The sequence below is a fragment of the Streptomyces sp. NPDC107562 genome (genome assembly GCF_055657325.1).
In genome coordinates, this window is the sequence record NZ_JBVKBE010000001.1 from 390,848 (window position 1) to 447,489 (window position 56,642).

General features: G+C 72.6%; 50 protein-coding genes (2 of these 50 running past the window's edge). 19 read left to right on the forward strand and 31 right to left on the reverse strand.

Features of this window, described 5'->3' with window-relative positions:
* On the reverse strand, positions 1 to 179 hold the beginning of the coding sequence (locus ACZ7LV_RS01875) for a M28 family metallopeptidase (RefSeq protein ID WP_471934823.1). 1,177 nt of this gene lie to the left of the window's left edge; only the first 179 of its 1,356 coding nucleotides appear in the window; the start codon lies at positions 177 to 179; the stop codon falls past the left edge of the window.
* Positions 180 to 445: 266 nt separating this feature from the next.
* Here ACZ7LV_RS01875 and ACZ7LV_RS01880 point away from each other — a divergent pair, with 266 nt between their 5' ends.
* Both ACZ7LV_RS01880 and exaC read left to right on the forward strand, forming a co-directional pair.
* The gene (locus ACZ7LV_RS01880; protein ID WP_471934824.1) at positions 446 to 1,714 is read left to right on the forward strand and encodes a GAF domain-containing protein; all 1,269 of its coding nucleotides are present in this window, start codon (positions 446 to 448) and stop codon (positions 1,712 to 1,714) included.
* A gap of 123 nt (positions 1,715 to 1,837) precedes the next feature.
* Positions 1,838 to 3,361 carry an acetaldehyde dehydrogenase ExaC gene (gene exaC / locus ACZ7LV_RS01885; protein WP_471934825.1) on the forward strand — a complete coding sequence of 508 codons (1,524 nt, stop codon included), beginning with the start codon at positions 1,838 to 1,840 and terminating at the stop codon, positions 3,359 to 3,361.
* 292 nt (positions 3,362 to 3,653) lie between these two features.
* On the opposite strand, the gene ACZ7LV_RS01890 is transcribed toward exaC, so the two are convergent.
* A complete protein-coding gene (locus ACZ7LV_RS01890; RefSeq protein ID WP_471934826.1) occupies positions 3,654 to 4,877 on the reverse strand; it encodes a cytochrome P450 family protein in 1,224 nt (407 codons plus the stop codon).
* 144 nt (positions 4,878 to 5,021) lie between these two features.
* On the opposite strand from ACZ7LV_RS01890, the gene ACZ7LV_RS01895 reads away from it, so the two are divergent.
* Positions 5,022 to 6,299 (forward strand): FAD-dependent oxidoreductase, encoded by a 1,278-nt coding sequence (locus tag ACZ7LV_RS01895; RefSeq protein WP_471934827.1) that lies wholly within the window; start codon positions 5,022 to 5,024, stop codon positions 6,297 to 6,299.
* Between the two features lie 98 nt (positions 6,300 to 6,397).
* On the forward strand, positions 6,398 to 7,813 hold the full coding sequence (locus ACZ7LV_RS01900; protein ID WP_471934828.1) for an FAD-binding oxidoreductase: 1,416 nt from the start codon (positions 6,398 to 6,400) through the stop codon (positions 7,811 to 7,813).
* Positions 7,814 to 7,816: 3 nt separating this feature from the next.
* Here the strand turns inward: ACZ7LV_RS01900 and ACZ7LV_RS01905 are convergent, their stop codons facing one another.
* From ACZ7LV_RS01905 to ACZ7LV_RS01935, 7 genes are all read right to left on the reverse strand, one after another.
* Entirely contained in the window at positions 7,817 to 8,692 is an 876-nt protein-coding gene (locus tag ACZ7LV_RS01905) for a PhzF family phenazine biosynthesis protein (protein WP_471934829.1), read from the reverse strand.
* A gap of 121 nt (positions 8,693 to 8,813) precedes the next feature.
* On the reverse strand, positions 8,814 to 10,100 hold the full coding sequence (locus tag ACZ7LV_RS01910) for a ThuA domain-containing protein (RefSeq protein ID WP_471934830.1): 1,287 nt from the start codon (positions 10,098 to 10,100) through the stop codon (positions 8,814 to 8,816).
* On the reverse strand, positions 10,097 to 12,316 hold the full coding sequence (locus tag ACZ7LV_RS01915) for an RICIN domain-containing protein (RefSeq protein WP_471934831.1): 2,220 nt from the start codon (positions 12,314 to 12,316) through the stop codon (positions 10,097 to 10,099). Before ACZ7LV_RS01915 ends, ACZ7LV_RS01910 begins: the two co-directional genes overlap by 4 nt.
* Positions 12,317 to 12,499: 183 nt before the next feature.
* The gene (locus ACZ7LV_RS01920) at positions 12,500 to 13,891 is read right to left on the reverse strand and encodes a ricin-type beta-trefoil lectin domain protein (protein ID WP_471934832.1); all 1,392 of its coding nucleotides are present in this window, start codon (positions 13,889 to 13,891) and stop codon (positions 12,500 to 12,502) included.
* A 345-nt stretch (positions 13,892 to 14,236) separates the two neighbouring features.
* On the reverse strand, positions 14,237 to 15,217 hold the full coding sequence (locus ACZ7LV_RS01925; RefSeq protein WP_471934833.1) for a right-handed parallel beta-helix repeat-containing protein: 981 nt from the start codon (positions 15,215 to 15,217) through the stop codon (positions 14,237 to 14,239).
* Positions 15,218 to 15,315: 98 nt separating this feature from the next.
* Positions 15,316 to 16,545 (reverse strand): alginate lyase family protein, encoded by a 1,230-nt coding sequence (locus ACZ7LV_RS01930; RefSeq protein WP_471936063.1) that lies wholly within the window; start codon positions 16,543 to 16,545, stop codon positions 15,316 to 15,318.
* A 306-nt stretch (positions 16,546 to 16,851) separates the two neighbouring features.
* Positions 16,852 to 17,502, reverse strand: a complete 651-nt coding sequence (locus ACZ7LV_RS01935) for a hypothetical protein (protein WP_471934834.1) — start codon at positions 17,500 to 17,502, stop codon at positions 16,852 to 16,854.
* A gap of 216 nt (positions 17,503 to 17,718) precedes the next feature.
* Here ACZ7LV_RS01935 and ACZ7LV_RS01940 point away from each other — a divergent pair, with 216 nt between their 5' ends.
* The 5 genes from ACZ7LV_RS01940 (at position 17,719) to ACZ7LV_RS01960 (ending at position 23,199) form a co-directional block, all read left to right on the forward strand.
* Positions 17,719 to 18,231, forward strand: coding sequence for a GNAT family N-acetyltransferase (locus tag ACZ7LV_RS01940; protein WP_471934835.1), 513 nt, complete (start codon positions 17,719 to 17,721; stop codon positions 18,229 to 18,231).
* A 247-nt stretch (positions 18,232 to 18,478) separates the two neighbouring features.
* Positions 18,479 to 19,282 carry a hypothetical protein gene (locus tag ACZ7LV_RS01945; protein WP_471934836.1) on the forward strand — a complete coding sequence of 268 codons (804 nt, stop codon included), beginning with the start codon at positions 18,479 to 18,481 and terminating at the stop codon, positions 19,280 to 19,282.
* An 85-nt stretch (positions 19,283 to 19,367) separates the two neighbouring features.
* Positions 19,368 to 19,970, forward strand: coding sequence for a hypothetical protein (locus ACZ7LV_RS01950; RefSeq protein ID WP_471934837.1), 603 nt, complete (start codon positions 19,368 to 19,370; stop codon positions 19,968 to 19,970).
* Entirely contained in the window at positions 19,967 to 22,105 is a 2,139-nt protein-coding gene (locus tag ACZ7LV_RS01955; RefSeq protein ID WP_471934838.1) for a hypothetical protein, read from the forward strand. Before ACZ7LV_RS01950 ends, ACZ7LV_RS01955 begins: the two co-directional genes overlap by 4 nt.
* A gap of 41 nt (positions 22,106 to 22,146) precedes the next feature.
* Positions 22,147 to 23,199: a hypothetical protein gene (locus tag ACZ7LV_RS01960; RefSeq protein ID WP_471934839.1), complete on the forward strand. Its 1,053-nt coding sequence runs from the start codon at positions 22,147 to 22,149 to the stop codon at positions 23,197 to 23,199.
* A gap of 41 nt (positions 23,200 to 23,240) precedes the next feature.
* Here the strand turns inward: ACZ7LV_RS01960 and ACZ7LV_RS01965 are convergent, their stop codons facing one another.
* Positions 23,241 to 23,897: a TOPRIM nucleotidyl transferase/hydrolase domain-containing protein gene (locus ACZ7LV_RS01965; RefSeq protein ID WP_471934840.1), complete on the reverse strand. Its 657-nt coding sequence runs from the start codon at positions 23,895 to 23,897 to the stop codon at positions 23,241 to 23,243.
* Between the two features lie 147 nt (positions 23,898 to 24,044).
* Here ACZ7LV_RS01965 and ACZ7LV_RS01970 point away from each other — a divergent pair, with 147 nt between their 5' ends.
* On the forward strand, positions 24,045 to 24,260 hold the full coding sequence (locus ACZ7LV_RS01970; protein WP_471934841.1) for a hypothetical protein: 216 nt from the start codon (positions 24,045 to 24,047) through the stop codon (positions 24,258 to 24,260).
* 106 nt (positions 24,261 to 24,366) lie between these two features.
* Here the strand turns inward: ACZ7LV_RS01970 and ACZ7LV_RS01975 are convergent, their stop codons facing one another.
* The 4 genes from ACZ7LV_RS01975 to ACZ7LV_RS01990 form a co-directional block, all read right to left on the reverse strand.
* Positions 24,367 to 25,518, reverse strand: coding sequence for a glutathione-independent formaldehyde dehydrogenase (locus ACZ7LV_RS01975; protein ID WP_401667432.1), 1,152 nt, complete (start codon positions 25,516 to 25,518; stop codon positions 24,367 to 24,369).
* Between the two features lie 208 nt (positions 25,519 to 25,726).
* Positions 25,727 to 26,236 carry a winged helix-turn-helix transcriptional regulator gene (locus ACZ7LV_RS01980; RefSeq protein ID WP_471934842.1) on the reverse strand — a complete coding sequence of 170 codons (510 nt, stop codon included), beginning with the start codon at positions 26,234 to 26,236 and terminating at the stop codon, positions 25,727 to 25,729.
* A 178-nt stretch (positions 26,237 to 26,414) separates the two neighbouring features.
* A complete protein-coding gene (locus ACZ7LV_RS01985; protein WP_471934843.1) occupies positions 26,415 to 26,762 on the reverse strand; it encodes a carboxymuconolactone decarboxylase family protein in 348 nt (115 codons plus the stop codon).
* Positions 26,763 to 26,817: 55 nt separating this feature from the next.
* Positions 26,818 to 27,606, reverse strand: coding sequence for an SDR family NAD(P)-dependent oxidoreductase (locus tag ACZ7LV_RS01990; RefSeq protein WP_471934844.1), 789 nt, complete (start codon positions 27,604 to 27,606; stop codon positions 26,818 to 26,820).
* A gap of 226 nt (positions 27,607 to 27,832) precedes the next feature.
* On the opposite strand from ACZ7LV_RS01990, the gene ACZ7LV_RS01995 reads away from it, so the two are divergent.
* The 5 genes from ACZ7LV_RS01995 (at position 27,833) to ACZ7LV_RS02015 (ending at position 34,430) form a co-directional block, all read left to right on the forward strand.
* Positions 27,833 to 28,660 (forward strand): enoyl-CoA hydratase/isomerase family protein, encoded by an 828-nt coding sequence (locus ACZ7LV_RS01995; RefSeq protein ID WP_471934845.1) that lies wholly within the window; start codon positions 27,833 to 27,835, stop codon positions 28,658 to 28,660.
* Positions 28,661 to 28,665: 5 nt separating this feature from the next.
* On the forward strand, positions 28,666 to 29,928 hold the full coding sequence (locus ACZ7LV_RS02000) for an MFS transporter (RefSeq protein ID WP_471934846.1): 1,263 nt from the start codon (positions 28,666 to 28,668) through the stop codon (positions 29,926 to 29,928).
* Positions 29,929 to 30,023: 95 nt separating this feature from the next.
* Positions 30,024 to 33,110, forward strand: coding sequence for a CHAT domain-containing protein (locus ACZ7LV_RS02005; protein ID WP_471934847.1), 3,087 nt, complete (start codon positions 30,024 to 30,026; stop codon positions 33,108 to 33,110).
* A 43-nt stretch (positions 33,111 to 33,153) separates the two neighbouring features.
* Entirely contained in the window at positions 33,154 to 33,522 is a 369-nt protein-coding gene (locus ACZ7LV_RS02010; protein WP_471934848.1) for a hypothetical protein, read from the forward strand.
* Positions 33,519 to 34,430: a hypothetical protein gene (locus ACZ7LV_RS02015; RefSeq protein WP_471934849.1), complete on the forward strand. Its 912-nt coding sequence runs from the start codon at positions 33,519 to 33,521 to the stop codon at positions 34,428 to 34,430. The genes ACZ7LV_RS02010 and ACZ7LV_RS02015 overlap by 4 nt, the downstream gene beginning before the upstream one ends.
* 29 nt (positions 34,431 to 34,459) lie before the next feature.
* Here the strand turns inward: ACZ7LV_RS02015 and ACZ7LV_RS02020 are convergent, their stop codons facing one another.
* The 4 genes from ACZ7LV_RS02020 to ACZ7LV_RS02035 all read right to left on the reverse strand — a co-directional run bounded on the left by ACZ7LV_RS02020 (position 34,460) and on the right by ACZ7LV_RS02035 (position 39,397).
* Entirely contained in the window at positions 34,460 to 36,967 is a 2,508-nt protein-coding gene (locus tag ACZ7LV_RS02020; protein ID WP_471934850.1) for a SpoIIE family protein phosphatase, read from the reverse strand.
* A 114-nt stretch (positions 36,968 to 37,081) separates the two neighbouring features.
* On the reverse strand, positions 37,082 to 38,461 hold the full coding sequence (locus ACZ7LV_RS02025; RefSeq protein ID WP_471934851.1) for an MFS transporter: 1,380 nt from the start codon (positions 38,459 to 38,461) through the stop codon (positions 37,082 to 37,084).
* 19 nt (positions 38,462 to 38,480) lie between these two features.
* Positions 38,481 to 38,942 (reverse strand): SRPBCC family protein, encoded by a 462-nt coding sequence (locus ACZ7LV_RS02030; protein ID WP_471934852.1) that lies wholly within the window; start codon positions 38,940 to 38,942, stop codon positions 38,481 to 38,483.
* Between the two features lie 101 nt (positions 38,943 to 39,043).
* Entirely contained in the window at positions 39,044 to 39,397 is a 354-nt protein-coding gene (locus ACZ7LV_RS02035; RefSeq protein ID WP_471934853.1) for an ANTAR domain-containing protein, read from the reverse strand.
* A 132-nt stretch (positions 39,398 to 39,529) separates the two neighbouring features.
* Here ACZ7LV_RS02035 and ACZ7LV_RS02040 point away from each other — a divergent pair, with 132 nt between their 5' ends.
* Positions 39,530 to 40,489, forward strand: coding sequence for a helix-turn-helix transcriptional regulator (locus ACZ7LV_RS02040; protein WP_471934854.1), 960 nt, complete (start codon positions 39,530 to 39,532; stop codon positions 40,487 to 40,489).
* 43 nt (positions 40,490 to 40,532) lie between these two features.
* Here the strand turns inward: ACZ7LV_RS02040 and ACZ7LV_RS02045 are convergent, their stop codons facing one another.
* Complete coding sequence (locus ACZ7LV_RS02045) at positions 40,533 to 41,405, reverse strand: SDR family NAD(P)-dependent oxidoreductase (RefSeq protein ID WP_471934855.1); 873 nt, start codon at positions 41,403 to 41,405, stop codon at positions 40,533 to 40,535.
* A gap of 69 nt (positions 41,406 to 41,474) precedes the next feature.
* Between ACZ7LV_RS02045 and ACZ7LV_RS02050 the strand changes: the two genes are divergently transcribed.
* Positions 41,475 to 42,164, forward strand: a complete 690-nt coding sequence (locus tag ACZ7LV_RS02050; protein WP_471934856.1) for a TetR/AcrR family transcriptional regulator — start codon at positions 41,475 to 41,477, stop codon at positions 42,162 to 42,164.
* A gap of 30 nt (positions 42,165 to 42,194) precedes the next feature.
* Here the strand turns inward: ACZ7LV_RS02050 and ACZ7LV_RS02055 are convergent, their stop codons facing one another.
* From ACZ7LV_RS02055 to ACZ7LV_RS02110, 12 genes are all read right to left on the reverse strand, one after another.
* Complete coding sequence (locus ACZ7LV_RS02055; protein WP_471934857.1) at positions 42,195 to 43,181, reverse strand: sugar kinase; 987 nt, start codon at positions 43,179 to 43,181, stop codon at positions 42,195 to 42,197.
* Positions 43,178 to 44,062 (reverse strand): SMP-30/gluconolactonase/LRE family protein, encoded by an 885-nt coding sequence (locus tag ACZ7LV_RS02060; protein ID WP_471934858.1) that lies wholly within the window; start codon positions 44,060 to 44,062, stop codon positions 43,178 to 43,180. Before ACZ7LV_RS02060 ends, ACZ7LV_RS02055 begins: the two co-directional genes overlap by 4 nt.
* A complete protein-coding gene (locus ACZ7LV_RS02065; RefSeq protein ID WP_471934859.1) occupies positions 44,059 to 44,691 on the reverse strand; it encodes a bifunctional 4-hydroxy-2-oxoglutarate aldolase/2-dehydro-3-deoxy-phosphogluconate aldolase in 633 nt (210 codons plus the stop codon). The genes ACZ7LV_RS02060 and ACZ7LV_RS02065 overlap by 4 nt, the downstream gene beginning before the upstream one ends.
* A 54-nt stretch (positions 44,692 to 44,745) precedes the next feature.
* Positions 44,746 to 45,558, reverse strand: a complete 813-nt coding sequence (locus ACZ7LV_RS02070) for a hypothetical protein (protein WP_471934860.1) — start codon at positions 45,556 to 45,558, stop codon at positions 44,746 to 44,748.
* A 2-nt stretch (positions 45,559 to 45,560) separates the two neighbouring features.
* Positions 45,561 to 46,706 carry a galactonate dehydratase gene (dgoD, locus tag ACZ7LV_RS02075; protein WP_471934861.1) on the reverse strand — a complete coding sequence of 382 codons (1,146 nt, stop codon included), beginning with the start codon at positions 46,704 to 46,706 and terminating at the stop codon, positions 45,561 to 45,563.
* A complete protein-coding gene (locus tag ACZ7LV_RS02080) occupies positions 46,703 to 47,455 on the reverse strand; it encodes a FadR/GntR family transcriptional regulator (RefSeq protein ID WP_471934862.1) in 753 nt (250 codons plus the stop codon). The genes dgoD and ACZ7LV_RS02080 overlap by 4 nt, the downstream gene beginning before the upstream one ends.
* A 59-nt stretch (positions 47,456 to 47,514) precedes the next feature.
* Positions 47,515 to 48,291, reverse strand: a complete 777-nt coding sequence (locus ACZ7LV_RS02085) for an SDR family NAD(P)-dependent oxidoreductase (RefSeq protein WP_471934863.1) — start codon at positions 48,289 to 48,291, stop codon at positions 47,515 to 47,517.
* Between the two features lie 68 nt (positions 48,292 to 48,359).
* Positions 48,360 to 50,444 (reverse strand): alpha-galactosidase, encoded by a 2,085-nt coding sequence (locus ACZ7LV_RS02090; protein ID WP_471934864.1) that lies wholly within the window; start codon positions 50,442 to 50,444, stop codon positions 48,360 to 48,362.
* Entirely contained in the window at positions 50,441 to 51,289 is an 849-nt protein-coding gene (locus ACZ7LV_RS02095; protein WP_401667484.1) for a carbohydrate ABC transporter permease, read from the reverse strand. The genes ACZ7LV_RS02090 and ACZ7LV_RS02095 overlap by 4 nt, the downstream gene beginning before the upstream one ends.
* Entirely contained in the window at positions 51,289 to 52,224 is a 936-nt protein-coding gene (locus tag ACZ7LV_RS02100) for a carbohydrate ABC transporter permease (protein ID WP_471934865.1), read from the reverse strand. Before ACZ7LV_RS02100 ends, ACZ7LV_RS02095 begins: the two co-directional genes overlap by 1 nt.
* A 1-nt stretch (position 52,225) precedes the next feature.
* The gene (locus ACZ7LV_RS02105; protein ID WP_471934866.1) at positions 52,226 to 53,512 is read right to left on the reverse strand and encodes an ABC transporter substrate-binding protein; all 1,287 of its coding nucleotides are present in this window, start codon (positions 53,510 to 53,512) and stop codon (positions 52,226 to 52,228) included.
* A gap of 410 nt (positions 53,513 to 53,922) precedes the next feature.
* Positions 53,923 to 55,206: an MFS transporter gene (locus ACZ7LV_RS02110; RefSeq protein WP_471934867.1), complete on the reverse strand. Its 1,284-nt coding sequence runs from the start codon at positions 55,204 to 55,206 to the stop codon at positions 53,923 to 53,925.
* Positions 55,207 to 55,334: 128 nt separating this feature from the next.
* Between ACZ7LV_RS02110 and ACZ7LV_RS02115 the strand changes: the two genes are divergently transcribed.
* Entirely contained in the window at positions 55,335 to 55,925 is a 591-nt protein-coding gene (locus tag ACZ7LV_RS02115) for a CGNR zinc finger domain-containing protein (protein ID WP_471934868.1), read from the forward strand.
* Between the two features lie 339 nt (positions 55,926 to 56,264).
* Positions 56,265 to 56,642, forward strand: the 5' end (the start) of a protein-coding gene (locus tag ACZ7LV_RS02120; protein WP_471934869.1) for an extracellular solute-binding protein. 1,038 nt of this gene lie beyond the right edge of the window; 378 of the gene's 1,416 nt are visible here — the first part of the coding sequence; the start codon lies at positions 56,265 to 56,267; its stop codon lies off the right edge, out of view.

Here is a 56,642-nt window from a genome sequence, read left to right on the forward strand (position 1 = left end):
GCGAGCGGGATGTCGGGTGCTGCCAGGGTCCCGGCGCCGGAGGTGCCCGTCATGGCCCGGTCGGGCGTGGCCGAGGAGGCGGCCGGGGACGCGGCGATCAGCCCGGCCACGGCCACCAGGGCCACGGCGGCCAGACGTCCGAAGGAGGTCGTGGGCAGGCTGGATCTCGGATGTGTCATGTGGGGAGCCGCACTTTCTCGTCGATTGGGGGGTCGAGCGATGCCTGGATCAGGTGGTGCCAGAGCCGTGCGGGTGCTGTGTGCGCCTGATGCTCAGTCAGATGTCGATGTCCTGTCAAGAGCTGTATCCGGTCACGGTCGTCCGCTCAGCGGACGTCCGGTACGGGTGAGGGCGTCGGGCGAGCCTCCGGGCCGGTCGAAACGGTTGTCGCCACGGACCCCCCGGGCGACGATGTCCCCAGCGAACCGCCCCGAGGGAGGTTGCGTTGACCGATCCCTGGGTGGCCCTGGAACCGGGGGCCGACCCTGCCGAGCGCGTACGGGTGCTGCACCGGGCCCACGAGACCTTCACCCGGGCCGGGACGGTGCCCCGGCCGGTGCGCCGTGTGGTCGCCGACTCCTGGCGCAGGTCGGCGCGTGCCGGTGTGCGCCCGGACGGCACCGCCGACATCGAACTGACCGACACCGACCTCGGCGTCCATCGCGCCGAGCATCCGCTGGCCCATGTGATGCCGCTCTTCCGGGAGTTGATGGGCACGTTCGCCTCCGACGGCCGGCACCTGCTCGCCGTGTGCGACGCGCACGGCAGGCTGCTCTGGGTCGAGGGCCACGCGTCCACGCTGCGACAGGCGGGGCGGATGAACTTCGTCCCCGGGGCCCGGTGGGCGGAGAGCGCGGTCGGAACGAACGCGCCCGGCACGGCCGTCGCCGTGAACCGCCCGGTACAGGTCTTCGCCGCCGAGCACTTCGCCCGGCGCGTGCAGCCCTGGACCTGTGCCGCCGCACCCGTGCACGATCCCCGCACGGGCCGCGTGCTGGGCGCCGTGGACATCACCGGCGGCGACGGCCTCGCGCACCCGCACAGCCTGGGATTCGTCCAGGCCGTGGCGCGGGCGGCGGAGTCCCAGCTCGCGCTGCTGACCCCCCGCCTGCCCGACGCCCGCGCACTCGAACTCGCCGCGCTCGGCCGCGACCGGGCGCTCCTGACAGCGCAGGGTCGCAGGATCCGGCTCAGCCGCCGGCACAGCGAGATCCTCGTCCTGCTCTCCCGCCACCCCGACGGCCTGACCGGCGACGAGCTGCTGTGCGCCCTGTACGAGGACGAGTCCGTCACGCCGGTGACGCTGCGCGCGGAACTGGCCCGGCTGCGCCAGGTGCTCGGCCCCGGACTGCTCGCCTCCCGCCCGTACCGGCTCACGGCCCCCGTCGCCTCGGACGTGGCCGTCGTGGAACGGCGGCTGGCGGCGGGCGCGCTCACCACGGCCCTGACCGCCTACGGGGGACCGCTGCTCCCGGCCTCCCAGGCACCGGAGGTCGTCCGGATCAGGCGCCGCCTCGCCGACGGGCTGCGCGCGGCACTGATGTCCTGCCGGGACCCCGACCTGCTGGCCGACTGGGCGCACGCGTCGTGGGGCGAGGACGACCTGGACGTGTGGCGTTCGCTGGCAACGGCCCGGCCGACGGCGGCGATCCGGGCCCGTCTGACCGCCCTGGAGTCGGAACTGGCGGCGCCGCCCGGCTGGGCAGGTGCCTGACGACGGTCCGAAGGACCCGGCCGACGGCGCGCGGACGCAACGTGGATGCAACGTCCGCCTTCCTACCCTCCGTCGCAGAGCTGCCCAACGGCGGGCAGCGCTGCTGAAGGAGGTCAGTTCCGCATGACCCGTTACGCGGCGCCCGGAAGCGAGGGCGCGATCGTCTCCTACCAGCCCCGCTACGACCACTTCATCGGTGGCGCGTACGTGCCCCCGGTCAAGGGGCAGTACTTCGAGAACCCCAGCCCGGTCAACGGCCAGCCGTTCACCGAGGTGGCACGCGGCACCGCGGAGGACGTCGAGGCGGCGCTCGACGCGGCGCACGCGGCCGCACCCGCCTGGGGGCGCAGGTCGGCGACCGAACGCTCCGACATCCTGCTGAAGATCGCCGATCGCATGGAGGCGCATCTGGAGCCCCTGGCGGTCGCGGAGAGCTGGGAGAACGGCAAGCCGGTACGGGAGACCCTCGCGGCCGACATCCCGCTGGCCATCGACCACTTCCGCTACTTCGCCGGCGCGGTGCGCGCCCAGGAGGGTTCCCTCAGCGAGGTCGACGACGACACGGTCGCCTACCACTTCCACGAGCCGCTGGGCGTCGTCGCCCAGATCATCCCGTGGAACTTCCCGATCCTCATGGCGACCTGGAAGCTCGCCCCCGCCCTGGCAGCCGGGAACGCCGTCGTCCTCAAGCCGGCCGAACAGACCCCGGTCTCCATCCACTACTGGCTGAGCCTGGTCGCCGACCTGCTCCCGCCGGGCGTGCTGAACATCGTCAACGGCTTCGGCCCCGAGGCCGGGAAGCCGCTCGCCTCCAGCCCTCGGGTGGCGAAGGTCGCCTTCACCGGCGAGACGTCCACGGGACGCCTGATCCTGCAGTACGCGGCGGAGAACCTGAAGCCGGTCACGCTGGAGCTCGGGGGCAAGTCGCCGAACATCTTCTTCGACGACGTGTGGGACAAGGACGACGCGCTGCGCGACAAGGCCCTCGAAGGGTTCACCATGTTCGCGCTGAACCAGGGCGAGGTGTGCACCTGCCCCTCACGCGGACTGATCCAGCGCGGCAACTACCCCGACTTCCTGGCCGCGGCCGTCGCCCGCACCGAGCTGATCAAGCCCGGGCACCCGCTCGACACCGACACGATGATCGGCGCCCAGGCCTCCAGCGAGCAGCTGGACAAGATCCTGTCCTACATCGACATCGGCAGGCAGGAGGGCGCCAAGATCCTCACGGGCGGCGAACGCGCCGACTACGACGGCGACCTGAAGGGCGGCTACTACGTGCGGCCCACGATCTTCGAGGGCGACAACCGCATGCGGGTCTTCCAGGAGGAGATCTTCGGCCCCGTCGTCTCGGTGGCGTCCTTCGACGACTTCGACGACGCCATCAAGATCGCCAACGACACGTCGTACGGCCTCGGCGCGGGCGTGTGGACCCGCGACATCAACATGGCCTACCGCGCCGGCCGCGCCATCCAGGCGGGCCGCGTCTGGACGAACTGCTACCACGCCTACCCCGCGCACGCGGCCTTCGGCGGCTACAAGCAGTCGGGGATCGGCCGTGAGACCCACAAGATGATGCTGGACCACTACCAGCAGACGAAGAACCTGCTGGTGTCCTACTCGCCCCAGAAGCTGGGCTTCTTCTAGCCCACCGCCGCCCTCAGGCGCGGGCACCCGGCCTCGGTCGGGTGCCCGTGGTGACGGGCGGTCCGGGGTGTGCCGTACACTTGTTCTTGAACTGGTCGCCCCAACTGGGGGCACCCGGTCGTGCGTTGGTGGTCCAAGGAAAGACGCCCCGCTTCCTGCGGGGAGATGCAGGTGCAAGGCCTGCCCGGCGCTCTGCAAAACGAGCCCGCCCCGGATCCGGGGCGGGCTCGTGTGCTGTCCGGCCCACGTCGACGCTGTGCACCGCCTTGTCGGCCGGAGTCGAGGGCGGGTCTCAGGTCGCGGTGAACGTGACGGGCAGGCGTACCGGGCCGCGCAGACCGCCGGGGCGCCAGGTCACTTCGGAGGGCGGCACCGCCAACGCCAGGTCCGGAAGACGGCGCAGGGCCGTGCCGATGGCGATCTGGCCCTCCAGACGGGCGAGCGGGGCACCCAGGCAGTAGTGGATGCCGTGTCCGAAGGCCAGATGACCGATGTCCTGCCGGGCCACGTCGAGGCGGTCCGGATCGGCGTAGCGCTCCGGATCGCGGTCGGCGACGGCGGACGCGATCAGCACGGTCGCACCGCGCGGGACGGGCACACCCGCGATCTCGGTGTCCTCCCGCGCGAACCGCGCGATCCCCGGGCTGACCGGCCCGTCGTAGCGCAGGAACTCCTCGATCGCGCCGGGCAGCAGGCCGGGGTCGTTCCGCAGCAGCTCCAGTTGGTCGGGGTGGGTGAGGAGCGCCACGACAGCGCCGCCGATCAGGTTGACCGTCGTGATGTAGCCCGCCACCAGCAGCAGGAACGTCATCGAGATCAGCTCGTCCTCGCTGAGCCGCTGCTGCTCGTCCCGGGCACTGGTCAGGGCGCTGAGGAGGTCGTCCTCGGGCCGCGCGCGCTTGGCGTCCAGCAGTTCCGTGAGGTACGCGCGCATCTTCTGCCACGCCTCGTTGACGACCACCGGGTCCGGCATCTGTTCCCCGCGCAGCAGCATGTCGTCGGTCCACCGCTGGAAGTCGTACTGGTCGTCCACCGGCACGCCGAGCAGCTCGCTGATCACGGTGACCGGCAGGGGCAGCGCGTACTCCGCGACGAACTCGGCCCGGCCCGCCGGCGCCATCTCGTCGAGCAGCCGGTCCGCGATCTCCTGGATCCGGGGCCGCAGCTCGGCGACCCGGCGCGCGGTGAAGGCCTTCGAGACCAGACGGCGCAGCCGGGTGTGGTCGGGCGGATCGGAGCGCAGCATGTTGCTCATCATCGACGCGCGCTCGAACTCGGGCAGCTGGTCCATCAGGCGGCGGTCCGACGCGTCTCGGACGTCGCTGCTCAGCCTCGGGTCGGACAGGGCCGCGAGCCCGTCCTCGTAGCGGGTGACCAACCAGGCCTCCACGCCCCCCGCGATGATCGCGCGGCGGACCGGTCCGTCCTCGCGCAGCTGTCGGTAGAGGGGGAAGGGATCGGCCACGAAGGCCGGGTCGGAGTAGGGGAGAAGGACCGGCTGCTGGCTCTGGCTCATCGTGCCTCCCGGGCACGCGGGCACTCGCGCGGTGAACACACGGAGCAACCCCGCGCGGCGACCCTGCGTGACGGTTTTGCTGCTACTTGTGGGTATGTATACCAGTGTGACGCATCAGTGGCGCGGACGAAGGGACGAGGCGCGATGGACACGAGCAACGGCCTGCGGGCGGGGGAGCGGACCACGTGCTGCGTGGTGGGTGGCGGACCCGCCGGAATGGTCCTCGCCCTGCTGCTCGCCCGCGCCGGGGTGGAGGTGACGGTTCTGGAGAAGCACGGCGACTTCCTGCGCGACTTCCGCGGCGACACCGTCCATCCGACCACTCTCGCACTCCTGGAGGAGCTCGGCCTCGGTGAACGGTTCGCCCGCCTGCCCCAGCGGCGGGTCACGACGGTCCAGCTGCCGCTCGGACCCGACGGGAGGCTGGTCACCGTCGGGAACATCGGCGCGCTGCGGCGCAGGTACAACTACATCGCGATGGTGCCCCAGTGGGACCTGCTCGACCTCCTCGCCGACGAGGCCGCGCGTGAGCCGTCCTTCACCCTGCGCATGCACACCGAGGCGACCTCCTTCCTCAAGGAACGCGGCCGGGTCACCGGCGTCTCCTACCGCACCTCCGACGGCCGCACCGGCGAACTGCGCGCGACCCTCACGGTGGCCTGCGACGGCCGCGGCTCGCTGGCCCGCGCGCTGCCCGAACTGGACCTGCGCACCTTCCGCTGCCCGATGGACGCCTGGTGGTTCCGGCTGCCCCGGCGCGAGGACGATCCGCGCGGACTCGTGGGCGGCGCCGGCGACCGGTTCCTCGTCGCCATGATCGACCGAGGGGAGTACTGGCAGTGCGCCGCGCTGATCCCCAAGGGCGGCGACGCACGACTGCGCGCCGAGGGCATCGACCGCTTCCGCGACTCCTACGGGGCGGCCGTCCCCTGGATCGCCGACCGCATGCACACCCTCACCTCGTGGGACGAGGTGAAACTGCTCGACGTACGGCTCGAACGGCTCGGGCGCTGGCACCGTCCGGGGCTGCTCTGCATCGGGGACGCGGCCCACGCCATGTCGCCGGTCTTCGGCATCGGCATCAACCTCGCCGTCCAGGACGCGGTGGCCGCCGCCCGCCACCTCGTCGGCCCGCTGAGCGGCGAGCCGTCCGCCCTTCCGGCCGCCGTGCGCCGTGTCCAGCGCCGCCGCTGGCTGACCACCGCCGTCACCCAGCGCCTCCAGCGCCTCGCCCACGCCAACGTCATCGAGCCGGTCCTGCAGGGCCGCCCGCCCTTCGGCGATCCGCGGCGCGCCGCACACATGGCGGAACTGATCACCACATCACGCCGGCTGAACCGCGTACCCGCCTACTTCCTCGCCTACGGCGCCCTGCGCGAACGGCCGCCGGCCGCGTCCGTGCGCCGGCGTGAGGCCGGCTGAGCGCGCCTCGCGCCTCACCACGCCGGCCGTGCGGGCCACGCGGCCCGGGCATACCGTGGGAGGACGGACAGGAGCGCGCACCGGGAGAGGTGACGCCGATGCCGGAAGAGCACGATGCCCGCCCGGACGTCACGGCGGAGCGGGCCATCGCCGACGAGCTTCGCTCCTCGTTCCAGGGTGAGGTGATCGACCGCGGGCATCCCGCCTACGACGAGGCGCGCACCGTCTGGAACGGCCTGATCGACCGCCACCCCGCCGTCGTCGCCCGCTGCCGCGGCACGGCGGACGTGGTTCATGCGGTGCGGGTCGCGCGGGAGCACCGGCCCGTCGTCAGCATCCGCGGCGGCGGCCACCAGGTGGCGGGCAGCGCCCTGTGCGACGACGGGCTGGTGATCGACCTGTCGCGGATGAAAGGCGTGCACGTCGACGCCGCGGCCCGCACGGCGCGCGCCCAGGCGGGCGTGACATGGGGCGAACTCGACCGCGAGACACAGGTGCACACCCTGGCCACGCCCGGCGGGGAGATCTCGGCGACCGGGATCGCGGGTCTCACCCTCGGCGGCGGCTTCGGGTTCGTGATGCGCACCTTCGGACTGAGCTGCGACAGCGTCCGCTCCCTGGAGATCGTCACCGCCGACGGCGTCGTGCGCACCGCGAGCCGCGAGCAGGAACCCGACCTGTACTGGGCGGCGCGCGGCGGTGGCCGGGGGATCGGCGTCGTGACGTCCTTCGAGTTCGGCCTGCACTCCCTCGGCCCCGACGTGGCGACGGCGGTGATGCTCCATCCGTACGAGCACGCCGAGGCGGTGGTGCGGGCCTGGCGGGACGCGACGTACTGCGCGCCCGGGACGGTCACGCCGGAACTGCTGCTGTGGAGCGTGCCCGCCGCCCCCGGGATCCCGACGGAACTGCACCGGGCGAAATGCGTCATCGTCGGTGCCGTCTACGGGGGCCCGCCCGGCGACGGCGCCGCCGCGGCGCTCGCGCCCCAGCGCGAACTGGGTCCGGTGCTCATGGACCTGAGCGCCACCGTGCCCTACGTCGCGTTGCAGTGCGCGAACACCTGGCGCTTTCCCGACGGCGAGCGGTACTTCATGAAGTCGCTCTTCATGGACGAGCTGACCGACGAGGCCGTCCGGACGCTGCTGGACTGGGACTCCCGGCGGCCGACACCGGAGAGCCTCGTCGTCGTGCGCACCCTCGGCGGCGCCGTGGCGGACGTGCCCGCCGACGACAGCGCGTTCGCGCACCGGTCGGCCCGCTTCAACGTGAGCATCGACGCGGGCTGGCAGGACCCGGCGATGGACGAGAGGGCGATCGCGTGGGCACGCGCGGCGTGGGACGCGATGAAGCCGTACTCCAGCGGCGGGACGTACCTCAATTTCGCGGGGCTCGGCGAGGACGCGAGCGAGCTGCCGGGCGCCGTCTTCGGCTCGCACGAGGGGCGGCTCCGGGGCATCCGCGCCGCGTACGACCCGGAGGGGCTGTTCGCGCCGGCGGCGCGGATGCCGTGAGCCTCAGCCGATACGGGCTCCCGCCCCGCCGACCCGGACCCGCGCGTCACCCGCGCGCAGCGTCACGGTGAGCTCGCCGGGGCGCCCCAGGTCCTCACCCTGGTGCAGGGTGAGGACGGCGTCCTCGGCGACCAGGCCCAGGTCGCGGGCGTAGGCGCCGAAGGCGGCGGCCGCGGCGCCGGTCGCCGGATCCTCGACGACGCCGCCGACGGGGAACGGGTCCCGGACGTGGAAGACGGTGGCCGATTCCCGCCACACCAGTTGGAGCGTGGTCAGGTCCAGGCGGTGCATCAGGGCTTCGAGGCGCGTGAAGTCGTAGGCGAGCGCGGCGAGACGGGCGCGCGTTGCGGCGGCGAGCACGAGGTGGCGGGCGCCCGCGAAGGCGATCCGGGGCGCAAAGGCGGGATCGAGGTCTTCGGCCGGCCAGCCGAGCGCCGCGAGGGCCTCCGCGAGGTCGGCGTCGGCGATCTCCTCGATGTGCGGCTCGACGCTGGTGAGCATGGCCCTGACCGTTCCGCCCTCCTCGGTCACCTCGACCGGTACGACGCCCGCGGGAGTCGCGAAGAGGAGTTCCCCCGGGCCCGTCCGCTCGGCGAGCGCGACAGCGGTCGCGATCGTGGCGTGCCCGCAGAACGGCACCTCGGCCTTGGGGCTGAAGTAGCGGATGCTGTACGCCCGCCCCTTTCGGCCGCCGAGGCCCGGCGGGGGCGCGGTCAGGAACGCCGACTCGGAGTACCCGAGGTCGGCGGCGACGGCCAGCATGTCGGCGTCGTCCATGCCGGCGGCGTCCAGGACGACGCCGGCGGGGTTCCCGCCCTCGGGCGAACGGGAGAAGGCGGTGTAGCGCAGCACCTCGGGCCGCGGCGAGTTCGTCGTCACGCTCGTCACAACGCGAGGCGGCGCGCCGCTGTTCCCGCGGCACGCGGCCCCCGAAGCAGGGGCCCCCTCCCGCCCGAAGGGGGCGGGAGGGGGCCGGGGAGACACGCGGCGGGACCGGGTGTCAGGGCTGCGCTGTCAGACGGAAACTCTGCGCCGCGGAGTTGTCGCAGGGCCGCTGCACCAACTGCACGCCGTTCGCCGAACTGCCCGGTGAACTGAGGCATTTGCCGCTGTGGCGCGCGACGAAGTGATAGCTGCCCGACGCCTCACGCACCGGCCGCCACTGCTGGTTCGCACCGCCGCTGTACGACCACAGCTGGAGCGGGGCGTTGTCGGCGGTGGAGACGTCGGTGACGTCCACGACCTGCTGCGGGTTGCCGCGGATCGCGATCCTGCTGTAGCCGCTGTCGGTGGAGCGGAACTGGAACTGCTGGGCCAGGGTGCCGTTGCAGGTGTACTGCTGGACGGCCGTGCCGTTGGCGGTGGCGGCCGCCCTGGCGTCGACACAGGTACCGTTCGCGCCGCCCGCGACCGAGTACCACGTCGTCTCGGAGATCGGGTCGGTCGGCGGGTCGGGGTCCTCGCCCGCGCCGCCGAGCCACTTGAGCCCGTCGATGAGGAAGCGGTTCTGGGTGGCACTGGCGAACGTCGAGGAGAGCCGTGTGTTGGTCTCGTAGTTCATGGCGTTGTGCCCGAAGTTCGCGTACAGCATCCGGTACTGGGTGTTCCTCCACAGGATCGGGTAGTAGCCGCTGTACCACGACTGGTTGGGGTCGGTGCCCAGCGGGAAGCTGGACGGGTCGACCGACGCGAGGATCTTGATGTCCGACCTGTTGCGCAGGTCGTTGGACCAGCTGTACCACTCGCTGACCGCCGAGGTGAACGTCGGCGGCAGCGCGGCCGTCGAGGGGTGCGTACGGTCCTCGGTGCGCAGCACCGCCGGGGTGGGACCCCAGGTGTTCGACCTGAAGTTCCCGCTGCCCAGGAAGGTGTTGTAGTACCAGGGCCAGGCCGCGGCGTTGGTGGTGAAGGCCGAGACGTGGAAGCCCAGCCAACCGCCGCCGGCTCGCATGTACCGTTCGAAACCTGCCCGTTGCGCCGCGGTCTGGGGCGCGTCGTCCAGGAACAGGACGACCTGGTAGGCGTCCACCCCGCCGTTGGCGAGGAGGTTCCAGTCGGTGGTGGCGGTGTAGGTGAAGTTGTTCTGGGCGGCGGCCTGCGGGAACCAGGCGTTGGCCTCCTTGACGAAGTCGATGTGCGCGGCGTCCCAGGTGCCGTTGTAGAAGGCGATCACCTTGAAGGCGGGCGCCTGGGGCGCGGCGGAGGCCGGGTTCCCGACGTGGGCCGGGGCGGTCAGCCCCAGCAGCACGGCCAGCAGTGTCAGCAGCCTGGCTGCGAGCCGCCTCACGGGTAGCTCACCAGGTTCGCGACGTTGGTGGACGAGTTGGACGGCCCGCCCCGGTCGTTGATGACGTGCCGGATGGTGCCGGTGCCACCCAGTGACACGGTCACCATGTTCTGGAAGCGGACGTTGGGGTTGTCGGGCACCTCGAAGGCCCGCTCCGCCGTCACGCTGGGGTTGACGTTGAAGAAGCAGTAGCTGCCGAGCCCGTACGCCTGGTGGCTGGTGACGGAGTCGGCGACCTTGTAGGCGGCGTAGCCCTGCGTGGAGCCGTTCATCCAGGCGGCCTGGTTGGGCGGGTCGTAGGGCATCTCGTTCTGGTAGAAGTACGTCCGCCCGCCGTTGCCGTTCCAGATCGTCTGGTGCTTCTGGTAGTGCTCGACGAACAGGCCGTACATCGTCACGTTGTCGCCGTTGACGATCAGTCCGGTGTCACCGGTGTTGCTGTTCCAGCCGATGCCGGTGCCGTGGTCGCCGCGCCAGATCCACATGTGGTCGCCGATGACGTTGTCGCTGTTGACGACGAGGCTGGTGGTCGCCTTGCCCACCGCGGCGCCGCCCACGCGGAAGTACACGTCGTGCAGGGAGGTGGGGTTGGCCGCGTGACCGGCCGAGGACCCGGACGGCCCGATCTCCACCAGGGTCTGGGAGTTGGCCGTGCCGGCGTCGAACAGGACACCCGCGATCTTGACACCGTCGACGTCGGCGACGGTCATCGCCGTGATGCCGTTGTCCGGGATGAAGGTGGCGAGCCCGAGGCCGAGGACCACGGTGTCGGGCCGGGTCACCCGCAGCGTCTGGTTCAGATGGTAGACCCCGGGCGTGACCAGCAGGTTCTTGCCCTCGGCGAGGGCGGCGTTGATCTGCGCGGCGGTGGCGCCGGGCTTGACGACGTAGAACTGGTCCATGCCGAGCGAGGTGCCGGCGGCGTTGCCGTTCGCCCACGTGGTGGCCGAGGAGTTCGTGCGCAGCGCGGGGACGAACACCCGGTAGGCGCCCGCGCCGTCGACGTACAGGAAGGGCTTCTCCCGCACCGTCGGGGTCTGGTTGACCGTGGTGTAGGGCGGGTTCGGGAACGTGTTGCCCGGCACGCCCTGGCTGCCGACGAAGACCATGTTCCAGTTGGAGCCGGTCCAGCTGCCGAGCTGGGAGTTGCGGGTCAGCCACTGCTGCTGGGTGCCGGAGCGGACCTGACCGTCGATCTTGGTGTCGGCCATGAAGCCGCCGCTGGACCAGCCGCCGTCGCTGAGCTCCAGGTTGCCGCGCACGTGCATACGCCGGTACGCGGAGGCCTGCGACACCGCCCAGCGGTCCGTGCCGCCGGTCGGGTTCACGGAGAGGTTCTCGGCGCCGCGCCAGAAGTTGTGCGTGGCGTTCTGCGGCGGGAACCAGTCCGCCTCCACGTGCACGGCACCGTTGATCGTCACCGAGTCGGGGGACTGGCCCAGCCCCAGGACCTGGGTGTAGAAGCCGACGTTGACGTCGTTGCTGTAGGCGCCCGGCTTGAACAGGACCGCGTAGCGCTGCGAGCCGAACTGGTTGGTCTCCTGCTGCCGGAAGATGGAGTCCAGCCGGCTCTGGATGGTCGACGACGGCATCGAGGGGTCGAAGACGGCCACGTTGGGACCGAGGTCGACATCGCCGGGCGCGGTGCTCACCGGCGTGACCTGGAAGCGCTGTGCCGCCGAGCCGTTGCAGGCGTACTGCACCAACTGCACGCCGTCGGCCGTCGAGGCGGACGGGACGTCCAGGCACTTGCCGCTGTGCCGGTTGACGAAGCGGTAGGCGCCGCCCCCCTCGTCGACGGCCTGCCACTGCTGGTTGTTGCCGCCGCCGTACGTCCACAGGTGGACGGCCGCGTTGTCGGCGGTGGACACGTTGCTCACGTCCACCACCTGCTGGGCGTCGTTACGGTTGCCGATGCGCACGTAGCCGTCGCTGGTCGGGGTGAAGCTCCACTGCTGCGCGGTGGTGCTGTTGCAGGCGTACTGCTGTACGGCCGTGCCGTTGACCGTCCCGGCCGCCCGGGCGTCCAGGCACTTGCCGCTGCCGGTGTTCACCACGGTCGCCCAGCTCGACGGCAGGGCGGCCACCGCCGCGGAGTCCGACGGCGCGTCGGCCTTCGTGGCGGCGGCCTGGGCCGGCTGGATCGCGGTGAGGACGGAGGCGGCGGTGGCGGCGACCGCGAGAACGGCGGTCCAGGGGCGACGGGCGCGGCTCATGGGAGAGCCGCCGGAGCGGCCACCGACGGGTGGTCGCGAGGAGCGAGGCATCGTGTCTACTTCCTGTGCCGCCGGGGCGGCTCGGGTGGGGGATGGGGGAGGCGAGCGGGGTGGGGCGTGCGGCGGCCGCCGCGCGGGCCGGCCGACGTGCGGCCGGCCCGCCTGCGGGCCGCTGTCGCTCGGTCAGCCGTTGTACTGGGCGAAGACGCGGGTGAAGTCCCACGGCTGCTGGGCGACGCCCGAGCAGGTGTCGGCGCCGCCACCGGTGCAGGGCCGGTCGCGGTTGACCGACCAGAAGGTCAGCCGGGCCAGGTGCCGCTGCTGGGCGTAGGCGAGGATCGTGCGGAAGTCGTTCACGGTCACCGTCTCGCTGTTGTCGGTGATGCCGTTCATCGAGGAGATGCCGGTGTGCCGGTAGGCCTGGTCGTCGCTGTACCCGTAGGCGTTCTTGACCGCCGTCTTGAGGCCCTCGGCGGCGCGGACGGTGAGCTGGCCCATGTTCTGGCCGGCGCCGCCGAAGTTGAACGGCATGATCGTCCAGCTGTCGACGGTCAATCCGGACGCGGCCGCCTTGCTGATCAGGCTGCTGTCGGGCCCGTTCTGCCCGGTGCCGAAGGTGACGTACACCTTGATGCCCGGGTTGTTGGCCTTGATCGTCTTCAGGGCGTCGACCGTGCGCTGCTGCACGACCGGGCTGTCGTACGCCGCGGCCTCGATGTCGATGTCGATCGCCTTGAGGCCGTAGGCGTTGATGACCTTCTGGTAGGCCGCGGCCAGCTCGCCCGCGCTGCCGCAGGAGCTCTCCAGCTTGTTGCCGCTCCAGCCGCCGAAGGACGGGATGACGTCGCCACCGGCGCTCCGGACGGTGTTGACGGTCTGCTGGTCGACCCCGCCGGTGAGGGGCCGGCTGCCGTCCCACTGCGGGTTGCAGTAGCCGTTGCTGAGGACGAAGGCGAGGGTGAACCACTTCACGCCGGTCGCGTTCATCACGGTCGTGGGGTTCGGCGGGCTGCCCCAGCCGTTGTAGAGGTAGGGGGCCACGGCCATCGCGCCGGGTCCGGGCGGGGGGTTGCCGCCGCCGGTGGGCGCGGTCCACTTCTGGTTGGCGGCGCCGGTACAGGTCCAGATCTGCAACCGGGTGCCGTTGGCGGAGCTGCTGCCGGTCGCGTCCAGACACTTGTCGGCCTGCGGATTCACGATGTCGCGGGCGGCGGTGACCGTCCACCGCTGGGCCGCGCTGCCGTTGCAGTCCCACAGCTGGATCCGGGTGCCGTTGACGGTGCCGGCCGAGGCCACGTCCAGGCACTTGCCGAGGGCGCGGATCGTGCCGTCGTCGCCGACGGTCCACTGCTGGGCGGTGGTGCCGTTGCAGTCGTAGAGCTGTACGGCGGTGCCGTTGGTCGTCGCGGCGCCCGCGACGTCCACGCACTTGCCGCCGAGTCCGGTGATCTGCCCGGTGGCCGCGGCGGCTGCGGCACCCGCCGGGGAGGAGTTCAGACTCGCCAGGAGGGCGGCTACGACCGCCGTACCGAGCCCGGCGCGCCCCGCGTGGCCGCGGAGGAGTGTCGTGGTCATGCGTCACTGTCCTGTTCTGCCGTCGTCCCGGCCGGACGGGTCCCGCGGCCCCCACCGCACGGCCGATCCGGTCACGGTCCGGCGAGACGGCCGGCAGGCGCCATCAGGATGGCGTGTCTATGACAGGCGGGGTGATGTGGGGGCTGGGGGATCGCGTGGACGGCCGCGACGGTGGGGGAGGGGGGAGTCAGACGGACTGCTTACTTCACACCGTGATTTAAGAAGTGACCGAAAACTCCTGTCAAGGGCTTGGTACAGTCCAATTCGCGAACACGGCCCACGAGTTGGGCGGATGGCCCACGAATCGGGCGGAGGGCCCGCGCGGCGGCGCGGGGCCCTCCCGGTCTACGGTGTCACGGTGATGTTGGTCAGCCCCCTGCCGCCCGTGACGGTGTTGCTGCTGTACACCGTCGTGCGGCAACTGGAGCTGTTGTTGGTGACGTTGACGGCCAGCCGGGTGGAGCCGCTCGCTCCCGTGAGCGTGGAGCGGTTGCCGCGGAACACCGTGCCGCAGCCCCAGCCGGACTGCTGGGTATGGGTCTGGTAGCCGTCGTTCGTGGTGTTCCTGCCGGTGTTGTTCTCGACGAGGACGTTGTTGCCCTTCACGTCCACCCACGAGTCGTCGTAGTTCGCGCCGGTGAGACCGCCGCCGTCGAAGGTGTTGCCCACGATGCGCGCGCCGGTGGTGCCCTCCTTGATGTCGATGTTCTCGCCGCCGACGTCGGGCCCGATCGTGTTGCCGAGGATCTGTATGTTGTCGCTCCGGTCGGACAGGGTGTTCGCCGAGCCGACGTAGACGCCCTCGCCCATTCCCCGGCCGTCGTTGCCGGTGTCGTGGATCCTGGAGTTCCTGATCACTCCGTCGGTGCTGGAGTTGCGGAAGTGGACCCCCTCCATGTCGAGGTCGTGCACGGTGACCCCGTCCACGACGACCCCACGGGCGGAGTCGATCATGATGCCCTTCTGGCCGCCTCGCACGGTCAGCCCGCTGACGGTCCAGTAGGAGGCGCCGTTCAGGTGCAGGCCGTATCCGCCGCTCGCGGTCAGGACGGCGCGGGACGAGCCGGTGAGGGTGATCCGCGCGCCCGAACTCGCGGCCCTGGTCGCCTTGAAGTTGCCGGTGTAGGTGCCGTCGGCCAGCCGGATGGTGTCACCCGGAGCGGCGGCGGTGAGGGCCGACTTGAGCTGGGCCGCGGTGGAGACGTCGATGGTCGCCGCGGGGACGGCGCCACGGGCCTCGGCCGGCGTCACCGCCAGGCCGCCGCCGGTGGCGACGGCCGCGGTGATCAGTACGGTCAACAGCGCGCGCGGGGAGTGCATCTGCATGGCGGTGCCTTTCCGGTGGGGGAGTGATACGCAAAGGCGGTGCTGGTGGGGGCGCCGGTCCTCGGGCCGGCCCGGTGAGCGGGCGGCGGGACCGTGGGTCAGCCGGCTATCGAGTCGAGCTGCTCCGCGGCCGGCCGCAGAAGCCAGAGGTCTCCTCGGGGCGGCGGCTCCAGCAGCGGAACGGCCTCGGCGGCCGCCCGGTCACCCGCGTCCGCCGCCGCGCGGACGACGTCGCTCGCCGCGAAACGGTGGAACTCCAGTTCCGGATAAGGCCAGTCGGCCGCGCCGGTCGCGGCCGGGAGCAGGTAGCGCACGGCCCCGGCCAGACTCTGGCCGTCCGGGCCACGGTGGACCCACAGGTCCACGCCGACATGGCGACCGATCGCGGCGAGGCGGGTGTGTGCGACGAGGGTGAAGGTGGAGTAGTGCCAGCTTCTGGTGCGGGCCAGTTCCTGCGGCTGGCTGCCGTCGCCCGCGATCTGGGTGTCGATCCGCCTGCCGGCGGCCTCCCGTACCGTTCTGCGGGCCAGTTCCTGGTCGCCGGTCGCGTAGGCGAGGGCGGCCACCAGCATGTCGTGGAAGGTGCCGTGGTTGTTGGTGGCCGCGGCCTCCTGCTTGCCGAAGGGGCTGGTGGTCAGCCAGGTCAGAAAGTCGGTGTTCCATCGCCGCATGCCGGCCCGGTCGCCACCGGTCCAGCCGGGTGCGCCGGTGTCGAGGATCGCGAGGGCGTCGACCACGCTCGTGTACGACTGCGAGAAGTCGATGATGCCGATCGCCCTGCCGTCGTACTTGCAGGGGATGAACTGGGCGTGCTCGAGGTGGGGGTTCATGCGGGTGGCCGGGTCCAGGAACCAGGTGCGCAGGATCTGCGTGGCCTTCTCGGCGTACTGGCGACGTCCGGTGTAGTACCAGGCGAGCGACAGCTCGTAGGTCGCGTCGAAGACCTTCTCCACGTCCTGGCGGTCGGTGCCCGAGTCGACCTCGGGGTTGCGTTCCCCGTCGCGCTGGACGTAGGGGCAGCCCCAGGGGTTCTCGGCGGACGGCGGTTGCGTGGGCCACCAGTAGGGGGCCTGGCTGAGGTAGTCGTGCACGTCGCCGCTCGGCGCGGGGCGGGGTTTGTCCACGACCGTCCAGGGCCCCTGGTCCAGCCAGTCGTCGGCGCGACGCGTCAACTGAGCCACCGCGCGGCGGAGTTCGGGACTGCCGCGCTGCAGCTCGACCTTGGCCTGCCGGAGCCGGGCGCCGTCGAGGACCGCGGTTCTGGGCGTCTTCGGCGCCGCCTGTGCGTGCGCCGCCGGGACGACCGCGGCGACGAGCGCGGCGATCATGAGCAGGACGAGAGTCGTCGGAGATCTTCTACGCACACCCTCTCCATTCAGCTATGTGAACAGAATTCACGTGGAAGGTCGGGTGAGCGTAGGGTCGACGGGGCGTGGAGGCAAGAGGTCGTGCGCAAGCGGACCCTGGTCACCCGCGCGCACAGTCCTCGACCAGGGCGGTCGTGTATGTGAACACGCCTTCCGCCCCGCGGCCGAGTGCCGCGAGGGCGGGGCGGTGGCGACGAGGGTGTCTCCTACCCCTGCGGGATCACGACGCGACGCGCGCCGATGTGGACGCGGTCCCCGGGGCCCGTGTCACTCGCCCTGTTCGGGGAGTTCGCCGGCGTCGGCGGTGGGCTCGGCCGACTCGGGCGTGGTGTAGAAGACGGACGAGCCCTGCTTGGTGCGCTGGGCCTGGTTCTTGGCCACGAGCCCTTCGAGCGTCGTGCGCACGACGGTGGTCTTGACGGTGCGTTCGGGGTGCTCCCCGGCCAGCGCGGTGGTGATCTCGGCTGCGGAGCGGGGTTCGCCCTGCGCCCCGAGATGCGCCCGCACGAGCTCGACGAGGGTGGGTGAGGTCGGCGACGCCGCCTCGGGCTCGGCGGCGCTCTTGCTGTCCGCTCGCTTGCGCGCGGCGGGCTTCTTCGCCTTCGGCTGCTTGGCCGCGGCCGAGGTGGCCCTCGTCTTCCTGGTCTTGCGGGGGGCGGGCACCGTCGCGGTGGCCTCGGCCGTGGAGGGCGCGGGGGCCGCGGTCGCCGTGGGAGCCGGGACGCCGAGTGCCTGCTGGATGTTGACCAGGACCGTGTGGTCGTGGCGCAGCGCGGTCAACTGCGCCTGGAGGGCCTCGATCTCACCGTGGAGACGGTCCTGTTCCTTCACGTTGCGATCGAGGTCGCCGGCCACCTGCGCGCTGTACTGCGAGGTCAACTCGGTGGTTTCGGCAGTGGTTTCGGACAAGGTCCTCACACCTTTCCTTTGTGTCATGGCCGTCGGGCGACAGGCCCGCGGCGTATGCGAAATCAAACGTGTGTGCATTTCTGCCTGGTGCCGTTGGGGCGATGGCAGTTACTCCCGCACATGGTCGTGCAGCAGTGATAGTACGGAAGATGTGTCTTGCCCACCTGCGAGACGAGTGCGGCACACGCCTCGCACGCACATCTCGTGAAACTAGACTTCACCGTCATGGGCACCACCTGGATCACACGCGCCGAGACCGCCGACGACATCCCCGCCGTCCGGGACATCAACCTCGCCGCGTTTCCCACCTCCGAGGAGGCGGACCTCGTCGACGCCCTGCGGGCCGACCCGGCCGCGTGGATCGACGGTCTCTCCCTGATCGCCGCGGGCGAGGACGGCCGGCCGGTGGGTCATGCCCTGCTGACCCGCTGTCACATCGACAGCACACCGGCGTTGTGCCTGGCCCCTTGTGCCGTACGGCCCGAGTGGCAGCGGGCGGGGGCCGGCAGCGCGGCCGTGCGCGCGGCCCTGGCGGCGGCAAGGTCACTGGGGGAGCGTCATGTGGTCGTCCTCGGACATCCGGCCTACTACCCCCGGTTCGGATTCACCCGTGCGTCCGGCCACGGCATCGGCCTGACCATCGACGTGCCGGACGAGGCGCTGATGGCGCTCGGCCTCGACGCGGACCATCCGCTCCCGAGCGGCACGGTCCACTACGCCGCGCCGTTCGGTATCTGACTCGCGCCCCAGTCGACACGTGAAGCACATAGTCATATGGGCGTATTAGTAGATCAATTGATTGACTCCCCTCTTCTTTTGATCGAATGCGAATCTCCGCCCATTTCCGGCAGTTGATACTTTAAGCTTCCCAGTGTCACGCCAGGGAGCGCGCTGGGGGCGCGCGTCACAGGGGGAGCTGGTTGTTGTGCGCCGTCGATCGTTCTTTGCGGCATGGTGGGGCTGCCTCGTGTTCCTTCTCGCGTCGATGTCGGCCACAGCACCGGCGCACGCCGCCGACCCGGCCGTCCCGTACGTCGAACTGACACCGGAAACAGGGGAATTGGTGCCCGGTGGTGAACCGCTGAGCGTCGACGCGCTGTTCCACAACACGCTGGACACCGATATTACGGAAAGCTTCATCGTCGCTGTGGGCGTCCGGCTCGCGCCCCCCGCCACACCACTGACGGCCGATCAGATCACCGTCGAGTGGTTCGACGCGACGGCGTCCGTGTGGCGGGCGGTGGAACTGACGCCGGGCGAGACCGCACTCTCCGGTTACCTCAGCACGGACGACGGACTGCCGTCCGTGGGGACGCTCCCGGCCGGCCGGACCATGCGGATCGGCCTGCGCGTCTCGCTGGCCGGCGAGGTGCCGACCGCGACCACGCTCCAGTTCGTCACCCAGGGCCTCATCCAGCCCGTCCCGCAGGTCGACCCGGTGGTCCTCATGGACGGCAAGGCGTCCTACTCGGTCGTGCCGGAAACGACGCCGACCGCGTCGCCCACCGCCTCGCCCACCGGCTCGGGCAGCGCGTCACCGACCGCTTCGGCGACGCCCGGTGACAGCGCCTCCCCCTCGGTTCCGGCCTCCGCCTCCGCCGAGCCGTCGCCGTCCTCGTCCTCGTCCCTCTCGCCCGTCGTACCGGCTCCGTCCGCGCTGTCGGGCGGCGCAGGGGACCAGCTCGCGGAGAGCGGTACGCCAGGACTGGCCGTCGTCACCGGCGCCGCGGCCCTCGTGGCCGCCGGTGCGGTGGCACTCGTCGCGATCCGACGGCCGCGCCGCACCTGACGATCAGGGCCGACCCGGGCGCCGAGTGTCCTCGCGCCCACGACACCTCACGTCTCCATCTCTGCACGCCTTACGGGAGGTACTCATGCAGCAGCGCACAGGCCAGGACGTCCTGCGCGACGTGGTCGGCAGCCTCGCACCGGGCGAGCTGGAGAAACTCGACGCGACCTGCCGGGCGTACGCCGCCAGGCCGTATCCGCCGCAGCCCCTGCACCGGTCGGCGGGGGACCCCCTGGGCATCGGCGTCGAGACGGCGGTACTGCTGCCGGTGCTGGTGGCGGTGGTCTCGCAGATACTCGCCGACCTCGCCTCCGGGCACATCCGGGCGGGCGGCACCCGGATCACCCGGTGGTGGCGCCGACGGCAGAACCGCGAGGCGGCCGAGGGGCGGCGCGCGGCGCTGACCTCTCCCGTCCCGGAGCTGTCCGACGTCACCAGGCAGGAATTGACCGACTGGGCCCTGGTCCAGGGCCGTGCCGCGGGCCTGTCGGCCGCCGAGGCGGACGAGTGCGCCCGGATCGTCGTCATGGCCGTGGTGGTCAGGTCGACCACGCCGTCCCCGTCGCCGTCACCGTCGCCGGGCGGTGCGGCTTCCGGCACGGCGGCGTCGGACACCTCCGGGCGCCGGGGACCCGTGGGTGACGACCCCGGGGCCGCTCAGGCACCGGCGATCACGCCACCGTCGTGACCACCGCGCCCGACGCCGTCCGGCCCGCCGAGGACCCCCGCGACGTCGCTCGTGCGCTCGTCTCCAGTCCGTTGCCGCTGCCCACCACCACCAGCCTGGTGCTGCTGGGCCTGGTCGCCTGCGCCGGAGCCTCGTTCACCATGTGGTGGTGGCTCGTGCTGGGCCGCGGCAACTGGCCGGATGCCCATGTCGGCTGTCTGCCGACCGTGCCGACCGTCCCGGCCGCGCCCGACGCGGTGCTCGACCGGTTCACCGGCTGTGTGTACGACGTCCGGCTGGCCCAGTCGGCGCTGGTGCTGTGCGGACCGCTCGCGCTCCTGTCCCTCGCCCTGCTCTGGCGGGCCGTCGGACGCCGGCTGAGCCTGTGGTGGTGGCGTGCCGCGCGCGACACCTCGGAACTGCGCACGCTCCTGAACGGCGTCGTTCCCGACGGAGCCGTCCGGCCGACCCTGTGGGTGCGCGGTCGGCGCGTCGGGGTCCGGGCCCGCGCCTCGGGCACGCGCCGCGACCCGTGGATCGTGGCCGACTCGAACGTCTTCAACCTCCCCGACGACGTCACGGCGGCGATGTTCCGGCACGAACTGGCCCACCTGCGCCTGCGCGACGTGGGCCGGGTACGGCTGGCCACCGCGGCGTGGTGGATCCTGCTCATCGGCTGCACCGTGCCGGTGGGCGTCGCCCTGGTGCTGGAGCCCCGAGTGCTCGGCGCCGGACTGCTGGTGCGGATGGCGCTCGTCCTGGTGATCGTCGGGCTCAGCCTCGGCGCGGTGCTGCGGGCCCGGGAGCACGACGCGGATCTCTGCGCGGACGCGGATCCGCGCGCGCCGCGCGGCGCCGCCGCCGGCCACATCGGCTCCGGCACCCCGCCGACCCGTCGCGAACGCCTGCTGGCACGGCTGGGACTCGCCAGTCATCCCGCCCCCGCGAGCCGTCTGGACGCCCTCGCGGATCCGGCGCGGACCTGGGGACTCTCACCCTTCGCGTGCCTGGCCACGGGCCTCGCCGCGGGCCTGGTGCTCACCGACCTCGCCCTGCTGGTCGGCGCGCTCAGCCCGACGCGGACCCAGCTCGCGTACACGGTGGCGGCGGCGCTGACGGGCTGGGCCGTGGCCGGTGTGGTGACCGTGGCGTGGTGGCGGGCCGTCGCGGTCGGGAACCGCGATGCCACCGGATGGCGTCCGGCGGCGGCCGGAGCCGCCCTCGGGTTCGGTGTGCTCGCCGGCAGCCAGCTGTCCGGGCGGGCGGCCGGCGAGTGGGTGCGGGACACCTGGACCGCCGAAGGGCTGGCGACGGCACTCTCCCTGACGGACGTACCCCTCTCGCAGGCGGCGGCGTTGGCGGTGGCGCTGGTGGCCGGCGGGGCCCTGTTCGCCGTATGGACGACGTCCCTCGCCAGGTCCGCGGGGGCCGCGGTGTCCGGGCCGCGCTCCGCACCCGCCTGTGCGGCGGCCGTGGTCCTCAGCGGGCTCCTGACGGCCGTACCGCTGGGCAGCTGGTTCCTGTTCGCCCGGCTGACCGCCGCCCGCCAGGAACAGGGCATCCGGTGGAGCGTGATCGACACACCCTGGTGGGTGGCGGGAGTGGCGCTGACCGTCGTGGGCGCCCTGGTCCCCCTGGCCGCGGCGCGCGTCGGCGCGCGGGCCGCCGTGCCGGGCGCACCGGTCGCACGACGGCCGTGGCCCCCGGTGGCGCTCCTGGTCGCCACGGCCGTGGTGGCCGCGGGAGCCGTATGGGCCACGATCGGCGGCGAGTTCGCCCTGAGGGCGGCGCCCGCGGCCGCCGCGACGCGCGAACCCTCCACCGCTCCTGCGAAGGCCCCCACCGCCCCCTCGGGCGCCGGCGACGAGACGGTGCCCCTCGATCAACTCCCCGCGCTCCCGCCCTCGCAGGAGCGCACTCCCGGGATGCGGGCCGATCCGGCGCTCGTCTGCCGGGCGCTGACCCTCGGCGGGACCGCCGTCTGGAACGACCCGACGGCGCGGCGCGAGACGGCCCAACTGCTGGCCGGCGTCGACGACATCGTGCTGCGGTCCGCCTCGGCGGTGCTGCGGCGCGACCCGTACGGCCCCGTCGACCGCGACGCGCTGATCGCCTCTCTGCTCCGCTGCGACCTCTACTTCCGCTACCACCGCTGAGCCACGCCCCGGCGCACCGAACAGGCCCACAGGAGGCACGTGTGAACAGGACTTCCGCCGCGGCGAACAGCCCCGCCACCCGTCGTCGGCTCGCCGTGGCTTCGGTCGTGGCGGCGCTGCTGGCGGCCGCCCTCACCGCGTGCGGCACCGAGCGCGGCGACCATGCGGACACCGTCGTGCCGACGGAGTCCTCGCTCGCCGTTCCGTCGAGGACGGCCGTCTCTCCCACGGGTTCGCACTCCGCGTCCCCCGAGGCGTCGTCCGGCTCGCCGTCGCGCTCCCGGACCCCGGGGGTTTCCGGCACGGGGGAGGGCGAGGGGCGCACCGCCGGCTCGGGGGGTGGGCGTGGGGGTGCGGGCGGGTCCGGCGGGTCGGGCGGTACCGGTGGGGGTGGTGGTTCAGGTGGCGGGTCCGGCGGCGGTTCAGGCGGCGGGTCCGGCGGTCATGGTGGATCCGGCGGGTCCGGCGGGTCCGGTGGGTCCGGTGGGTCCGGCGGCACCGGGGGGTCGGTCGGCGATCCCACCTCGCCCGCGCCCGCCGGCCCGCCCGCCTCCGGCACCCTCTCCGCGGCGCTCCTGACGACGGCTCAACTGCCCTCCGGATACGTCAAGACCGTGCTGCGGAACGATCCCCCCACCCGCTCCGACCGCCCCGAGTGCGTCTCCACGCTCAACGCCCTGGAGTCCTACCGCAGCACCCGTCCGGGCGCGGTGGAGGCGCGGGTGACCTTCGCCCAGAGCCAGAGCGGACCGTTCTTGCAGGAGGTTCTGCGCTGGCTGCCGGGTTCGGGAGCACGGCAGGAGCTCCAGCAGGCGGCGAACGTGCTGTCCGGCTGCGGTGGGTTCAGCATCGGCTGGAACGACGGGATGACCGGTACGGAGAGGGTGGTGGCGCACGGCTCGGCGGGCATCGGCGACGCGTCGTGGCACGCCACGGTCACCGTCACCGCGGAGACGTTCACCGTGCAGGAGACCCTGGTGCTGGTGGTCGTGGGGAAGACGCTGGTCGTCCTCAGCGAGGCGGGCAGTCCCGGGGCGCCGTCCCGTTCCCGGACCCTGGGCCTGGCGCGGGCCGCGGCGGCACGTGTGCCCTGACGCGTCTCGCTCGCACGCCCCGGGCCACGGTGGCAGCCGCGTCAGACGTGCGTGAGGAGGCGTTCCAGCGGCCGGGGAACGTGCGCGAGGTCCAGGTGCGCGACCAGGGCCCGCGCGTAGAGCGCCTTGCGACCGCTGTGCGTGCCCATGAAGCGCCGCAGCTGGTGCTCCACGGGCCGGTCCCGCTGGGCGGGCTGGCCCTGGAAGGTGCGGAAGGGACGCGTCTCGCCCTGCTCCTCGATCACCCGCTGCACGCACGCGGCCCCCAGCGCGCGGATCAGCTCGTCCTCCAGGTCGGCGACGCACACGTGGAAACCGAGGGTCTCCAGATCGTCCTGGGTGAGGGCGGAACCGAGCCCGACCCGCTCCAGGTGGCGCCGGAAGTGCCGTTCCTCGCCGATGTCGCACAGGCCCGCCAAGGGGAGGCCGAGTCCCGCGGGTCCGCATACGTCGAGGAAACGGCCGATGTTCGTCGCGCCTCCGAGCGGCACCACCGTGACGCCCTCCGCGCCGAGGTCGCGGCCGTGGCGCGTGGCCAGTGCCTCGAGGGCGACCTGGTCACTGCTGCCCTCGACGAGCACGATCGTCCGTACCCCGCGGGCGGCCAGCTCCCGTGCCGCCCCGGCGGCCGCGGCCGCTCCCGCGCCGCCGGCCGCCCACGCGACCAGCGCCCGGCCGAAGCGCCTCAACTCGTCCACGTGACCTCGCATTCCCCGCGCCATCCTGGCACGGCCGAGATCCCGTTCGCACGTGTGTTTTTCCGGCGTCCACGCGCGCGTCGGTGTCCAGGAGGGCGGGCCGGCGCCCCGCATGCGCGGGTGCCGCGCGGACCGCATGCTGGTGCCATGACCGTCGCACCGCCCGTGGTGATCTACCCGCCCGCCGAGGACGGGGGTCGACGGGTGCGCGTCGAGCGTCACTTCGTGGGCATGGCGTACGGGCTGCTGGACATCGTCGAGTTCCTGCGGCTGGCGGGGCTGGACGACGTCGACGACGACTGGGTACGGGGGTCCGGTCACGTCGAGTGGCGCGGTGGAGGCCCCGACGCGTGGGAGGGCTGAGGGCCGCCGATGTGGCGGGCACCGCACCCGCCGCTGGAGGCGTCGCCGGGACCGGCTCACGCCCAGGGGTCGGCCCGGGCACCGAACGCGCCCGGGCCGGGGTGGCTCACGCCGCGAGGGCGTGGCCCGGGTGCAGGACCACCTTGGTGTAGCCCTCGATGCGCTTGTCGAACTTCTCGTACGCCTGCGGGGCGTCCTCCAGCGGCAACTCGTGCGAGACCACGAAGCTGGGCTTGGCGCGCCCGGCGATTATCAGGTCACGCAGCTGGCGGTTGTACCGCTTGACGTTGCACTGGCCGGTGCCCACCTTCTGGCCCTTCTCGAACATCCTGCCGATCGAGACCAGGAGCTGGCCGTGCTTGGCGTGTTCGTCGGGTCCGCCCGGGTCGGACGGCACGTACAGACCCGGTACACCGAGCCTGCCGGTCGCCCTGACCGTCTCCACCAGCTCGTTGAGGACGATCGCGGGTTCCTCGTGGCTGGTGTCGTGGGACTGGGCCTGGTAGCCGACGGCGTCCACGCCCTTGTCGGTTCCTTCTCCGTTCGTCTGTGCCTTGATCTGCTCGGCCGGGTCGCCCTGGGTGAAGTCGATCGGGATGGCCCCGATCTCCTCGGCCTTGGCGAGTCGCTCCGGCACCCGGTCGACGGAGAACACCTTCGCGGCACCGCGCAGCAGCGCCGAGTAGGCGGCCATGAGTCCCACCGGTCCTGCGCCGTAGACGGCCACCGTCTCACCGGGCGTGACCTGGGCGAGTTCGCAGCCGTGGTAGCCGGTCGGGAAGATGTCGGCGAGCAGGATGAAGTCCGTCTCGAACTGCTCGCCCGCCGGCAGCTTCAGGCAGTTGAAGTCGGCGAACGGCACCCGGAGCCGTTCCGCCTGGCCCCCCTTGTACGGGCCCATGGCCACGTAGCCGTAGGCACCGCCGGCGAAGCCCGGATTGACCGTCAGGCAGAAGCCCGTTTCGCCGGCCAGGCAGTTCTTGCAGAATCCGCACGCGACGTTGAAGGGCATCACGACACGGTCGCCCACGGCCAGCGAGGTCACGCCGTCCCCGACCTCCTCGATGACGCCCAGGTTCTCGTGCCCGAAGACGATGCCCGGCTCGGCCGCGGTGCGACCCTCGTACATGTGCAGGTCGGAGCCGCAGATCGCGGACGACGTGACACGTACGAGCACGTCGTTCGGGTGCTGGATCCGCGGATCGTCGACGTCCTTCACCGTGACGCTGAAGGGCCTCTCGTAGACAACGGCTTTCACCTGTGTCACCTCCTGTGGAGCGTGGGCGGAGTCGAACGGGCCGCTGCCGGGGACACACACGAAGGCGCGGCTTTCGGTATGCGCCGTGATCGAGGGCTCGCCTCACCGCCGGTACTTCCAGGGAACGCCCCTGGGTCAGGGGTTGCAACCCGCGCCCGGGCGGTGCTCCTACGGCCGCGGGGGGTGCTCCGCGGTGTGCCCGTGCCCCCTACGACTCCGGGGCGCCCTTGCGGCGGCGCGGTGTGTCGATCGGCACCGCGGTCTCTAGGGGGTCCGCCGCACGCGCCTGGACCACGAGCAGGTCGTCGGGGGTCAGCTCCCTGCCGTCCTCGGCGACGACCGTCAGGGGGCGGGGCGGTTGTCCCGTCCGGGCGTCGACGACCTGGTTCATCGGCTCGTCGTCCTCGAAGAGGTACTTCTGCCCCCATTGCCGCAGTGCCGAGAGAACGGTGTGGAAGTCCCGTCCCTTCTCGGTGAGGACGTACTCGTGGGAGTTGCCGAGCGCTGACTCGCGGATCTCGAAGATGCCCACGGCCACGAGCTTCTGCAGCCGGGCGGAGAGGATGTTGGAGGCGACACCGATCCGCTTGTTGAAGTCCGTGAACCGTGTGACACCGTGCATGGCGTCCCGGAGGATCTGCAGCGTCCAGGTGTCGCCGACCTCGGAGAGGGAGCGGTCGATCGGGCACGCTGAATTGACCAGCTCTCGACGCTTCACCGGTACCTCCGAACCCCAGGTTACTTGCGATTCTAAAGCATGGGGCACCTGTCCGACCGAGCCTCGGAACCGGGACGGGCACCGGGCCCGGCGCAGCCCTCGGACCGGCGGCCCGAGGGTCCGAGGGTCCGAGGGCTACGGTCACGCCACTGACGCCGGGAACCTGCGCTTCTTCCGGCTACCGTGCGTCGCCCATCTCGGCCTGGTCGAAGAACTTCATGGCCATGAAACCGTGCGCGTAGCCGCCCCCGGCGCGCAGCGCCGCGGTCGTCATGACGGTCTCCGCCAGTTCCTGCTGGGTCGCGCCCGCGGCGTGTGCGGCCTTGGTGTGCGCCTCGATGCAGTACGCGCACTGGGTGGTCAGCGCCACCGCCACGGCGGTCAGCTCGGCGTACTTGGGCGGAACCACATTGCTGCTGCCCCGCAGGACCTGGTGGTCGAAGGCCAGGAACGCCTTGAAGGACTCGGGGGCGCCGGCGCGGAGGTGCTTGGCGTACTGGTGGTCGGTGTGTTCGTGGTAGGACACGTCGCGCTTGCTCCTGTGCTCGGGGAAGGAGGGTGGTGGGGTCGGATCCGGTCGGTCAGTACTTGTTGCGTCCGGCTCGTACTCCGCCGTCGACGTCCCAGGTGGCGCCGGTGATCCAGTCGGCCTGCGCGGAGAGCAGGAAGGCGACGGCGGGCGCGACGTCGTCGGGGGTTCCGGTGCGGCCCAGGGGGTGGAAGGAGTTGAAGGCGTCGAGTGCGGAGTCGATCTCGTCCTTGGGGATGAAGGCCTCGTAGATGGGGGTGCGGACCACGGCGGGCGCCACCGTGTTGACGCGGATGCCGTGCGGGGCGAGTTCCATCGCGAGGTGCTGGGTGAGGGAGTGCAGTCCGGCCTTGGCGACGGAGTAGGCGGAGGACGGGGTGGCGGCCATCGCCTGGTGCGCGAGCATGCCTCCGATGTTGACGACGGCTCCCCGGCGGCCGCGGGCGATCATGTTGCCGGTGACGGTCTGCGTGACGAAGAAGAAGGCACGGGTGAGGGCCTGGTAGCGGTCGTAGTCCTCGGGGGTGTGTTCCAGGAAGGTCTTCGGCTCGAAGATGCCCGCGGCGTTCACGAGAAGGGTGGCGTCGGGGTGCTGCTCGGTGAGGGTGGCGCGCAGCCGGTCCACGGCGGCGCTGTCGAAGAGGTCGGCCGCGAGGCCGGTGACGTCTCCGAGCCCGGACAGCTCGGCCACCGCCTCCGCGGCGCTGGCCTGTGACCTGCCGATGACGACGGCGCTCCCGCCGTCCTGGAGGACGCGCCGGGCGACGGCCAGCCCGATCCCGCTGGTGCCGCCGACGACGATGACCTTCTGGCCCGTGAAGTCAAAGGTGTTGCTGGGCATGGGTGTGCTCCTTGCAGGGTGGACGGGGATGCGGGAGTGCCTTCGACGGTAGGGCGATTTGTCAGGTGTCGGTAGAGGATCTTCGGTGATGCGGCTATAACGTCCGGCTATGGCGGAGAGGGGCCCCGCGAGGTGTCGCTTGCAATTCGCAAGTGCCGATGTCAGGGTGGGAAACAGTGCTTGCAAATCGCAAGTGACATTCCCTGATGCCGAGGAGTGGGCGCCCATGCCCCGGAGTCACCGGACGATCCGGACGGAGCTGCGCGACGGGGTCCTGTGGGCCACGATCGACAACCCCCCGATCAACCTCGTCGACGAGCCCTTCGTCACCGACCTCGTCGCGCTGCTCGACGAGCTCGACACCGACCGCGACGTGCGCGTGGTCGTCTTCCGCAGCGCCGACGCCGACTTCTTCGTCCCGCACGTCGACGTGCGGGGCATCGCGCAGTACACGGCGGCCGCGGCCACGTCCGGGGGCCCCGACGACATCAGTCTGGGCACCCTGTACCGGCGGCTCAGCGAGGCCCGGCCCGTCACCGTCGCGGTTCTCGAAGGGCGGGCGCGCGGCGCGGGCGCCGAGTTCCTGTACGCCTGCGACATGCGCTTCGCCTCCCTGGAGCGAGCCGTCGTCGGCCAGCCCGAGGTGGGCCTGGGCACCTTCCCCGGCGCGGGAGCGGTCCAGCACCTGGTGCGGCTCGTCGGCCGCGGCCGGGCCATGCAGGTGATCCTGGGGGCCGACGACTTCGACGGCCGGGAGGCCGAGCGCATCGGCATCGTCAACAAAACCCTGCCCGACGAGCAGTTGATCCCCTACGTCGAGCGGCTGGCCGGGCGCATCGCCGGATTCCCGGAGGCGGCCGTGCGACTCGTCAAGCGCCGGATCAACGCCGCCGCACTGCCGCCGAAGGAGGACGTCCACGTCGACGCGGGCTTCTTCCAGACCCTGGCGCGTGATCCGGTCGGCGCCGCCCGGATGCAGGCCCTCATGGAGCGCGGACTCCAGGAACGCTCCCGCACGGAGCTCGAACTCGGCACCGCGGTAGGGGAGCTCTGAGCCCGATGCGTCGCACCGGCCCGATACGACGCCTCTCCCGTCCCGTCGGCTTCTGGATCCTCGGCGCCACCCTGCTCGCCTTCCTGGCCGCGGCGGCCGCCCCGTCCCCCCTCTACGTCGTCTACCAGGACCACTGGGACTTCTCGGCGAGCGTGCTCACCCTCATCTTCGCGGTCTACGTGGTGGCGCTGCTGGCCGCGCTGCTCACCGTCGGAGGTCTCTCCGACCACGTGGGCAGGCGGCCCGTGCTGGCCGCCGCGCTGGTCGTCGAGGCCGCGGCCATGATCGTGTTCCTCGCCGCCGACGGAGTGGGGGCGCTCCTGCTCGCCCGCGTCCTGCAAGGGCTGGCCACGGGCGCCGCGGCGGGAGCCATCAGCGCCGGACTCATGGACCTGCAACCGTCACCCACCTCGCCCCTCGGCCCGCTGATCAACGCCGTCGCACCGGCCGCCGGACTCACCGCCGGTGCCGTCGGCAGCGGGCTGCTGGTGCAGTACGCGCCGGCCCCCACCGCACTGGTCTTCGTGCTGCTCACCGGCGTCTTCGTGCTGCTTGCGGCGATCGTGCCCCTGCTGCCGGACCCGGTCTCGCGGCGGCCGGGCGCCTGGAGGTCCCTGCGGCCCCGGGCGGCCGTGCCGGTCCGGGCGCGGGGTGCCTTCCTGGCAGCCACGCCCTGCCTCATCGCCGCCTGGGCCATGGGCGGGCTCTACCTCGCGCTGGGCCCGTCACTGGCCGCCGGGGTGCTGCACCACACCAACCACCTGGTGGGCGGACTGGTGGTCGCCACCCTCTTCGGGGCGGCGGCCGCCGCGTCGTCACTGGTGCACCCCCTGGCGCCGCGCCGCATGATGGCCGCCGGATCGGTGGTGCTCGCGGTGGGGACCGGCCTCGGCCTGCTCGCCCTGGCGGGCCCCTCCACGCCACTGTTCTTCCTCGGCACCGCCGTCGCCGGCGCCGGGTTCGGCGCGGCCTTCCTCGGTGCCTTCCGCTCGCTCGCGGCCTTGGCGGCCCCGACCGAACGGGCGGAACTGTTCGCGTCCGTCTACGTCGTCAGCTACCTCGCCCTCAGCGTTCCCGCCGTGATCGCCGGCCTCCTCGTCCCCTGGCTCGGCCTGCGCACCACGACCACCGCCTACGGGGGAGTGGTCATCGTGCTGGCCCTGGTGGCCGCCGTCGCCGGCAGCGCGGCCGGCAAGCACACCGCGGCACCCGCCGTCGTCGTCCCCCGGCCACGGGAGGCGGACGTCCCCACGCTGTGCGGGCGTTGACGACCGTCTGATTCCCGCTTTTGCCCCCGCACGGCCCCGCCCTCTCGCGTACGGTGACGCCACCGCGGGGGCGGTCAGGGGGAACGGGGGGATCGATGAGTCTGCTGAGCCCGGAACTGCGCGCCGGCATCCGCAAGGCGATGGCCGCGCCGGACCAGGCCGCCCCCTTCCTCTTCGAGACGCCGGCGAACGTGCTGTCCCGCCGTACCCACGGCAACCTGGCGATGCTCCTCCACGGGGTCCGTGAGCGACTGACCCCCGAGCAGGCGGGCGGCACGAACGGTTCCGCGGACACCGGCGCAGAGGTGCTCGACGTCGTGTACCTCGTCGCGTGCTACCACTTCGCGCGCTACCGGCACGTGCCCGAGGAGGAGAAGGAGTGGAACCGGCACGCGTGCGTCTTCCTTTTCGGGATCGTGCACGCGCTGCGCCCGGAGATCGTCCCGCAACCGCTGCGCGACCACTTCGCCGCACATCCGCCGCAGGTCGTGCCGCCCTACGAGATCGCCCACGCCGTGGGCGTCGCGCTGCTTGCCGCGAGTACGCCGGCCAGGGACCGGGACGGGGTGGTCCTGGCCTCGGCTCTGCTGCTCTGGGCGCGGACCGAGGCGCGGGGACGCCCGTCGGAACCCCGGATCACCTTCAACGCCGCCACGGCACTGGCGCAGACGGCCGACCTGTCGGGTACCGGCGGCGACGCGGGGCGGACCAGGGAGGCGGCGGCGCGGTTGATGCGCGAGGCCGTCGCCGCGCTCCCGGCCGGTGACCCGGATCGCCCGCGGATGCTGGAACTCCTCGCGCGGACGCAGGCCGAGTCCCCGCCCGCCCCACCGGCCGACGACAGCGTGGCGGCCGAGTGGGGCCGCTACCTGAGGGACGGAGACCCGCGCCGGCTGGACGACATCGTCGAGCGGCTGCGGTCGGCCGTCGCAGCGCCCACGACAGGGGAACCGGAACGCACCCTCCGCCGCGTGGAACTGGGCCAGGCCCTGCGGATGCGCTTCGAGACGGCGGGTGAACTCACCGACCTCGACGGGTCGGTCGCCGAGCTGACCACGGCTCTGGCCGGCCCCCTCGACGACGACCAGCGGGCATCGGCCCATTCCTTCCTGGGCCTGTCCCACCTCGACCGGTACGTCGCGTCGGGAGACGTCGCCCACCTGGAGGCGGCCACGGAGGCCGTGCGCCACCCGTGCACCGTCCCGACGGCCGGATCACCCGCCCATGCCCAGCGGCTCACCAACCTGGCGGCCGTCCTCACCGCGCGGTTCGATCTCCACGGGGACGTCACCGAGCTCGACGAGGCGGTGCACCACCTCCAGTACGCCGTCTCGGCCACGCCGCCCACCCAGCACGACCACCCCGTGATGCTGATCAAGCTGGCCGTCGCGCTCCGCCAACGCGGCGTGCACGCGGCCCGGGAGGCGGACCTCGACGCGGCCGAGTCCCTGCTCAGAAGGGTGGCGGGTGAGCCCCCGGACACCGGGCCCCACCAGCAACTGGCCCGCTGGGAACTGGGACAGCTGCTGCGGACGCGTGGTCTGAGCCGGCCCGCGGCGGCCGATCTGGCCGAGGCCGTCACGCAGTACCGCACCACCGCGCTGGCGCCCACCCAGGACGTACGCACCCGACTGGCGTGCGCCGCGCAGTGGGGCCTCACCTGTCTGACCCTCGGCGACGGGGAGCAGGCCCGTACCGCCTTCCGTGTGGCGCTCGCCGACCTGCTCCCCCGACTGACCGGACACGCGCTGGGCCGGGACTCGCAGGAGGTCCGGCTGCGTGAGGTGCCCTCGCTGGCGACCACCGCGGCGGCCGTGGAGATCGCCGGTGGCCGGCCGCGTGAGGCGCTGCTGCGTCTCGAACAGGGCCGCGGTGTCCTGCTGGCACAGGGACTGCAGTTACGGAGGCGGCACAGCGACCTGGTCGCCGCCTCCGCGGAGCTCGCCCGACGCTACGAGCGGGTCTGCGCCGAACTGGTCCAGCCGCAGCGCGTCCCCGAACAACGCCGGGCCTCGGCCGAGGAGTTCGACGGGCTCGTCGCGGAGATCCGCGCCCTTCCCGGGTTCGCCCACTTCCACCGGCCACCGGACTGGTCGCGGCTGAGCGAGGCGGCGGCACACGGGCCCGTCGCCGTTGTCAACGTCTCCCCTCTGCGCTGCGACGCCCTGCTGCTGCGTCCGGTGGACGGCCGGACGGTCGTGGAGGTGGTGCCGCTGCCCGGTGTCACCAGCGAGGAGACGGACCGCCGGGCCGTCGCCTTCCACACGGCCGTGACCGGTCTGGTCGCCCCCGGCACCACCGGGGGCGAGAGATATGCGTACGACCGGGAGATGAAGCGGACGCTGCGGTGGCTGGGCGAGCGGATCGTGGGGCCCGTCCTCGCCGGGCTGGGCCTGGCCCGCCGGCCGGCCAGGGGCGAGGCCGCGCCCCGGCTCTGGTGGTGCCCCACCGGCGTACTGTCCCTGCTGCCGCTGCACGCGGCGCTGCTGGAAGGTGACGGGCGGCCCGGTTGCGAGTACGCCCAGGACCGCGTCGTCTCCTCGTACGTCCCGACCCTCGGCTCGCTGCTGCACGCGCGTGGGACGACCGCTCCCGAGCCCGGCAGGAGATCGCTCGTCGCGGTCGCCGTGGACGCGGGAGGCGACCTCCCGCGCCTGACGGCCCTCGACGACGAACTGGCCGCCACCCGGCGGTTGTCCGGCACCCGGTCCGAACTCCGGGACACCGAGGCCACCGCCCAGGCGGTACTGGCCGCGCTGCGCGGGCACACCCACGCGCACCTGGCCTGCCACGGCGTACGGGACCCGGCCGACCCCTCGCGCAGCAAACTCCGCCTGCACGGCGGCGACCTGACGCTGCGCGAGCTGGCGGCTGAGCGGCTGCCGGCGGCGGAGTTCGCCTACCTGTCCGCCTGCCACAGTGCCGCCCCCGGCCGGGAACTGGCCGACGAGGCCATCTCCGTGGCGTCGGCGTTCCAGCTCTGCGGCTACCGTCAGGTGATCGGGAGCCTGTGGACCGTGGAGGACGGGATGGGTCCGTTGCTCGCCGAGAAGGTCTACCGGGCCCTCGCCCGGTCCGACGGCCCGGCGAGGGCTCTGCACCGGGCGGTCGAAGCGCTGCGCGCACACGAACGGTATGGCGAACCGCTGTTCTGGGCATCGGTCGTGCACAGCGGTCCCTAGCGACCGAGACCGCGCCCCCGCCCCACGGAAGAAGGAGAGGTCGATGAACGACGACCGCAGGATGCGCGCCGGCCTCTGCTCGGCGCTGCCCAGGCTGCGGGAGGACATGGCCGCCGAGGGAACGCTCGCCGCGCTCCACGACGCCGTACGCGCCGTCCTTGCCGAGACACCCGTCCGGCAGGCCGTCGACGGACTGGGTATCCCGTCCCATGTGTTCGACGGTGCGAGGGCCGTGCGGGGGGAGGAACCGGGGAGCATGACCTTCGGGACGAAGCCGCGCCCCGCCGCGGAGGCCTACCGCTGCCCCGACGGATGGTGCAGCCTCGACATGGTCCGGACGCCGGGCGGCGAACTCCCGGCCGGCGGACGCTGCTGGCTGCGCGACCGGCCGCTGCGCGTCGTGGAGGCGTGAGCGTGCCCCCGGTCCTCGACAGCCTCACCCAGAAGCTGGCCGAGAAGTGGCTGTCCGAACTGGCCGTCCCCGGCCTGCTCTTCGTCGCCGCCGCGGCCTCCGGCCTGGTGCTCGGCCACGGCTCCGCGCTCGACGGGCCGGTCCTGGCCGAGCGGTTCGGGCAGTGGTCGACGCGGGCGGGGCGGTTGCCGACGCTCGGTCAGGTGGGCGTCGTGGCGGCGATCGTCCTCGCCTCGGTGGCGGCGGGCGCCTTCGTACGGGCATGCGCCGACGGCGCCGAACGCGTCTGGACGGGGGACTGGCCCGCGTTCGCGCGGCCGCCGGCCGAGCGGCTGACCGCCCGGCGCCTGAGGCGCTGGGAGGAACTCGACGCGGAGATCGCGCGGTTGCGCGCGGCGACACCCGCGCACCGGCGGGACGGAGCGCTGCGGCGGGACCTGGAGGAGCGCGCCGCCCGCCGCGACGGGATCGCCCTCGCCCCGCCCGCCAGGCCCACCTTCACCGGCGACCGCATGGCGGCGGCCGAGACCCGGCTGCGCCACCAGTACGGCATCGACCTGGCCGCCTGCTGGACGCGCCTGTGGGTGGTCCTGCCCGAGGACGTCAGAGCCGAGCTGCGCACCTCGCGAGCGCGCTTCGACGCCGGGGTGACCGGTTCGGTGTGGGCGCTCTGCTACGCCGTCCTGGGCTGCCTCTGGTGGCCCGCGGCCCTGGCCGCTGCCGGGACCGGACTTGTGGCGTGGCGCCGGGGCCGCGGCGCCGTGACGGTCCACGCCGAACTGGTCGAGTCCACGGTCGACGTCCATCTCAGGAGGCTGGTGGAGGAGTTGGGCGTCGACGCGTCCGGCGCCCCGCCCGACCCCCGGGTGGGCGCGGCACTCAACAGGGTGGCCCGAAAAGGGGGTTGAGCAGGACGAGAGGAGGCGCCGGACAGGGCCTAGGCTGCCGCTCCGGACTGAGGTCGGTCCTGTGGTGTGTCGGACGTGCCGGACACGCCGGGTGGGGACAGGGTCTGTTCGGCCCAGACGACCTTGCCGCTCGCGGCCGGGCGGTGGCCCCATCTGCGGGACAGCTGCGACACGAGGAGGAGGCCTCGGCCGTTCTCGTCGTCGGCGTGCGCGCGGCGCCGACGCGGCGTGCAGCCGTCGGCGTCGGACACCTCGCACGTCAGGACCTGGTGCCTGATCAGGCGCAGCCGGATCGGGCCGGCCCCGTGGCGGACGGCGTTGGTGACCAGCTCACTGACGATCAGTTTCGTGGCGTCCTCGACGTCCCGCAGGCCCCATTCGGCCAGTTGCCCGGCCGCGAGTTGCCGCGCGCGGCGGGCGGCGGTGTCGTCGCCGGGCAGGGTCCAGGATGCCACCTGGCTCGGGGCGAGCAGGCGGGTGCGGACGAGGAGCAGGGTGACGTCGTCGGACGCCGCCTGGCCGGAGAAGGGCTCCATCGCCCGACCGCAGAGCTCCTCAAGGGGCTCGTCCGGCCGCGCGAGAGCGGCGCTCAGCCGGCGCATTCCGTCCTCGATGTCCTGGCCGCGGCACTCGATCAGACCGTCGGTGTACAGGGCGAGCAGACTTCCCTCGGACAGTTCGAGCTCGAAGGCCTCGATGGGGGCGCCCAGTCCGACGCCGAGCGGGGCACCGGTGGGCAGGGCGGGGTAGCCGACCCGGCCCTCGGGGTCGACGACGGCGGGTGGCGGGTGGCCCGCGGAGGCCATGGTGCACCGGCCGGTCACCGGGTCGTAGACGGCGTACAGGCAGGTGGCCCCGACCACCGTGGAGAGCTGGTCCGGGGCTTCGGCTTCCTCCTCCACCAGCCGCTGGACCGTGTCGTCGAGGTGGGTGAGCAGTTCCTCGGGGGGCAGATCCATGTCGGCGAGCGTGCGTACCGCGGTGCGCAGCCTGCCCATGGTCGCGGCGGCGTTGATGCCGTGCCCGACCACGTCGCCGACGACGAGGGCGACGCGGCTGCCGGACAGCGGGATCACGTCGAACCAGTCGCCCCCCACACCGTGGTCGATGTCGGCGGGCAGATAACGCGAGGCGGTCTCCACCGCCGGACCGCCCCTGAGGCGGTGCGGGAGCAGATTGCGTTGCAGCGCCAGTGCCGCGGTGTGCTCGCGGGCGTACCGGCGTGCGTTGTCCAGCGACACCGCGGCGCGGCTGACGAGTTCCTCGGCCAGGACCAGATCGGCCTCCTGGAACGGGACCGGGTCCTTGGTGCGGATGAACACGGCCAGGCCGAGCGGGGCCCGCCGGGTGCGGATGGGCACGACCATCAGGGAGTGCATGCCGTGCTCCTGGATCTTCCGCGTCCGCAGGCGGTCGTCGTCCGTCCAGGTGCCCGGAGCGGTGTCGAGAATCGGTTCCAGGTGGGGCCGGCCGGTTTCCAGCACGGTGGTGAGGGGGGAGTCCGGCGGCAGGGTGACCGGCTCACCGCGCGTCCACGCCGATTCCGGGACGGTGTCGTGGATCGAGGCCAGACCGGCGCGCCGAAGGACGGGGAAGCGTTCGCCCGAGGGGCCGAAGCGAGCCGTCGGCCCCTCCCCGAAAGGCACCCACTGCTCCAGGTCCACCGCGACGAAGTCGGCGAGCAGCGGCACGGCGAGGTCCGCCAGCTCCTGACTGGTCTGCATGACGTCCAGGGTCCTGCCGAGCCGGGTGCCGGCCTGGTTGAGCACGGCCAGGCGTTCGCGCGCCTGCTGGCGCTCGGTGACGTCGACGCTGGTGATGCAGACGCCCCACGGGTGGCCGTCGGCGCCCTGGAGGCACGAGAACGACACCGCGAAGGGGTGCTCGGGGCCGAGCGCCGTGGGAAGCCATGTCCGGTACTCGTGGAGCTTGGTGGAGCCGCTTTGCAGAACCTGCCGCATCACCTCCTCCAGCGCCTCCGCCTTGGCGCCGGGCAGGACGTCGGTGAAGCGCTGCCCGAGGCGACGGTCGGCGGGGATGCCGTCGTGGCTCTGCATCGCGTCGTTCACGCCGACGCACCGCAGCGTCGTGTCCCGCACGCTGGCACCTATCGGCGCGCGGGTGAGGAGGGTCCCGGTGACGGGTCCGTCCACCGCCCTGGACAGCGAGCCGATGTCGGTGACGGACGCGAGCCACTGCGTCGTCCCGTCGGCGGCCCGAAGCTTCGACAGCCGCAGTCCGACGTCGAGGTGGCGGCCGTCGCGATGGAGCACCGTGGACGTGCCCGGCCAGCCGTTGCGCTCCCGGCACCGTTCGACGAAGGCCGAGGTCGTCGGACCTTCCCCGAAGGACGGCAGGACCCGTGCGGCCGAGCGGCCGACCGCGTCGCGCGCGGGGACGCCGACGAGCCGTTCGGCGGCCTGTGTCCAGGCGACCACCGTCCCCGGCTCGTCGAACAGCGCGAAGGCCGACTCGCAGACCTCGGTGGAGCTCATCCGGTCGCCGTACGCCATGTGTGTGGAGTCGTTGGTGTTCATCGCACTGCTGTTCCTCGCCTGGCGGGGGAGCCTGCTGGCGGGCAAGCCGGACAGAATTGCCCCATCCGTGTCCATGACCGGACAGCCGTGAGATTTGTGACGGACGGTGGCGGCCTACCGGGCCCGCGTCCTCGCCGGCACGCACCACCACGCGAGAGCCGCGGCCGTCAGGTAGGCCACGGCACCGACGGCCATGCTCGTCCGCAGCCCGGCACCGTAGGTGGCGCCGGTGGCGAGCAGGCTTCCTCCCAGCGCGACCCCCGCCGCGCTGCCGATCTGGCGGCTGGTGTTGAAGAAGGCGGAGGCGGCGCCCGCGTACGCGGCGGGCGCCGCGCCCATCACGGTGGCCGTCGAGCCGGTGAGGGCGAACGAGGTCCCGAAGCCCGCGGCCATCATGGGGGCCACCAGCAGCCAGTAGGCGGGGTCCGCGCCCGCCGCCGCCCACCCGGCCAGTCCCAGTCCGGCCAGGACCATGCCTGAGACCACCAGCGGACGGTCACCGGTGCGCCGGGACAGCCGTCCCGACAGGACGGAAGCGAACATGGTCATCGCCACCGCGGGGAACAGGGCGACCCCGGTGGCGAGGGCGCTCAGACCGCGCCGGTGCTGGAACCACAGGCTCGCGGTGAACAGCATGCCGTAGAAGCCGAAGTTGAACAGCAGGCCGACCGCGGCCGCGCCGCTCAGCGCACGTGAGCGCATCATGCCCGGCGTGAGGGCGGGGGAGCGGGCCAGCCGCTCGCGCATCACGAACGCCCCGGCGGACACCACGGCCAGACCCAGTCCGGCGATCACCAGGGGATCCGACCAGCCACGGCGACCCGCCTCGTTCAGGGCGCCGGTCAGCAGGGCGACGGTCGCCACGGCCAGGCACTGTGCGGGCAGGTCCAGCGCCCGGTCCGCCCGCCGGGGCGAGGGCGTCACATGGCGCAGGGTCAGCACGAGGCAGAGCACGCCGACGGGGAGATTGATCAGGAAGACCCAGCGCCAGCCGACGGTGGACACCAGCAGCCCACCCAGCAGCGGGCCCGCCGAGGCCGCGATGCCCGCCATCGAGCCCCACAGCCCGAAGGCCCACGACCGGGCGGCCGGCGCCGGGTAGGCCTGCTGGAGCAGGGCCAGGGAACCCGGCACGATCAGCGCCGCGCCCAGCCCCTCCACCAGCCGGGCCGCCACCAGGAAGGGCGCGCCGGGCGCGGACGCGCAGGCGGCGGAGGAGAGCGTGAACACCACCACGCCCCAGCAGAAGACCCGGCGGTTGCCCAGCCGGTCGCCCAGCGCGCCACCGGTCATCAGGAAGCCGGCGAGGACGAGGGTGTATCCGTCCGTGATCCACTGGATGCCGGTGAGCGAGGCGGACAGGTCCCGGCCCACCACTGGGACGGCGACGTTGATGATCGTGACGTCCAGGATCACCATGAAGTACCCGGCGCACACCGCCGTCAGGGGCGCCGAGGACCGCCGGCGCCCCTGCGAGGGGGAGGCGGGCTTCACGGTCTGTCCGGGATCGGCGTCAGGGCTGGACGATCGCCGCTTCCGCCGCCGCCTTGATCCGGGCGCCGAAGCCGGGCGCGTCCTTGCGGGCGGCCGCCAGGGCCAGGCCGATCAGGAGCTTGCCGACGAGGCCGTGGGCCTCCAGGACGTTGAAGATGCGGACCCGGGTTCCGCCGCCGTCCAGCGCCTCCAGGTCGTAGCCGCCCTCGCGGGCCGTCACACTGTTCTTCGACACCTCGGCCCAGCGGATCCGCGCCGGAGGTTCGAACGCGGTGATGCGGAACTCCCTGGCGGACCTCATCCCGGCGTCCTTGACCGTGCTCCGGAAGACCGTGCCCACACCCGTGGGCGTGTCGGGAACGCGCTCGATCCTGAGCACGCGGGGGCTGAACTGCGGATCGTTGCGTCCGTCGGCGAGGTAGTCGAACACCGCCTGGACCGGCCGATCGATCTCGACCGTCGCCTCGAACTGTCCTGACATGCGTCACCTCTGATCGGTCGGGCCGCACTGCTCCCCGCCCGTGTCACCGCACGTGGGAGCCACGCCACCGGTCGTGGCGGCACCGTGACCCTACCGGCACCTCAACGGGTGCCGCGAGGCGAACGGCGCGTTCCCGCGCGGTCGCCGCCCCCCTGCTCGTCCAGGTGCCGCACCTGATCCACGGCGCGCGGCAGGGCCTCGCGGACCCCCGGGGGCAGTTCGTGGGAGGTCGGCCACCGCACCAGGCTGCCCGCCACCTGAGGCAGCTGGACGCCGGTGTCCCGCGCGATGTGCTCCAGGACCTCCCAGGCCTGGTCGGGACGCAGGCCGCCGACCGCCATGACCACGCCGACCGCCTGGTCGACCAGGGCGCGCGAGTCCAAGGTGCGACGGAGCTGCTCCACCTCTCGCTGGAGGACGCCGAGTCGCTCCGTGTGCCCGTCGTTTCCGATCATGTCCCGAAGCCTCCGCGCCGCCCGCCCCGGGCGACAGCCGTCAGGCGAAGACTTCGGCCCACCGCGGTACGGAAAACGAACACGGGCTGCTCAATGGCACATGCGGGGGCGGTTCACGGGCAATCGAGGTCCATGGAGACGCTGACGTTCGACAGCGACGACCTGTCGGTGACCGAGGATTTCCTCAGTCGTGCCTACGCCAGGATGCGTATCGGCAGCAGTACGCCCGACTCCAGCCGCGCCCGGATCCGGCGCGCCGGCATGGCCTCGGTGAGCGTGGACGAGCTCGCCCTGGACTTCGAGATGAGCTACTCGGTGACGCCGCTCGGCAGGATCTGCCTGTGCGTGGTCCACGAGGGAACCGTGCGCGACCACGGCTTCCAAGGGGTCGAGGACTCCTTCGGCCCCGGCGACGTGGTGCTCTTCGCGCCGCCGGACCTGCCGTACGCCGGCCGGATCTGCCACGCGCGCTACACCATCACCCTGCTCGATCCCGCCCTGCTGGACCAGGTGGCCGGCTCCCTCGCGGTCCCCGCCGGCCGGCCGGTCCGGCTGACCGGCCACCGGCCGCACTCGGACGCCGCCGCCCGGCAACTGCGCCGGACGATCGGCTACCTGCGCGACGAGGTGCTCGCCGATCCCGCCGCCGCGGACCAGCCCCTCGTGGCGTCCACGGCCGCGCAGCACCTGGCGGCGAGCGTGCTGTCCGCGTTCCCCAACACCGCGCTCGGCCAGGAGGCTGACCCCGATCGGGGCGACGGCCACCCCCGCGCGCTGCGTCGCGCCCTCACCTACATCGACGACCACGCCGACCAGCCGGTCACGGTGGCCCAGATCGCCGCCGCGGCCCATGTCACGGTGCGCGCGCTGCAGTACGCCTTCCGGCGCCATCTGGACACCACCCCGCTCGCGCACCTGCGCCGGGTGCGGCTGGCGCAGGCTCATCGCGATCTGGTGTCCGCCGATCCGGACGGAGCGGCCACGGTCACGGCGATCGCCGCACGCTGGGGGTTCCACCACCCGGGCCGCTTCGCCTCGCTCTACCGCGACACCTACCGGCGCGCGCCGCACCGGACACTCGCCGGGGAGTGAGCCCGGCGGGGCCTGCGGTGCGACGCGCGTCGCCGGACGGGCACTACGGCCTGTCGTCCGTCGGGAGCGGGGCGGGATACGGCTCGGCGAAGTCGGCCGAACGGCTGACCTTCTCCCACTCCGTCGCCTCGGAGAGCTGGCGGCGGGAGTGGTCGAGCGCCATCGTGGCCGCGTTGGTGCCCAGCAGCAGGTGCGTGGGGACCTGGCCCTGCCGGACGGTACGCACGATGATCTCGGCGGCGCGCCGAGGGTCCCCGGCCGCTCCGTCCGTGCTCTGCCGCACCCGCCGGTTCATCGCCCCGACGGTCTCGTCGTAGGCGTCGGGGATCGGGTGGACCGTCATGGAGGAACCGGCCCAGTCGGTGGCGAAGCCGCTCGGCTCGACGACCATGACGCGCACGCCGAACGGCGCGGTCTCCGCGGCGAGGACCCGGCTGAAGCCGTCGACCGCGAACTTGGCCGCCTGGTAGGAGGCGATGCCGGGCGACCCGCCGACGCGCCCGCCGATCGACGAGATCTGCACGACGGTGCCGGCGCCCTGCCGGCGCAGGGTGGGAAGCGCTGCCTTGGTGACGTGGTAGACGCCCCAGAAGTTGGTCTCGAACTGGGCGCGGAAGTCGTCGTCGTCCGATGTCTCGATGGGCGACACGTTCGCGTATCCGGCGTTGTTGACCAGCACGTCGATGCGTCCGAAGCGGGCCAGTGCCGCGTCGACGGCCTCGCGCGCGGCCTCGGGGCTGGTGACGTCCAGCGCCAGGGGGTGGATGTGGTCGCCGTACTCCTTGAACGCCTCGGCGAGGGCTTCGGGGTTCCGGGCGGTGGCGACGACGCGGTCGCCGGCCTCCAGAGCGGCGGTGACGAGGGCGCGGCCGAGGCCGCGGGACGAACCGGTGATGAACCAGACCTGTTGACTCATGCCTTTAGTGCAACACTGTTCTCGTAATAACGCAACACCGTTGCCGTAGATGTTCCTATGATGTCTCGCATGACTACGCCTGCCTTCCAGCGCGCGCGCAGTGCCCAGGCCAAGCAGGCGCGGGAGGACGCGATCCTGGACGCGGCCCGCTCACTGGGCGCGCTGCGCGGAATCCGCGACGTGACCCTCACCGACATCGCCGCCGCCGTCGGGATGCACAAGTCGGCCCTGCTGCGCTACTTCGAGACGAGGGAGCAGATCTTCCTCCGGCTCACCGCGCAGGGCTGGCGGGAGTGGTCCGCGGCACTGCGTGGCGATCTCGCACGGCGCTCCCACGCGACCGAGGCGGAGGTCGCCGGGGCGGTCGCCGCCACGCTGGCGGCGCGAGGGATGTTCTGCGACCTGCTGGCGCAGGCGCCCATGAACCTCGAACGCAATGTCTCGATCGAGTCGGTACGCGCCTTCAAGCTCGTCACCCACGGGGAGATCGAGCTGATCGGCGACGAACTGCGGCGACTGCTCGGGCTGACCGAGTTGCAGACCGTCGACCTGGTCGCCACCGCGACCAGCATGGCCGGGGCGCTGTGGCAGATGGCCACCCCCGGCCCGCGCCTGCGGGAGCTCTACGTGAGCGACCCCCGTCTCGGTCACGCCCTCGTCGAGGTGGAACCTCGACTGCGCCGGGTCCTCACGGCCTTCCTCGTCGGCCTCGACACGGAAGCCTCCGAGACCGACGGTCGGGCCGACGGCAGGGGGTGACGCCCGTCCGCCGCCCTTCTCAGGCCCCGCTCAGGAGGCCGCCGCCTTCGCCGGCCACTCGTCCGCGGGGAGGGCGAGAAGCCGGTCGATCCGTGAGTCGTCGGGCAACGGGCCGTGGTCGCCGGTCACTTGAAGTGCCGACGCCGCCGTGATGTGTCCGAGGCGCAGCGCCCGCTCCACGTCCCCGTCACGCAGCAGTCCGGCGAGGAAACCGGCGGCGAACGCGTCCCCGGCGCCGACGACCTCCACGACCTCCGTGCGCGGCGCGGGCACGGCGCACACCCCCTCGTCGCCGAAGGCGGTGGCCTCGCGGCCGCCGTCCTTGACGACCAGCAGGCGGGGACGCGGCAGCAACTCCCGTACGTCCGCCGGTCGCAGGGCGGCGCCCCACAGTTCCTGGGCCTCGTCGAGCCCGACGAACACGATGTCGGCGCGGTCGGCGAGATCGCGCAGCACGCCGGCGGCCGTTCCCGGCGGCCACAGCGCCGGGCGGTGGTTGACGTCGAAGCTGACGCAGTGGGCCCGCTCCTGCGGCGCGGTCGCGAGCGCCCGCTCCACCAGGGCCGCGCAGGTCGGGGAGAGCGCGGGGGTGATGCCCGTGAGGTGGAGGAGGGACGCGGAGCGCACGCGTTCGTCGTCGAGGACGGCGGGGCCCAGGGCCGAGGCCGCGGAACCGCCGCGGTAGTAGCGCACCCGGGTCCGGTCACCGGCGGGGTCCTTCACCAGCAGCCCCGTGGGCCGCGCCGGGTCCCGGCGCACGCCGCCGACGTCGACGCCCGCCGCGCCGACCGCGGCCAGGACCCGCCGCCCCAGCGCGTCGTCGCCCAGCGCGGAGAGCCAGGACACGGGGACGCCCAGGTCGGCGAGGTACATCGCGACGTTCGACTCCGCGCCGGCCACCGACACCCGCAGGTCCGCGGCGGTCTCCAGGGACTCGGTGGGGGGCGGGGCCAGGGCCGCCATCGTCTCCCCGACGCAGACGACCGGTCCGTCGGCGGGACGCCAGGTGCCCGTCACGACGCCTCCCGGGGGGAGGGCAGCGAGCCGCGAGGACGGTAGGCGTCCGCCGGTCGGCCCGGCACGTCCACCCGCACGGTGAACAGGGCGCCGTCGTGGGGACCGGGGGCCGCGAGCCCCACATGGGCGGTCGTGATGTGCAGGAGGTCCCCCTCCAGGCAGACACCGGCGGGCTGGCTGGCCGGGAGCCGGACCGTGCGGTCGAGGCTGCCGTCGGCGCGGTAGCGGCGTACGGTTCCCGTGCCCCACACCGCGACCCACACCGCCCCCTCGGCGTCCACCACCATGCCGTCGGGGCTGCCGTCGTCGACGGTCACGAACGGCTCGGGTGCCCCGAGGCCGCCGGTGGCCGCGTCGACGGCGTAGCGCCTGACGACCCCCCGGGCGCTGTCGGCCAGGTACATGAACGCGCCGTCCGCCGTGAACGCCGGCCCGTTGGGCACGGTGATGCCGTCGAGTACCCGGGTCACCGTGCCGTCGCCGTCCACCCGGTAGAGGGAGCCGCGTCCCTCGCCGGCGTCGTAGGCCATGCTGCCCGCCCAGAAGCGGCCGAACGGGTCGGCGGTCCCGTCGTTCATGCGCATGGGCGGGGCCGCGTCCTCCTCGGGCCGCGCCAGCCAGCGCATCGACCCGTCGTCGGCGAGCAGGCACACCCCGGTGCCCGCGGCGGCGATCCAGTCGCCGGGAGCGTCGGCCACCGGTGCCACCGCGCCCAGGGGGACGGGCAGCCGGGCCAGTTGCCGCAGAGGATCTGCGGGGGCCCCGGTGGCGGTGAGCAGGCGTCCCGCGAGGATGTCCACCAGGACGATGCCCCGGTCCGTCCAGCGGATGCCCTCACCGAGTTCCAGGCGGTCGGGGCGCAGGGCTTCCACCTCGGTCACGGCGCGGCCTTCCCGACGACGGCGAGGAAGGCACGGGCGCGCTTGCGCAGCGCGGTGAGGCTGCCGCCGTCCGCGGCGTCGCCGACCAGGGGCGAGCCGACCCCGACGGCGGTCGCACCGGCGGCCAGATAGGCCTCGGCCGCCGCCTCGTCGACGCCTCCCACCGGAACGAACACCTCGTGCGGGAACGGGCCGCGCAGTGCCTTGAGGTAGGCGGGGCCGCCGGCCTGGGCGGCCGGGAAGACCTTCAGCGCCGTCGCGCCCCGCGTGCGTGCGGCCAGGATCTCCGTCGGGGTCATCACCCCCGCCAGCACCGGCATGCCGATCGCGTGCGCGGCGCCGACTCCTTCGCCGACCGCCGGCGTGACGGCCCAACGGGCACCGGCCCGGTGGGCGGCACGGGCGTCGTCGCCGCTCAGGACGGTGCCGGCGCCGAGGGGGCGGTCGCCGCCGAGTTCCGTGACGGCCCGCTCGATGACGGTCAGGGCGTCCGTGCCGCTCAAGGAGACCTCGATCAGCTCGACACCCTCCTCCGCCAGGGTCAGCACGGCACGCAGCGCCGCCTCCGGGTCGGAGCCGCGCACGATCGCGACCAGGCGGTGTGCGGCCAGGGCCGCTCGAAGATCCATGGAGCGCTCCTCTTGATGTCTCGCAACGGGGGCACAGATGTCCCGTGGCCCGGTTCAGGGGCAGTGGCAGTGCGTGTTCAGCGTCAGCCGCCAGCACACCTCGCCGGAGGCGGGGACGCGGGCGGCGTCGTCGTCGCCCGCCTCGGCGAGGTCGAAGACCCGGCCGAGCATCGGCTCCACCCCGGTGCTGCGATAAGGACGCGGGGTGGGCCAGCCGCGCAGGTTGCGCCACAGGGCGACGGACGCCGGCTGGCCCGGCGCGTGAAGCGCCAGCGACAGCCGGTCCGGGCCGTCGTGGACGCAGCACCGGGAGGCGTCGACGACGGCTCCGGCGGCCGTGCCGTCGTCCGGCCCGAAGGTGTCCAGCCGCAGCCCGCACGGAGCGGGCCACTCGCCCTCCACCCATGCGGCGCCCTGCGGCCACGCCCGGTCGAGCAGCGGGGCCGCCTCGGGGAACAGCCGGGTCGGCGCGCCGCGGCGCACGTGCAGGCTCGCCCGCTCGGACAGGTCGAGCAGCGCGTGGGCGGCCCACACGAAGCGGAAGCCGGGCTCGGCCGTCAGTACGTAGTCCGCCTCGGCGCCGTCGCCGGTGGTGCGGACGCGGCGCGTCAGCGTGAACCGGTCGGTGCGGACGACGTCCCGGTCCGCCTCGCGCGTCCAGGCCCGGGACCAGACGTCGCCGTGGTCGGGGGTGCCGCGGACGGTGGGGACGCACTCCTCCAGCCCGCCCGCGTCCACGAAGGGGTCGCCCGGCGCGACGCCCTCCCGCCGCGCCGCCGGGCGCCGCCACAGCCACTCCCGCCCGCCCGAGCGCAGGGACGTCCAACGGCCGCCGTGCGCAGGGTCGGTGACGATCTCCAGCGGCATGCTCACCACTCCGCGAAGGAGCCGTCGGGGTGCCGCCACACCGGGTTGCGCCAGGCGTGACCGGCGCGGTCGGCGGCGCGTACCGCGTCCTCGTCGACGGTGATGCCGAGCCCCGGGGTGCCGTGGCGCAGGGCATGGCCGTCGACGAAGCGGAACGGCTCGGTGTCGACCAGGTAGGACAGCAGGTCGGCGTCCTTGTTGTAGTGGATGCCCCGGCTCTGTTCCTGGATCAGGAAGTTCGGGGTGACGAAGGCGACCTGGAGGCTGGCCGCCAGGGCTATCGGGCCGAGGGGGCAGTGCGGGGCGAGCTGAGCGCCGTAGGTCTCGGCCAGCGAGGCGATGCGCAGCACCTCGGAGATCCCGCCGGCGTGCGACAGGTCGGGCTGCGCGACGGCGACACCGGCGGCGAGCACGGGCAGGAACTCGGCGCGCCCGTAGAGCCGTTCGCCGGTGGCGAGCGGGATGGAGCTCGCGGCGACCAGGCCGGGCAGCAGATGGTTCTGCTCGGGGAGAACCGGCTCCTCCGCGAACAGGGGGTGCAGGGGGGCGAGTTCGGTCAGCACCCGACGGGCGGTGGCGGCGCTGAAGCGGCCGTGGAAGTCGACGGCGACGTCACGGTCGGGGCCGAGCGCCTCGCGGGCGGCGGCCACCCGGGCCACGACCGCGGCCGTCTCCGCGGCGGTCGTGACCGGTGACGTGGCTCCGGCCGCGTTCATCTTGACCGCGGTGAAGCCCGCCTCGGCCTGGGCCGCCGCCTGCTCGCCGATCTGGGCGGGTTCGTCGCCACCGATCCACGCGTAGACGCGCACCCGGTCGCGCACCGGCCCACCCAGCAGGGCGTGCACCGGAGCACCGTAGGTCTTCCCGGCGATGTCCCACAGGGCCTGGTCCAGTCCGGCGACGGCGCTCGACAGGACGGGTCCGCCCCGGTAGAAGCCGCCCTTGGTGAGCACCTGCCAGTGGTCCTGGACGCGCAACGGGTCCTGCCCGACGAGGTATTCGGCCAGCACGTCGACGGCGGCCCGGACCACCTCGGCGCGGCCCTCCACGACGGGTTCGCCCCAGCCGACCACCCCCTCGTCGGTCTCGACGCGGCAGAACAGCCAGCGCGGCGGGACGAGGAAGGTCTCGATACGGGTGATCTTCACTGAGGGCGGGAACCTTCCGTCTCGTCGTGCGTCGCTTCGTCGGTGGTGCCGACCCGGTCCAGATCGCGGCCCGCCTGGTCGAGCAGCGCGCGCATCGCGGCCTCGGCGGCCCGCGGGTCACGGTCACGGACCGCGTCCAGCACGGCGCGGTGCGCCGGGACGGGGTCCTCGCCGTGCGGCGAGCTGTGCACGATGCGGTCGCGGTGGGCCAGGCCCGACTCGATGACCATCTCCATGCGTTCGAGCAGCTCGTTGTGGGTGGCGGCGAGCAGGGCGCGGTGGAAGGCGAGGTCGGCGTCGACGGCGTGGGCGGCGTCGGCGTCGTCCTGCTCCATCGCCGCCAGCGCGCCGTCCAGAGCGGCCAGATCGTCCTCGGTGCGGCGCTCCGCGGCCAGCCGCACCGCGGCCGGTTCGATGATGGCGCGCACCTCGGCGAGATTGCGCAGCAGCAACGCGTCGGCATCGGTCGTACGGCCGCCCTCGAACTGCCAGCGCAGCACGTCGGCGTCGAGCAGGTTCCACTCGGCGCGGGCGCGCACGAAGGTACCGCGCCGCTGGCGGGCGTCGACCATCCCCTTGGCGGCCAGCACCTTCAACGACTCGCGCAGGGCCGTCAGGCTCACGTCCAACTCGCTCTGCAGCGCCACCAGATCCAGCGTGCTCCCCTCGGGGATCTCACCGCCGAGGATGCGGCGGGCGAGCACTTCCACGGTCTGGCCGTGCACGCCGCGGCGGGCATAGGGCGTCATCGTCTACAGCCTTTCTGCTGGGAGGGGCGCGTGAGCGGGGCTCGCGAGCGTGCACCGGATCATGCGGAGGCCTTCACGACGCTCCAGCCGCCGTCCACCACGAGCGAGGTCCCGGTGATGTACGAGGCCTCGTCGGCGCCGAGGAAGGCGATGGCCGCGGCCACCTCCTCGGGGGTGCCGAAGCGGCGGGCGGCCGTCTCGGCCACGCTGCGCTCCCGGTCCTCGGGTGTCACCCTGTCCCACGCCGCCGTCAGGATCGGGCCCGGCACCACGGCGTTGACCCGCACCTGCGGCCCGTACTCGACGGCCAGTTGGCCGCACAGGGACAGCAGGGCGCCCTTGGTGGCCGCGTAGGCGGGATGACCGGGGATGCCCCGGTGGGCGTGGACCGACGAGGTCAGCACCACGGCACCCCCGCGCTCGCGCAGGTCGGGCAGCATCGCCCGGACACCGAGGAAGCTCCCGGTGAGGTTGACGGACAGTTGCCGCTGCCACGAGGCGAGGGACAGGGCGTGCGCCGGCGTCACCTCGACGGTGTAGGCGTTGCTGACGAGGAGGTCGACGGGACCGAAGGCGTGTGCGGCGGCCGCTATCCGCGTCCAGTCGTCCTCCACGGAGACGTCGGCCGCCACGAACCGGGCCCGGCCGCCCTCCTTGGCGATCCGCTCGGCGACGGCCTCGCCCCGCTCCTCGGCGATGTCGGCGAGCACGACCGCCGCGCCCTCCTCGGCGAGGCGTTCGGCGGTGGCGGCCCCGATCCCGGAGGAGGCCCCGGTGATCACGGCGGTACGGCCGGTGAAGCGGGCACCGGGCCGTGGTGCGGGCTGCTCCGTCATGGGGCTGCACTCCTTCGCGTGCGCGGGACGACTGGTCGGGCCGTCCTGAGAACATATGTCGTACGGGCTCACAGCCGGGTCAGCACCACGAGCTCGGCGTCGTGATCGGCGCTCCAGGCGAACGGCAGCCCGTGATGCAGCAGATGAGCCCCGCTGTACGTCCGGTCCGCGGCGGCGTCCCGGTAGCGGGCCCGCGGTTCGAGTCCGCGCAGCCGGAGCCGGGAGGGGCGGCCGGGCACCAGGGGCGCGCCGTCCAGCCGCCCGGTGCTCAGCGCGGCGACGACCGTGCGCCCCGTCCCGGGATCGTCGTACTGCACCCCGCAGGTCGGGTCCGCGGGGCCGCCCAGGAGGTGCACGTCGCCCCGGTGGACGACGTCCCGTACGTCCTTGTACCGGGCGATCCAGTGGGCGGCCTCGGCGCGCTGCTGCGGCGTCCAGGCGCGCAGGTCGGCACCGATGCCGAGTACCCCGCACATGGCGTTGACGAAGCGGAACGCGAGACTGCGCGGACGGGGGTCGAACACGCCGGGCGCGTCGGTGACCCAGGAGCTCATGACATGCGGAGCGTGGGCGTGCAGGAAGCCGTGCTGGATGGCCAGCCGGTCCAGCGGAGCGGTGTTGTCGCTGGGCCACACGACGTCGGTGCGCGCGATCGTCGCGTGCTCGACGCGGCCACCGCCGCCGGCGCAGCCCTCGACGGTGACGTCGGGGTGGGCGGCGCGCAGATGATCCAGGACACGGAGGTATCCCGCGACGTGCTGGGCGTCCAGGTCCAGATGGTCGGCGGGGCCGCCGCCGGGACGCCCGCGTTCGGTGGGCGGCCGGTTCATGTCCCACTTGAGGTAGCTGACGGGATGCTCGGTGAGCAGCCGGTCGAGCGTCGCGATCACGAAGTCCTGGACGTCCGCCCGCCCGAGGTCGAGCAGGAGCTGGTTGCGGACCAGACGGGCCGGGCGGCCGTCGATCCGGTACACCCACTCGGGATGTGCGGCGTACAGCTCACTGGCCGGGCTGATCGCCTCGGGTTCCACCCACAGCCCGAAGTCCAGTCCCAGCGCCCGCACGTCGTCGACGAACCGTCCGAAGCCCTGCGGGAACGCGGCCGGGTCCGGGTACCAGTCGCCGAGGCCGCCGGTGTCGTCGGCGCGGCCGGTGAACCAGCCGTCGTCCACGACGAACAGTTCGGCGCCGATGTCGGCGGCCACCTTGGCCAGCTCCAGCTGGCCCGCCGCGTCGACGTCGAACCCGGTGGCCTCCCAGGAGTTGTAGAGGACCTTGCGGGGACGGTCGAGGCGCTCACCGGTGAGCCGGCGTTCGTAGCGGTGCCAGACACGGGCCAGGCCGTCCAGGCCGTCGGAGCTGAAGGCGCAGGCGAGCCGGGGGGTGGTGAGGGTCTCGCCGGGGGCCAGGAACACGGCGCCCTCGTGCGGGACGCGCCCGGCGCGGACGCGGACGGCGCCGCCCGGCTCGGCCTGCGCGCTCATGTGCCAGTTGCCCGGCCATTCGAGGGCGATGCCGTAGGCCGCCTGCGACGTCCCGTCCTGCACCGCGAGCCACGGCGCGTAGGCGTGCCCGGGGGCGCCCTGGACGCTGCCCATGGTGAAGGTGCCCCTGGGCAGGTCGAGTTGGGTGCGCTGGAACTCCTGGGACCACTGGCCGGTGAGATACGTCAGCCGTGCCGTGCCGCTGACGGGGATGTTCACCCCGGCCGAGTCGATGCGCTCCAGGCGCAGTTCCTCGTCACCGGTGCAGGTCAGCTCGGTCCAGCGCAGGACGACGTCCGTCCCGGGCACGGTCTCGTAGCACAGCACCGTGCGCAGCCCGAGGACGTCGTCGGTGAAGGCGAGACGCAGGGTCCCCTCGCCCTCCTGCGCCGACGCGAACTCCCACCACACGCCGCGTTCGCCGCCCGGTCGGGACGCCACCAGGTCGGCACCGGTGAACGGGCGCAGGCCGTGCGGGACGTACTCGGCGGGCGCGGCGTCCGCGGGCGTGATGAAGTGCGTGCGGTGCGACCAGTCGAGGGCCGAGGGCCCGTCCTCGACGCCGAGCGGGCCCCAGGCGTCGAGTTCGGCCCACGGGCCGTCGGGGGAGAGGCGGACCGTGTAGCTGGTGTGCTGGGTGCGCAGGGTCCAGCGTCGAGGGGATGTCACTTCACCGCTCCGAGATTGAGGCCGGCCACGAAGTGCCGCTGGAACTTCAGGAACACCGCCACGGTGGGCGCGGCCGCGATGACCGAACCGGCGGCGATCACGTTCCACATCGACACGTACTGTCCCTGGAGTCCGATCAGCGCCGCCGTGATCGGCATCTTGGTGTCGCTGCGCAGCACGGTGATGGCCCACAGCAGGTCGTTGAAGATCCAGGTGAACGACAGGGCGCTCAGCGCGGCGAGCGCGGGGCGCGCCAGGGGCAGGATGATGCGCCAGAAGATCTGCCAGGGCCCGGCGCCGTCGACGACCGCCGCCTGCTGGATCTCGGGCGGTATGGCACGCATGAAGCCGTACAGGACGAAGACGTAGAAGCCGACGCCGAAACCGATCTGCACCCCGATGAGAGCGGGCAGGGTGTCGTAGACGCCCATGATCTCGCTGAGCTTGGACACCGGGATGAGCAGGATCTGCGGGGGGAGCAGGTTGCCGCCGAGCATGAGCAGCAACAGGGTGCGCCGGAAGGGCATCTCGTAGCGGCTGAGACCGAACGCGGCCATCGCCGCCAGGGCCAGCGTCACGAGCACGCACGGAACGGTCACGACCAGGCTGTTGATCAGGGCCTGTTGCTGTCCGCCGTCGGCCCAGGCCTGACCGTAGTTGGCCAGGGTGAAGGAGCGCGGCCAACTGCCCAGGCCGTGCGCGGCGATGTCGTCGAAGGAGCGCAGGCTGGTGACCAGGACGAGCGCGATGGGCAGCAGCCACAGCACCGCCAGTGACCCGGCGCCCAGGTGGAATGCCGCGGTCGAGGCTCGTTTGCGGCGCAGCGCCGCGGAGTTGAGGGCCATCAGTCGGCCTCCCGGAACGCACGGACGAGGTAGGAGCAGATGACGCCGAAGGCCAGCACGAAGATGACGACGGCCAGCGCGGAGCCGTAGCCCAGGCGCAGGGACTGGAAGGCGGTCGAGTACATGTACGTGCTCAGCAACTCGGACGAGTGGTAGGGGCCGCCGCGGGTCAGTGCCCACACGACGTCGAAGGAACGCAGTGAGTCGATGATGATGACGGACAGGACGACGGCGTTGACACCGCGCAGCTGCGGCAGCGTGACGTGGCGGAAGCGTTGCCACGCCGAGGCGCCGTCGACCTTGGCCGCCTCGTAGAGGGCCGGGTCGATGCCCTTGAGGCCCGCCAGGTAGAGGACCATGACGTAGCCGATCTGCCGCCACAGAGCGGGGACGATCACCGCGTACAGCGCCGTGTCCTGGTCGGCGAGCCAGGCGTGGCGCAGGTTGCCGAGTCCGACGGATTCCAGGAGCTGGTTGAGGACGCCGTCGGGCTGGTAGATCGCCTGCCACACCAGGGCAGTGGCGACCAGGGAGAAGACGACGGGCAGGAACAGGGCGGCGCGGTAGAAGCCGACGCCGCGCCGCTCCTGCTGGAGCAGCATCGCGGTGGCCAGGCCGAGCAGCGCGGACAGGCCGCCGAACAGCACCAGCCACAGCACCGTGTTGCCGGCCGCGCCGCGGAAGACCTCGTCGCCGGCCATCTCCCGGAAGTTGTCCAGTCCGACGAACTGCGGGGTCGAGACGCCGTCCCAGCGGGTGAGGGAGAGGTAGAAGCCCTGGAGGGCCGGCCAGAACACCCACAGCGCCTCCGCCAGCAGCGGGACGAGGACGAACACGAGCACCAGGGCGGGGGTACGGCTGGGGCCCCGGCCCCGTCCGGCACGGTGCGGCTGCCGTGACGGGGCCTTGCGTTCCGGGGCGGTCAGGACGGCCACGTCAGCCCCGCCAGATCTTCTCGGCGTCGCGCTGCCAGTCGGTCAGGATGCCGCCGACGGACTTGGGCTGTGCCAGGAACTTGGTCAGCGCGGTGTCGGCGCTGGGCTGGAGGGCGTCGCTGGAGTCCCGGTTGAAGAACTGGGTGATCTCGCTGGCCTCCGCCACGTGGGCGCGGCCCTTCTTCACCAGGTCGGTGCCGGCGTCCTTGGCGTCCGGGTGGCACGGCAGTGCGGTGCCGGAGGACCCCTTGATGTATATCTCCTGGGCCTCGGCCGTGGCGAGGTAGCGCAGCAGGTCGAGGACCTGGTCGCCGCGGCCGGTGCGGGCGCTGGCGAAGTAGCCGTCGGTGGGCGCCTCCTCGGCCAGCGGGACCTTCGGGTCGATGACCGGGAACCGGAAGAAGTCGATGTCGTCGAGGGCGTCCTTGGGCGCGGCGTCGGCGAAGAAGGTGCCGATCAGCATCATGCCGGTACGGCCGTTGAGCAGCGAGGTCGTGGCGTCCTGGAAGGCGACGGCGGTGCCGTTCGGATCGAAGTACGGGTGCACCTCGGTCCAGCGGTCGAAGACCTTGCGGACCTCGGGGTCGTCGAAGCGGTGCTCACCGGCGAGCAGCTTGCGGTGGTAGTCGGCGCCGTTGATCCGGATGTTCAGGTAGTCGAACCAGGCCGAGGCGACCCAGGGCGTGTTGCCGCCCGCGCCCAGCCCGATGGGGTCGATGCCCTTGCTCTTGAGCTTGTCGCACAGGTCGAGGAAGTCGTCCCACGTCTGCGGCTCGCTCACGCCCCACTTGGCGAAGTGGGACTTCCGGTAGAACATGCCCCACCAGTAGTAGGTGGTGGGCACGAAGACCTTCTTGCCGGAGCTCGCCGTGCACAGGCTGTTCAGGGCCTTGGAGTACTTCTTGAGGTCCGGGGACTCCCATACCTCGCCGAGGTCCAGCAGGAGGTCCTTCTTGGCGTACGCTTCCGCGACCGAGCCGGGGTACCAGGTGTACACGTCCGGCGGGTTGGCGGAGGTCAGGTACGTCGGCAGCTGGGTGCGGAAGGTCTCCGCGGCGACGGTGTTGAGGGTGGCGCTTGCGGACCCCTTCTTGCCGTACGCGGCGACGAGGTCCTCCATCGCGGCCTTGGCCTGCGGCGCCGAGAGGTTGGACTGCAGGGTCACCGCGCCGCCGGAGGAGCTCTTGCCGGAGGAGGTGGAGGTGACACAGCCGCTGAGCAGCGCCGTCGTCCCGGCGGCGCCGAGCCCGGCGAGGAACCGGCGCCGGCTGGTCTGGTGGTTGGTCATGGAGAACTCCTTGCGGATCCGCGCGGGTTGGGCCGTGGCCGTCAGGGGTGGGAGGGCCCCCCTCGCGCGGATCCAGGTTCGCGTGGCACTCCCGCCACGTCAAGAATAATTACTAATTTATTTGAACTGGGTTGGAGGTGCGGGCACATGACGCGGGCCGCGCTGGGGAGGGGCCGTCGGCGTCACGGCGAAGACTGTGGCGTGCGGTCGCCACCCTGTCAACATTAATTCCTAATTTAATAGAAAGTAGGGGCAGGGTAGTTCCGGAGGGTTGACAGGAGACCTCGCGCGCCAGAGCCTTTGGCCATCGTGCGTGCCCGCCCGAGGCGTCGGCAGCGAAACGGCCGCGCAGTGGCGTACCACTGCGCGGCCGCGCCGCCCGTCCAGGGGTGCGGTGACCCGCCCGGGACTCAGCCGCCGGACCGCGCACCGCAGGTCTCGGGCCGGGACACGACGTCCCGGTCCGCCGAGGAGGCCACCAGCACCATCGGTGTGGCCGGGGCCCTGCGGACGACCGTCATGGACACGGAGGCCACCAGGGCCAGCACGACGACCCCGGCACCGTAGATCGTCGTCGTGGTGTCCAGGCCGAGCGACGGCACGGCGAGCCCCGCGAGGACGGCGGGGACGCTGAGGGCCAGATAGCTGACGACGTAGACGGAGGCGATCAGCTTCGCCCGGTCGCCGGGGCCCGCCAGCGCCGCGAGCGAGCGGAAGGCGCTCAGGAAGGTGCTGCCGAAACCGGCGCCGGCGAGGGCCGTCGCGAGGAAGAACAACGGCGCCGAGGACGCGGCGAGGGCGAGCAGGGTCAGGCCGGTGCCGGCCGCGAGCGCCACGGAGCCGACGGCGATCACCCGGTGCGGCGTCCTGGTGTGGACCAGCAGGGAGGCCGCCGCTCCCGCGCCGAAGAGCGTCGTCACCACCAGAGCGCCGATCAGCCGGTTCTCGATGTGCAGGCCCTCCGCGGCCAGCGAGGGGCCGAGCGCGAGATAGAGGCCGCCGAGCGCCCAGGTGGCGATCAGGGCGGGCGCCGCGGCCAGGAACGTCGTCCGGGCCTGCGCGGGCACGGACACCCGCGGCCGCAGCGAGGCCCAGGCTCCCCGGCGCGGTGTGACCGGCTCGGGCAGCAGCAGCATCGCCGCGGCGAGCAGTACGAAGAGCACGGTGAACAGGGCGAAGACCAGGGTGGTCGGGGCCGGGGCGTACTGCACCAGCAGCCCGGTGCCCAGCGCCCCGGCGGCCAGGCCGGAGGCGGGAGCGACGCTGTTCAGCAGCGGGCCGAGCGAAGAGCCGGGCGAGGGCTGGAGATCCAGCAGCCCGGCACTGAGGGCACCGGTCGCAGCGCCGGTCGCGAGGCCTTGCAGGGTCCGGGCGACCAGCAACGGACCGACTCCGTCCGCGGTGAGGAACACGACCATGGAGGCGGCCTCCATGACCAGCGCGGCCGCCAGTACGGGCCGCCTGCCGACATGGTCGGAGAGCTCGCCGACGGTGAGCAGCGCCACCAGCAGGGCCACGACGTAGATCGCGAAGATGGCGGTCAGCACCGTCGGTGAGAAGCCCCATCGGGCCTGGTAGACCACGTAGAGCGGAGAAGGGGCGGCGGACGCGGCCAGCACTGCCAGCAGGGTGACGGCCAGCAGCCAGAAGCCGGCCGTGCGCGGTATCCGCCTCGCCGGGAGCTTGGGGTGCACGAGGTCTCTCCTCGGGGAGGTCGTGGGGAGCGTAAGGGTCAAAATTCTGTTGTTGCTTACGCGCCAACACGGGCGACCGCCGATGTAATCCCCTTCTTGGAATAGACCCTGTGCATTACGGTGACAAGGTGACCGGAACCCGAGGATCGGAGGCCGCGCGGGAGGTCCCCGCCACGGCCGCGGCGATCGTGGACCTGCTGAATTCCCGCCCGCACAGCACCGCCCACCCCTTTCCGGAGGCGCTGGAGGATCCCGGTACGGCGAGCGCCGTGCTGAGTCCGTTCGCCCACTCCGACGCCGGTCCGCCGTCACCGGAGCGCCTCGCCGAGATCCGCGCGCTGCGCGAGATCCTCCTGCGCCTGGTCACCGCGCCTGACGCCGCCGAAGCGGCGGACGGCTGGGCGGACCTCTCCGGCCATGCCGCCTCGGTCGCGTGGCGGCACGAGTTCACGGCGCCCGGCAGGGTGCGGACGCGCCAGGTGGCCGGTGACCCCGTGGTCGGCGCGATCACCCTGGCGGTGGCGGAACTCGTGGACGCCGGCACCTGGTCCCGCCTGCGCGTCTGCGCCAACGAACGCTGCGGGCACGCCTTCTACGACACGACCCGCAGCCGTACCCAGCGGTGGCACTCCTACGAGGTCTGCGGCAACCGGAAGAACGTGGCGGCCTACCGGGCGCGCAAGAAGGCCGACGGGGCGAAGGCCGACGGGCCGCGCTGAAAGCGGCGCGCACGGACGCGCGCCCCGCCCGAGCCCCACGCTGTCACGCCGCTGACGGATCGCGCGCAAAAGACCGACAACGCGCCGCGCCCCTATGCGGACCGCGCACCCGACCGTCCTCCCCGCGGTCAGTCCTGGGCCGGTGCGGGCCTTGCGGGGCTCCATGCACTGATCAGAGTGATCCACGGCCCCCTCTGACACTCCTTTGTCGAGCAATTACGAAAACGGCGCGATATCTTGCGTTCACTTGTCGGGGGTGGTTGAGTGTGGCCCGCCCCACAACGCATCAGCCGTCCGGTGGTGGGGCGACCTCCACGTTCATGCCCGAAGGGGTCCACCATGAGAAGTGCCCGGTTCCGCCGTACCCGCCGCGCCGGCGCGGTCGCCCTCGTCTCCGCCCTCACGCTGACCGCTCTCGCCGCCTGCGGCACGAGCAGCAGCGACAACAACGACGGCACGTCCGAGGGGAGCGGCGCGTCCGATCCGTCCGCCCCGCTGGACCCGAAGACGAAGGTCACCATCACCATTGACTGCATGCCTCCGGCGGCGAAGGCGGCGGAACTCAAGGAGTGGAAGGAGGACGTCGCCGAGTTCAACAAGACCTACCCGAACGTCACCGTCGAGGGCCGCTCCACCCCCGGCCAGTGTCTCGAGCCGCCGCGCTTCACGGCCATGCTCAAGGCCAAGTCGCAGCCGGACGTGTTCTACACCTACTTC

Bases quoted from the DNA above. Each gene is read 5' to 3' on its own strand.
- exaC (WP_471934825.1), top strand. From the start codon at position 1,838: ATGACCCGTTACGCGGCGCCCGGAAGCGAGGGCGCGATCGTCTCCTAC.
- ACZ7LV_RS01890 (WP_471934826.1), bottom strand. From the start codon at position 4,877: ATGAGCCAGAGCCAGCAGCCGGTCCTTCTCCCCTACTCCGACCCGGCC.
- ACZ7LV_RS01895 (WP_471934827.1), top strand. From the start codon at position 5,022: ATGGACACGAGCAACGGCCTGCGGGCGGGGGAGCGGACCACGTGCTGC.
- ACZ7LV_RS01900 (WP_471934828.1), top strand. From the start codon at position 6,398: ATGCCGGAAGAGCACGATGCCCGCCCGGACGTCACGGCGGAGCGGGCC.
- ACZ7LV_RS01915 (WP_471934831.1), bottom strand. From the start codon at position 12,316: ATGAGCCGCGCCCGTCGCCCCTGGACCGCCGTTCTCGCGGTCGCCGCC.
- ACZ7LV_RS01920 (WP_471934832.1), bottom strand. From the start codon at position 13,891: ATGACCACGACACTCCTCCGCGGCCACGCGGGGCGCGCCGGGCTCGGT.
- ACZ7LV_RS01925 (WP_471934833.1), bottom strand. From the start codon at position 15,217: ATGCAGATGCACTCCCCGCGCGCGCTGTTGACCGTACTGATCACCGCG.
- ACZ7LV_RS01930 (WP_471936063.1), bottom strand. From the start codon at position 16,545: ATGATCGCCGCGCTCGTCGCCGCGGTCGTCCCGGCGGCGCACGCACAG.
- ACZ7LV_RS01940 (WP_471934835.1), top strand. From the start codon at position 17,719: ATGGGCACCACCTGGATCACACGCGCCGAGACCGCCGACGACATCCCC.
- ACZ7LV_RS01945 (WP_471934836.1), top strand. From the start codon at position 18,479: ATGTCGGCCACAGCACCGGCGCACGCCGCCGACCCGGCCGTCCCGTAC.
- ACZ7LV_RS01950 (WP_471934837.1), top strand. From the start codon at position 19,368: ATGCAGCAGCGCACAGGCCAGGACGTCCTGCGCGACGTGGTCGGCAGC.
- ACZ7LV_RS01970 (WP_471934841.1), top strand. From the start codon at position 24,045: ATGACCGTCGCACCGCCCGTGGTGATCTACCCGCCCGCCGAGGACGGG.
- ACZ7LV_RS01990 (WP_471934844.1), bottom strand. From the start codon at position 27,606: ATGCCCAGCAACACCTTTGACTTCACGGGCCAGAAGGTCATCGTCGTC.
- ACZ7LV_RS01995 (WP_471934845.1), top strand. From the start codon at position 27,833: ATGCCCCGGAGTCACCGGACGATCCGGACGGAGCTGCGCGACGGGGTC.
- ACZ7LV_RS02000 (WP_471934846.1), top strand. From the start codon at position 28,666: ATGCGTCGCACCGGCCCGATACGACGCCTCTCCCGTCCCGTCGGCTTC.
- ACZ7LV_RS02005 (WP_471934847.1), top strand. From the start codon at position 30,024: ATGAGTCTGCTGAGCCCGGAACTGCGCGCCGGCATCCGCAAGGCGATG.
- ACZ7LV_RS02010 (WP_471934848.1), top strand. From the start codon at position 33,154: ATGAACGACGACCGCAGGATGCGCGCCGGCCTCTGCTCGGCGCTGCCC.
- ACZ7LV_RS02020 (WP_471934850.1), bottom strand. From the start codon at position 36,967: ATGAACACCAACGACTCCACACACATGGCGTACGGCGACCGGATGAGC.
- ACZ7LV_RS02030 (WP_471934852.1), bottom strand. From the start codon at position 38,942: ATGTCAGGACAGTTCGAGGCGACGGTCGAGATCGATCGGCCGGTCCAG.
- ACZ7LV_RS02035 (WP_471934853.1), bottom strand. From the start codon at position 39,397: ATGATCGGAAACGACGGGCACACGGAGCGACTCGGCGTCCTCCAGCGA.
- ACZ7LV_RS02040 (WP_471934854.1), top strand. From the start codon at position 39,530: ATGGAGACGCTGACGTTCGACAGCGACGACCTGTCGGTGACCGAGGAT.
- ACZ7LV_RS02045 (WP_471934855.1), bottom strand. From the start codon at position 41,405: ATGAGTCAACAGGTCTGGTTCATCACCGGTTCGTCCCGCGGCCTCGGC.
- ACZ7LV_RS02050 (WP_471934856.1), top strand. From the start codon at position 41,475: ATGACTACGCCTGCCTTCCAGCGCGCGCGCAGTGCCCAGGCCAAGCAG.
- ACZ7LV_RS02065 (WP_471934859.1), bottom strand. From the start codon at position 44,691: ATGGATCTTCGAGCGGCCCTGGCCGCACACCGCCTGGTCGCGATCGTG.
- ACZ7LV_RS02070 (WP_471934860.1), bottom strand. From the start codon at position 45,558: ATGCCGCTGGAGATCGTCACCGACCCTGCGCACGGCGGCCGTTGGACG.
- ACZ7LV_RS02080 (WP_471934862.1), bottom strand. From the start codon at position 47,455: ATGACGCCCTATGCCCGCCGCGGCGTGCACGGCCAGACCGTGGAAGTG.
- ACZ7LV_RS02085 (WP_471934863.1), bottom strand. From the start codon at position 48,291: ATGACGGAGCAGCCCGCACCACGGCCCGGTGCCCGCTTCACCGGCCGT.
- ACZ7LV_RS02095 (WP_401667484.1), bottom strand. From the start codon at position 51,289: ATGGCCCTCAACTCCGCGGCGCTGCGCCGCAAACGAGCCTCGACCGCG.
- ACZ7LV_RS02105 (WP_471934866.1), bottom strand. From the start codon at position 53,512: ATGACCAACCACCAGACCAGCCGGCGCCGGTTCCTCGCCGGGCTCGGC.